Below are 48959 nucleotides of genomic sequence, written 5' to 3'. Positions count from 1 at the left end.
GTAAACAAAGAATGAGATAACCGGCCACATAATTTTGGTGACCCAAGGGAGCCCAGTTACGCAGTTCCAGCAGCGAAAAATCAAACTGTTGCACCGCCCCATCAACACCCAAATCCCGGAGCCGCTCAATTTCCGGTAAAAATGTCCGACTCAGCCACAGCGCCAAACTAAAAGCAACGAAGGCCAAACTTAAATATCCTTGCCCCAAAAATAATCGATAACGACCAGTTACACTATTCAGCCAACGACTAATGGGATAGAGCGCGGCGATAAACCCTAAACAGGCCCAGGCTTGCCAGCGGGCTTGCTGGGGAAACTCTGCCCCCAGGGTGGAAATCCCCAAGCTGACTAAAATTGCAATTAGACCCTGATCAAACCCGTTGCCCAACAGATAGAGGCGGCGGTTATCCCATAGCTGCACCAAAAACCACAACAAAGGACAGAACAGACCTACCTGCCACACAAACACCCATGACCAGGCCACCATCATGCTATGGCTATCGGGAATGAGGCTAAAGAGAATGTAAAAAAAAGCGGTGAAGTAGGCCAATAAAGGGGCTGGAGACTTAGAAGCAGACATAGAGCAAGGGTTAAAAAACTTCGGGAAATGGCAGCCTTTCCCATTAAATCCCATTTTCTAGAACTCCCATGGCCATGGGCTAAAATAGATAGGATTTTTAAGTCATCCCCCTCAACCCATGCCTCTTTTTTCTGATAAAGCCGTTGAAGCGAAGCAAAAGAAACAGAAATTTTGGACAAAAGTGATCCTGTTTATTGGTGCAGGCTCCTTTGCGGGAACTGCGATGGTGCCAGTGATCGGAGGCATCATTGATAGCGTGCGACAACCGACAACCGAAGTGGCTCGGAATCCCCAGGCGGATCAAGAAGCTCAACTGAAGCAACAAGAAGCCGGATTTCTAGCCGTTTTAGAACGGGAGCCAGACAATACAAATGCGCTGCAAGGTTTGGTACAAGCCCGTTTAGCCCTGGGGGATTTAGCAGGGGCACGTCCCCATTTGCAACGGTTGGTGGAGTTATATCCGGACGAACAGGTGCTTAAGGATCTCTTAGCCCAAGTGGACGAGGCTTTGGCACGCACTGGCACGACAACGCCGGCCCAGTCTCCCACCGAAAATCCGGAAACGCCCTAGGCGATCGCCGTTGCTTGTTTATGGAGTCTAGGTCGCCACTGTTATTGTTGTTGCTACTCTGCTTTGGGGGTGGAGCGGTTCTGCTGCTGCAAAATAGTCAGGCGCTGGGTCTCGTTCTATTTAATCGCACCGTTCCCTGGCAGTTGCCCCTCAGCATTTGGTTTATCGCAGCGGTCTTGCTTGGGTTGCTCCTGAGTTTGCTCTTGCAGCTTTTTTTAAAAGGGACAAATCCTAGTCCTAATAATCGAGGCGATCGCCCGAATCCTCGCCTTGAACGCCTGAAACAACGTCCCCCTCGCCAGCCCGATCGCCGCACTGGTCGTTCCGATTGGGAACGGAGCCGCGCCAATTATGATTGGACTGACAAGGAACTAGAAACCCAGGATGAAGAAACCTGGGACATTGAATCACCCCCCAAACAGTCGACCCGTCCCCAGCCGCCCCAGACAGGTGAAGGAGAACCCCAGATTCGCCCCCACCCGAAACCCCAGCGTCCCCGTCCTAGTCCCGGCCCAGAGGCTGCGATGCCAAAGCCACCGGCCCCAAAACCGTCTGCAAAGCCTGCCAAAGCGTCAGATGAAACGGGTACTGTCTATGATGCTGACTATCGAATTTTGACGCCCCCCTACACTTCCGAAGAGGAAGCTTCCCCTAGGGTAGACCCCGACGAAGATGGAGAATGGATCTAGCCCCAGGGAGTCTGCTAGGCTAAACCGAGCCTATTTTGTGACATAACCGATGAGTATCTCCCCAGAGTTGACGGCGGCGATCGCCCTTTTGCAGCAAAAAAGCTGTGTGACTACCCCCGTCCGAGAATCAGAAGCCGAACGGGAAACCCTCCGGCAAAATTTGCGTTTGGCTTGTCAGGCGGCGGACTGGGAAAATATTGGCATCTGCGCGGATAACGTTGCCGTCGCCACAACAACGGTGCAGCAGTATCTCTGGGGTTTAGGCTACGATGGGGCGATCGCCATTGATCCAGGCGAATGGGGCGATCGCCCGGTGTATTTAAAATTCAATACTCAAAAAATGAGCCATTACCTCGATGACTATGTGGGGCAGTATCGGGGCGTTTTGGTGGCGCTGCAATCCCCTGAACCGGAACTGGCTGGTACCTATGGCCATTTCCCCCTCGATCTGTTTGCGGGATAGTCTAGGATAGGAAAAATATTTGTTGTGGTGGGGAGCATTAACCTTGAGAAACGGATTACAGAACGTTGTGCTGGCTAGTAGTTTGGCGATCGCCTTTGCCCCTCTGGGTCTAGCCCAAACCCTCACCCCAGAGCAACTTGATTTGCCCCCAGAAACCTTTGACAATAGCCCCATACTGCAACGGTGGAGTGAAGCAGGGATCCCCGATGTGCTCCGTAGCATTCGCCACGAACCGAGTTTTCAGACCCGCTGGCGGCTTGGGTACGCCCAATTTCCCAGCAACGATCACCAGGGGGGCATCAGTGTCGGCGTTGAAGATATTTTTGTAAAACCTGATTTTCCCCTGACCCTCAGTGCCGAAGGTCATACCCTGTTTAGTGGCGATCGCACCCAGGTGGCCGCCCGTGCCAACTATTATTTACTTCCCCTCGGCAACCGCTTTAATATTGCCCCTAGTCTCGGCTATCAATCCTTTTCTGGCCCAGATTACGAACGGGAAGGCCTAGAGGTGGGCGCCAAGTTGCAGCTTAATCTGTCTCGCTCCGGAGCTTCGACCATTAGCCTGAGTCAACAGTTTGTTAACTTAGCGACCCCAGAGGAAATGGGGATCACGACCCTAGGGGCCGGCTATGCCTTCACATCCCACTGGCGGGCGGCGACGGAAATTCAAAAACATAATTCGAGTGCGGCAAAGGAAAGTAAGGTGGGTTTTTTCCTGGAGTGGATGCCCTAGGCCACCGGGGGCCGTATCGTCACAAAAAAAGAGGGAAGCGTTGAATGCTTCCCCCATCAGCTGAGTCATAGACAGGTGATTATTCTTCTTCCCAATTTTCCGCAGCCGCGTCATCTGGGTCTGAATTGGTATTTTTGGCGATCGCCAGATCAATCTGTTGCCGATAATAATCGACACTCTTCACTTCCACATCGACGGTATTGCCGAGGCGATAGGCAGTACGATTTTTCCGACCCACCAGACAACTGTGTCGGGCGCGATATTCGTACCAGTCATCCTTGAGGGAGCTGACATGGACAAGACCTTCCACGAGCAGATCCTCGATTTCCACAAAGAAACCATAGGACTGCACCCCGGTGATCAATCCCTTAAAAGTGTGCCCCGTGTGGGCCTTCATTTTTTCAGCCTTTTGGAGTCCCTGGAGATCTTTTTCGGCGTCATCGGCCACCTTTTCTTGATCGTTGAGTTGCAAAATTAGGCTGGCAATGGTTTCTTCTAATTCCGTTTGGATCGGCGTTGGTAGCACTTTCCAGTTCACCTGGTTATGACAAGTGCTGCTGCCGAGGTTAACCCCGACCTTGACGCGACTCGAACGGCGATCGCGCCCCTCAGAGAAAATGAGTTTTAAAATGCGCTGCATCACCAAGTCACCATAGCGTTGCCCCGGCGCACAGACACGGCTATAACCGTCCCGGTAGGCCAAGCCAAAATGGGGGTGGGGATGGGCACCATAGCGGGGAACATCCAGGGTTTCCTGAAGCAGATAGTTCAGGATTTTTGTCATGTCTGTTTGGCTGAACTCTTGGATAAAGTGCTGATAATCGTGGGGTAAAAGCTCCTCTTCCGATTCGAGCTTGAGCTTCAGGTTTAGATTATTGCCCAACTTAATTAGATTTTCGAGGCTCTCAAAATCAGGATTAGCTTGGTAGCAATAGATGGCTGGCAGTTCTAGGGCCAGCATATGTTGGGCCACCGCTCGACCCGCCAGAATCATCACCTCTGCCAAGAGAGACCGCACCGGCAAGCTCGGTGAAACAATCATCGTCCCGAAACGCCCTTCATCTTTAAAAGCAGAAGTTACTTCGGGTAGAGAAATCTGGAAACCGCCCCGTTGCAGGCGCTGGGCTTTGACTAAAGGACTGAGGTTAAAAATTAAATCATTCAACAGGGTTGCGACATCGGCCAGATCCGCCTCTGCGGTTTCTCCACTACTGAGGAGATGCTGAATCTTTTGGTAACTTAGGCTTTGGTCAACGCGGATCACACTGGGGGTAATTTCAAATTCTGCCACGTTCCCCTGATCATCAAAGGTGAGGAGAATGGACATGGTGAGACGGTCTGCTCCAGGACGAAGCTCTACTTTCTCCTTAAATTCTGGCGGAAATAGCGGAATGGTCATTTGACCGAGAAATACTGCCGTGCCGTGTTTTTTCGCCCACCGATCCAGGACCCCCTGGGCCGGGACAAATTCTGCCACATCCGCCAGGTGAATGCCCAGTTGCCACTGTCCAGCTTCAGTTTTTTGGAGCGTAAATGCATTTTCAATGAAGGCTTGGTTTTCTGGGGTGAGGTGAATTTCATCCTCGATGGTGATGGTTAATTGGTCGCGAAAATCCCGCCGCTTGGCGAGCATTTTTTTGGTTAGTTTTGTAGGAATGTCCTTAACGGCAGCCAAAACCTCCTCGGGAAATTGGCGCAGTAAATCATGTTTACAACAGACAATATCGGTGTCAGCGGCGGCCTCGGCATCACTCCCCAACACCTTGGTGACAGACCCCTGGGGGAGGTACTGGGCAATGGGGTATTGCACCACCGAAACATGGACGAGGTGATCAATGGCTTGCTGGAGCCGATCCGTTTCGTCCTGGAGTTCAAGTTCAAACAGGAGGCGATCGTCGAGGGGCACTGCCCGGAAGCCTTCGTCTTTTTGGACTACCCGCGCTAGGAGGGAAGGATTGGCCCGTTCTAAAATTAAACGGACTACTCCCTCTGGCGATCGCCGCCGCGTTCCTTCTTTTATGATTTTGACTAAAACGCGATCGCCATTCCAAGCATTGCTGAGATAACTTTCCCGGATATAAATATCATCAGCATCCTCAGAATCCTGGATCGCAAAACAAAAACCCTTACTCGAACACCGTAGCTTTGCCTCGACCACATCCGCTTCCGGCACCCGGCGGTATTTGCCCCGTTCCTTCACCAAAATATTCGAGCGCTCCAGGGCATCAAGAATAATCTGGAGTTGTTCTGTATCTTCCTCAGAGCGACACTCTAATTTCTTTTCGAGGAATTTACCGGCAACCAATTTGTCATCTGTAAAGAAAGACAGCAGTGTGGCGATTGAAAAATCCATGCAAAACTATCCTTTTCGTTAGAAAGTAAAGTGAAACGACAACAGTCCACCAGAAAAGCAGTATCAGTCTGTTGTTTGTCGCTATCATTAAACCTAGACAGTCAACAGACCTGTATTTCTGATGGGAAACGCCACAAATTCCCCAGGAACCCCAAGGTTGACTGATCAAAACAATGCCCTTTCCGAAAGGATGGCCCGTTTCACAAAAGAAACAAAGCCTAATGGGGGCGAGGCCGATAACACCTCAGGAAATGACAAGTTCGCAAGTACACAGTCGAAAAACTTGAGCAAACATCGAACAGGGGAGCTCCCACACCAACCCTTCTAGAGGTCATTACGTTTAGGAAACGGCTATGGCGGGGACTTGGTTCTGAAACTGACCCAAAAAGACGTGTTTCAGGAAAAGAGCAGGGACTGCCTGTGGCTAAGCAAACCCGACGGAAAAACAAGCAATGTGATTAAAGGAGGATCGTCCGATACAATCGCGGCTGGGACAAGGGCAAAATCTAAATGACCAAGCCACTAGACGTATGTGTTGACTATCTTGTCACAATGCTTTTTCGATATTGTACCCTGTCAAGGGAATTCTCTCCATGGCCTCTAGGGAATTCACCAGCAAATTGCCCTGAATCAGGAAGAATAAGGGTACAATTGCACTCAACTAATAAATTGAGTCAAATTTTTCCTATTACGTTCCATGACACCAGAGATTTTTCGGCAGCGTTATCCCTACGGGGGCTTAATCAGTGAACTGGCAGCCATTGAACATGGCCAGTTTATTGTGCGGGTTGTGGTGGAATTGGAAGGGAAAAAACTCGCCAGTGGTTTGGCGGCAGCCCCCTCTGTGGAACAGGCGGAGGATCAAGCAAGAATCCGGGCGTTAAATCTTTTGGGATCTGGGGCAATTCCGGCACCAGCCCCCGCGAAGCAGACCATGCCCGTTCAATCTCCTCCAGCAGCCCCGGTCGTCTCTGCAAAACCAGCACCTGTCATGGCTGCCTCCACACCAACGGTTGCAACCCCGACAAATCCAGTCTCAATACCGAGCCATCAAAATGATTTACCCTTGCCATCTCCGGCGCCGGTCGTAGACCAGACTCCCGAAATCCCCCTAAATCAGCCCCAAGCGACACCTGATACGAGCTTAGATTTAGGGTCGGCAGGCAGCTCGACAGATGCGTTAGATTTTTCTGAGATTATTGCCCGCACCGATGTGGAACTCAAGCGCTTGCGCTGGTCTAGTGAGCAGGGCCGCACTTACTTGCTAGAAACCTATGGCAAGCGATCGCGCCAATTGTTATCCGATGATGAGTTGCTAGAATTTCTACGCTACCTGGAGTCTCAACCGACGCCATCTTAATTTTTGGGATTGGGCAGTTAGATCTCGTTAAGCACCTTAATGGTCGTCTAGAGCGTTTTTTTGCTGCTTTCGCCTAATCCTCAAGCTATCCGGCAACAAGGTTTAATAGCCCTTCAAATAAACCTTGCCCGTCTACTAAACCGAGGCTGCCATCGGCGGCCCGTTCTGGGTGGGGCATCATTCCTAAAACATTGCCAGCTTGGTTGGTAATACCGGCGATGTTGTTGAGAGAACCGTTGGGATTGGCAGCCTCATTTACATTGCCTTGGGCGTCGCAGTAACGGAACAGCACCTGACCTTTATCTTCGATCGCCTTGAGGGTGTCGGGGTCGGCATGGTAGCGTCCTTCTCCGTGGGCGATGGGAATATTGATCACCTGGTTTTGGCGGTAACCCCTTGTCCAGACCCGATCATTGTTTTCAACCCGGAGATATTGGCGATCGCAAATGAAGTGCAGATCTCGGTTGCGCACTAAAGCCCCAGGCAGCAGACCCACTTCCGTCAACACCTGAAAGCCATTACAAACCCCCAGCACATATTTCCCTTGATTAGCATGGTCGATGACGCTCTGCATCACCGGAGAAAAGCGGGCGATCGCCCCACAACGGAGATAATCCCCGTAGCTAAAGCCCCCAGGCACCGCAATCACGTCTAGGTCAGAAATATCTGTTTCCTGGTGCCAGACCATCCGCGTCGGCTGTCCAAAAATCCCTTCCGTCACCATTGCCATGTCACGGTCACAGTTTGAGCCAGGGAAAACAATTATACCAAATTTCATCGTGTCGTTACCAATTAATTGAAGGATTGCAAGGGAAGATCGGGCGGAAATTTATCGTTATTTCAGAGGGGTGAGGTCGAAGCGATAATTTTCAATCACTGGGTTGGTAAGCAGTTGATCGCACATTTGATCCACTTTCGCCTTGGCTTCTGCTTCGTCAGCGGCGGCAAGATTTAATTCGATATACTTCCCAATGCGTACCCCAGAGACGCCCCCATGGCCTAATTGACTTAGACCTGATTCGACAGCGGCACCAGCCGGATCAAGAACAGAGGGACGGAGAGTAACATAAACTTGTGCGTGGTACTGCATAGAACTCAAACTGTGAAGACGGTTTTTATTGTACGTTGCGGCGGACTTCTGGAAAACTGAAACGCGTCTCCCCGCAAAAATTCCCTGGCCCCCTAAAGGAAATAGCTATAGCCGAGGGCAAAAAGAAAGGTGAGCTGACCCGCCAAGAGGAAAAAGTACAGGATAAAGCGGGGTTTGAAAATTGAGAGCATCAGGCCGACTGCTTTGATATCGATCATTGGCCCGAAAATCAAAAAGGCTAGTAGGGAACCCGTCGTGAAGGTGGAAGCAAAGGACAGGGCAAAGAAAGAATCCACCGTCGAGCAGATGGAAACAATCGCCGCCAACAGCATCATCGCCACAATGGAGGTAATCGTCCCTTGGCCTAGACTCAAGACGACTTCCCTGGGCACAAAGACTTGGATCAACGCGGCGATCGCACTGCCGAAAATCAATACCGCCCCCAGTTCTCGCAATTCCACAGAAATATTGTTAACCAAGGCCCCAAAGAGGGTTTTAAAGCTCCGGCCTTGGGTCGTCGCTGGTGCTGGCATTTGGGTCGCCACTGTTTCGAGGGGGACTGTCTGCTGGGCGCCGAGGAAAAATGTCCCCGATTGGAGCAGAGGACTGGTGTTCGCTGCCTGAGCTTGGTTTTCGTTGACCTGCTGGACGAATTTTAAGCGTTGGGCCAGTTTCGGTTGGAGCAGCTTTTTGGGATCTGATTCGACGCTAAACACTGTCCCGACGATGGTGGCGATCGCCAAGGAACCCAGCACCCGATAGAGCACGATTTCCGGTTGGCCCCGAAAGGCGATCCAAGTCGACCAAATTACCACCGGATTTAGGGTGGGGGCCGACAACAAAAAACCTACCGCCACAGAAGTGGGAATTCCCTGGAGCATAAAGCGACGGGCCACGGGCACATTGCCGCATTCACACACCGGAAACAAAAACCCGATGCAACTGCCCATAAAAGCCCCTAAAACTGGATTTTTCGGTAAACGCTGGATCAGTTGGCGTTCATCTACACACACCAACAGCACACTCGAAAGGATTACCCCCAGTAGCAGAAAGGGCATCGCCTCCACCAACAGGCTGACAAACAGGGTAAAGGCATTGTGTAATTGACTCATGGAGAAAAAATAACAGCGGGCACTAACTGAGGCGGTTTTCTGTCGGAATTTGTTCCGAAGTCGCAGTCGGAAATGTGACAATCACCGTGGTTCCTGTCCCTACAGTACTCTTAATCGTCACCGTCCCATTATAAATTTTTGCGATCCGTTCGGCGATCGCCAATCCGAGACCAGATCCCTGCTGCTCATACTGTTGACGGTCAAACTGCATATAGGCACCTAAGGCCCGAATCTGCTCTGGGCTCATGCCACGACCATGGTCTTTGATCGCTAACTGCCATACATTGCCATTGATCCGACTTTTCAGCAGAATGCGTTTCTGGGTTTGGGAAGTGTGCTCCGAAAATTTAAACGCATTATCGACAATTTCCTGCACCAGGGTAATAAGCCACTTCTCTGAGATTGCAACCTTCGCCGCACATAACTCTAGCTTCAAGTCCTCTGGGCGCTGGTATTGTTTGGCAATTTGTCGGGCCAAAGTAGTGATGAGCGTGTCACTTTTCTCAGTGACAGGGCTATACCAGAGGTGAAAATCATCGGGATCGTGGGTGGCTAAATCGAGCTTGGTGTATAGCAAGAACTTTTGGATTAAATTATGGAGGCGACTGGCTGAAATACGAATGCTCTCACTAATTTCTCGGATTTCTTGGCGGTCTAGGGTTTCCCAACATTCCCCCAGCAACTCCGCTGAGGTCATGATGCCTTGGAGGGGAGTGCGCAGCTCATGGGGGAGGGCCATGGTTAAATTGCGCCGCAGTTGCTCTAACTGTTGCGCTGAATGTTGAGCGAGACCCTGACGGCGACTGAGGCGTCCCCGGATCGCATTGAGCAGTTCCTGACGGGTAAAGGGCTTGGGAATGTAATCATCTGCCCCTAGATCCATCCCTTGGCGTTGGGCGGAACGGGAAGCGCGAGCTGACAGAAAAATAAACGGAATAGTGGTGGTGGTTGGGTTGCTATGGAGCGCTTTGAGGACACCGTACCCGTCTAATCGCGGTAAATTTACGTCGCAAATAATGAGATCGGGGAGCTGCGCATAGGCCGTTTCTAAGCCGATTTGCCCATCGGTCGCTGTGATTACAGCAAACCCTTCGGCGGTTAGAATGTCCCGCAAAATATTTAAAACACTGAGTTCATCTTCAATGACTAAAATGGTCGCCACAAAGTGTAGAACCTCCATCGGATGAGCGTTGAGGGAAAAGGGTATGGCCTAGGGCCCACAGTCCCGCCCGGAGAGACATTAGGGACATGGGGTGGGCGACCTTACGCTGGGGTTGGGGGATGTTGTGATGGGAAATCTTAGGTTGGAGAACCACATCAGCAGCCCGTGGGGGGTAATTTTTCCCTATTATGATAAGTGCTTAAGCCTGCTTTTTTCTGGTGATTTCATGGTTAATTTGCAACAGTTGCCGCCGCTTTCTCATGCTTCTGAGGATCATTCTTTTGCTCGCCGTCACATTGGTCTTAGTGATGGGGCAATGGCAAAAATGCTGGCATTTTTAGGGTATGACGCGTTGGAGACCTTGATTAATCAAGCGGTTCCCGCCAAGATTCGCCAAAAATCAGCAATGAATTTACCCGCCGCGAAGGGGGAACAAGAGGCTTTACACACCCTGGCGGCGATCGCCAACCAAAATCAGGTTTACAAAAATTTCATCGGCATGGGCTATTACGACTGTGTGACCCCGCCCGTGATTCAGCGCAACATTTTAGAAAATCCGGGTTGGTACACGGCTTATACGCCCTACCAGGCGGAGATTGCCCAAGGTCGTCTAGAGGCGTTGTTAAATTTCCAGACGATGGTGATCGAGTTGACGGGGCTGGAGATTGCCAATGCGTCGTTGTTGGATGAGGGGACAGCGGCGGCGGAGGCGATGGCGATGAGCTATGGACTCTGTAAAAAGAAGCAGGCGAATACGTTTTTTGTGTCGGAATTGTGCCATCCGCAAACGATTGAAGTGGTGCGGACACGGGCGATTCCCTTAGACATTCAGGTGATCGTTGGTGATCATCGCACCTTTGAGATGACTGATGCTGTGTTTGGGGTGTTGCTGCAATATCCGGCGACGGACGGCGCAATTTTTGATTATCGGGCGTTTATTCAAAAAGCTCACGACCAAAAGGCGATCGCCACGGTGGCAGCGGATTTATTGAGTTTATGTTTACTTACGCCACCGGGGGAAATGGGCGCAGATATTGCGGTGGGAACGAGTCAACGGTTTGGGGTTCCCCTCGGTTATGGTGGCCCCCACGCGGCCTATTTTGCGACGAAAGAAAAATATCAACGGCAAATTCCGGGGCGCATCGTCGGCGTTTCTAAAGATAGTCAGGGTCAACCGGCGTTACGGCTGGCATTGCAAACCCGTGAACAGCACATCCGGCGAGACAAGGCGACCAGTAATATTTGTACGGCCCAGGTGCTGCTGGCGGTGATGGCTTCGATGTATGGGGTCTACCACGGGGCTGAAGGGCTAAAGGCGATCGCCACCCAAGTGCAGCAACACACGCAAATCTTGGCGACAGGCTTGGATAAACTCAGTTTTGCGGTGAATCGCGAACCCGTTTTTGACACGCTTAAAGTTCAAACCACGGCAGAGCAAGCCTCAAATATTCGTGAACGCGCCGAGGCACAGGGCTATAATTTTCGCTACTTTGCGGACGGTAATATCGGCATCAGTTGCGATGAAACCACGGTCGCCAGCGAGATTGAAACCATTTGGGCAATTTTTAGCGATGCCGAAATTCCCTTTACCTACACCCAGCTTGCCCAGAATTTTACGCCGAACTTCCCTGAAACGCTCCGCCGTACCAGTGACTTTTTAACGGATCCCGTATTCAATCGCTATCGTTCCGAAACGGAGTTGCTACGCTACATTCACCACCTCCAGAGCAAAGATTTATCGCTGACCACCTCGATGATTCCGTTGGGTTCCTGCACGATGAAACTCAACGCGACGGCGGAAATGATGCCGGTCACCTGGGCAAGTTTTGGCAAAATGCATCCCTTTGCGCCCCGCAGCCAAACCAAGGGCTACCAGCAAATGTGCGACCAGTTGGCGCATTGGCTGGCTGAAATCACTGGATTTGCGGGGGTTTCCCTCCAACCCAATGCTGGCTCCCAAGGGGAATATGCAGGGTTACAGGTGATCCGTCAGTACCACATCAAAAACGGCGATCGCCAGCGGAATATTTGTCTGATTCCCGAATCCGCCCACGGCACAAACCCGGCCAGTGCAGTGATGTGTGGTTTTAAGGTGATCCCGATTAAATGTTGCAGTAGCCAAGGGGATATTGAACTAGAGGATCTCAAAGCTAAAGCCGAAAAATACAAAGAGAATCTCGCCGCGTTAATGGTCACCTATCCCTCGACCCACGGGGTTTTTGAGGTGGGAATCAAAGACATCTGCCAAGTGATCCATGACAACGGCGGACAGGTGTACCTCGATGGCGCAAACATGAATGCGATGGTGGGCATTTGTCGGCCGGGGGATTTCGGTGCGGATGTTTGTCACCTGAATTTACATAAAACCTTCTGTATTCCCCACGGTGGCGGGGGGCCTGGGGTTGGCCCGATTGGTGTCGCCGCCCACCTCGTCCCCTATCTGCCCAAGACCAATTTAGACGGGAATACCGACAATATTGGCTTAATTTCGGCAGCTCCGTCTGGGAGTGCGAGTATTCTGCCGATCTCTTGGATGTACATCGCCATGATGGGAACAGCCGGTTTAACGAAGGCGACAAAAGCAGCAATCCTCAGTGCCAACTACATCGCCAAACGCTTGGATGACCATTATCCGGTGTTGTTTAAAGGAACCAATGGTTGCGTTGCCCATGAATGCATTATCGACCTGCGGGATCTGCGGAAATCGGCAGACATTACGGTGGAAGATGTGGCAAAACGTTTGATGGATTATGGTTTCCATGCGCCGACAATCTCTTGGCCCGTGGCGGGGACGATGATGATCGAACCCACTGAAAGTGAATCTTTAGAGGAGTTAGACCGTTTCTGTGAGGCGATGATTGCGATTCGGGAGGAAATTCGCCTGATTGAAGCGGGCAACATTTCTAAGGAAGATAATCCGGTGAAAAATGCGCCCCATACGGCGGAATCGGTTATTTGTGGTGAATGGAATCATCCCTATTCCCGTGAGGTGGCGGCCTATCCTGCCCCTTGGCTGAAACAGCATAAGTTCTGGGCGACGGTGGGCCGGATTGATAATGCCTATGGGGACAGAAATTTGGTGTGTTCCTGTGAGGGGATGGAGGCATACAAGGAAAGTTAGTTGCTCCTGTTAGTCGGGGTTGACGCTGGTGAACCCCTGCTACGATTAGGGAGCGATCGCTTTTTAAATTAGATATTTACTCCCAAAATTAATGACACATCATATTTTCATCGCCGAAAAGATCACGATGGTCTGGTGTGAGATATCTATAAACTTCTAGAGAGAAAATTGGCGATCGCCTGATTAAAGGCTTCCGGTTCAACCATGTGGGCCCAGTGGTTGCCGGGGACTTTTTGCCATTGGAGATTCGTTAAATATTGACGGTAGGGCTTGAGCTGAAATTCGAGGCGATTTAACCCTCCCTCTGGCTGCACAAAGAGGCTCGGCATCCCTAGGGGTTGTGTGAGGCCATTGACCCGGAGAATATCGAGGAAAATTTCATCGCAGGCGCGTTTCACGAATTTGCTTGTCCAGGTGCCGTCGGGATTTTCCAGAAAGCTTTCCCGACAAATCGCCTGTTGCCACTCGTTCCAGCCGCGATATTGCTTCAGTTTTTTGGCGATCGCCTCGGCCTGGTGATAGCTCTCGAATTGGCCCAACAGTTTTAAAAAAGGTAGCACCCGGTAGCCAATGGGGAAGGTGTAGCGCCACCAGAGGGGCAGTTGTCCCATAAAAAACGGATCAGCGAGAATCAAGCTTTTCACTTTCTCAGGATTTTGGGTTGCCCAAACAGTAGCAATTTTTGCCCCCCAACTGTGGCCGAGGAGATTCACCTGCGACCAGCCGAAATAGTCACAAATCCCATCAAGATCGGCGCTGTAGTCGGCGAAAGTATAACCCGTTTCCGGTTTGCCACTGTCCCCATGACCCCGCAGATCCAGGGCAACCACATGGTATTTTTCCCCTAGACTTTCCCCCAAGCTGGCCCACACCAAACCATGATCCGCGAGACCATGGAGGAGTACAACGGGTTCACCACCCGGATGCCATTCGTAATAGCTCAAGGGTAAACCGTTAATTGCCGCAGTATGCTTCTTTGGGGGAATAAAAGTCATGGTAAAAAAGTCTAAGATTCTGCTTTGTCGTCGCTGTTATTGCGGGGAAAGCCACCAATCAGGCCACTTTCGATCATCAGCCCTAGGCCAGCATTGACGACAATTAGGCTCACCGTCCCCCACCAAAACCAGGGTTCCCCATTAATGCGACGGGTAATCGATTCCCCCAGGAGACAGAGGCCAAAGGGAAACATCAAAACCCCAATCTGGGCGGTGATGTACCAGGTCAATTTGTTTTTTCTGACATTAAAATTCATGGGCGATCGCCTTTGCTACGGTAAATTTTGCTCCAAAAATTATAAAGAGTTGTGGCCGTTCTCGCAGGAAACTTGCTCTCGATAGCAGCTATTCTGCATCGGGCTTGGGGAAACTATATACTGTTGAGTTGTCCGCCATCTCCCCAAATCTATGACTGCTGCGACTTTACCCCGGATCAAGTTTCTCCAGGAGCCGACCCGCCCGGAATGGATCGAACTCGCCCTCGCTAATTTGGATACGATTTTGCTGGATCACTCCCACTGTGAACGGAAAGCGGCAGGGGTCGCCCTCAATATGATGTTCCGGTATCCGTCGGCGGTGGAACTGGTGAAAGCATTAACGGCGATCGCCAAGGAAGAATTAGAGCATTTCGAGCTGGTGAACCAGTGGCTAGAACGGAAAAATATTCCCCTCGCGCCATTGAATGCGCCCCCCTATGGCGGCCAGTTGCGCAAATTGATCCGGCCCCAGGAACCGGAACGGCTGTTGGATTCGTTGTTAATTTCAGCGTTAATCGAAGCCCGCTCCCACGAACGTTTAGGCCTGTTGGGAGAACATTGCCCGGAGCCGGATTTGGCAAAATTTTATCGGGGATTGATGGCCTCGGAAGCGCGGCATTATGGGGCTTATTGGGTATTGGCAACAACTTATTATGATCAAGATTTAGTCAATCAGCGGCTTGAGGAATTGGCGATCGCCGAAAGTGAAATTCTCTCGACCCTCCACCCGGAACCCCGGATCCACAGCTAGAATCAACGGCAACGGTATTTACCAAGGGAATTTGGCAGGATGGATCGGGATACAAAGTTTATTTTGCTGGTTTTGGGCTTGCCCGTGGCGGGGCTAGTGTACTGTGGCCTCATCATTGCCCTAATGATCAGCCAGCCCTTTGTGCGGGCAAATTCCCTCTGGTTTGGCTTTTTATTTTTCTTGATCCCCTTTACCATTGCTGCTGTAACCTGGATTCGCGCTTCGGCGAGGGCCTACCGTAATTAAGCACTCCCAACCTATGACTTTCATCCCCGTAATTTTGGCTGGTGGCAAGGGCGAACGTTTTTGGCCCCTCAGTCGTCAAGACCGCCCGAAACAGTTCCTCAGCCTCGATGGGTCTGGGGTGAGTTTGCTCCAAGCGACGGCAAATCGTTTAGTTTCCCAGGACAATTGGACAGATCTCTGGGTGATTACGGCGGCGCAAATTGCGGATCTGGTGCGGGAACAACTGCCCCAACTGCCCCAGCGTAATATTTTGGTAGAACCAGAACGACGGGATACGGCCGCGGCGATCGCCTGGACTTGTTTAGAGTTGGCGCAATACTACCCAGAAGATACGGTCGTTGCTTTTTTCCCGGCGGATCATTGGATTGGCGACCCAGATAAATTCCGGGCAACCCTCGACCAAGCGGCGAATTTTGTCAAAGATAAATTGGCGATCGCCACCATCGGCATCAAACCGGACTATCCCGCCACGGGTTATGGTTATATCGAGCAGGGGGAAGCGGTTGAAACGGGCATTTTTAAGGTGAATCAGTTCTATGAAAAACCCGGTACGGCTGTGGCGAAATCTTTTTTGGAAACGGGCAAATTTAGCTGGAATAGCGGGATTTTTCTCTTTTCGATCCGCACGGTACTCCAGGAACTTGCTAGTTACGCCCCCGAAATCCTTGAACCGCTCCAAAATGAAGGCATCGACGCCTACAATAGCTTGCCGAAAATTAGTATCGACTACGCCCTGATGGAAAAAACGGCCCATGCCTATGTGTTGCCCGCAGAATTCGGTTGGGATGATCTGGGGGATTGGCGATCGCTCGAAAGATTGTTGCCCCCCGATGCGGTGACGAATGTTTGTGTGGGGAATCACCATGCCTTCGAGACAGAACGGGCGATTGTCTACAGTGATAATCCCGACGAAACGGTAGTAACCCTAGGAGTTGCGGACGTGGTGGTGGTGCGCCAGGGGGATGTGACTTTGATTGTGGATAAGCACCGCACCCAGGACATTAAGAAAATCCTCGGCTATCTCCCGAAAAATCTCTTGTAATGACTGGAGTCTGGCACTATATTCCGCCCATCGAAGCGTCTGGGGAAACCCAAATGGCGATCGATGCCTGGCTTTTGGATCAGCATCTCCAGGGCAAAATCCCCTCAGTGCTGCGGTTTTACACCTGGCAGCCTGTGGCGATTTCTCTCGGCTACCATCAGCGCAAATATCCCGATTTTTGGGAAAATTTGACCTACAAAGGCAAAAAAATTGATCTAGTGCGGCGGCCCAGTGGCGGTCGGGCGGTGCTTCATCAGGGAGATCTCACCTACGCGATTATTACGTCTGGGTTAAAAGGCGATCGCCAAACAAACTACGAAACCCTCTGCCAATTTCTCATTGCTGGGTTTGGGGAATTGGGAATTCCTTTAAGCTATGGCCACCAGCAACGGAATTATGGGTATTTTGATAGCTGTTTTCGCACCCATACCAAGGCAGATTTGGTAACGGAATCTGGTTATAAACTGATTGGATCAGCACAATTACGTCGCCAAGGGGCAATTTTGCAGCACGGTTCGATTCGTCTAAATCCCGATCCAAAACTATATGAAAAAGTTTTTGGCGAGCCTCTAATCCCCGGTCTTACGTTTGTGGCCGATGACATCCAAAACATGATCAATACCCTCTGCCAGCAACTACAACTCAGCCTTAATCTCTGCCTTGTTGAAACTGACTTTATCCCCCAACTTGCGATGACGGATTCCCTGTAGATTGCGACTTGTACAATGGAATGGTTTGAATTTTCTAAACTTCGGGGCGGCCCATGTTTTCCCAGTTACCCACCGACAACCGCGAATTAAATTGGTTTACCCTCACGGAGGCGATCGCCAAACGTTTCGACGCAGAATATCAAAACCAAAAACCCGATCTCCCCGACGAAGTACAAGCCCTGCCCATTTTCCTTGACTGGCAATCCGGCAAGCTCCAGAACCGCGTTACCTCGAAATTTTGGGAACTGGCCCAACCGAAAAAAAACCAAGCTTGCCTCGATCTCGGTTGCGGAATCAGCTTTTTGATCTATCCTTGGCGCGACTGGAATGCCTATTTTTATGGCCAAGACATCAGTAAAGTTGCCACAGAAATCCTCCAATCCCGCGCCCCCCAGCTCAATTCCAAACTGTTTAAAGGTATCTCGAACAAACCCGCCCATCACCTCGAAAGCTATCAGGACAGTTTTTTCGATTTGGCGATCGCCACCGGATTTAGCTGTTACTATCCCTTGGAATATTGGGAAACCGTGTTAGAACAAGTCCGGCGTGTCCTCAAACCAGGGGGCTTTTTTGTCTTTGATGTGATTGACCCAAGCCAAGACATGGCCGAAGACTGGTCAATCCTGGAAACCTACCTGGGCGCGGAAGTATTCCTCGAAGACCTAAGCGACTGGCAAGCCCTGATCAAAAAATCCGGCGCAAAAATCGTCAAAGAACAATCGGGCGAACTGTTCCATCTCTACAAAATTCGCTGGTAAAGCCATTCTTCTGATTGGATGTTGGCGGTTTGTCAGGTCAGTGAGAAGATAAAAAGCGTGGCTTATCAAGGACTGTGGGAAATGTTTAAGCGGATTATTCTCCTCGTTATTTTGGCATTCGGCCTCTGGAGTTGTGGCGATCGCCTCGATGCCCGCCTCGCCAGTGATCTCAATCGCGAATCGACGCCCGTCACCACCCAAGCCCTCACAGAAGTGGCGACGCCCAGCCTAATTACCGAACTGCGCCAAGAATTAGACCAGTACCAACCCCAGGTTAAAATTCTTAGTCCCCGTCCCGACGAAACCTTTAACAGCACCACCATCGACGTCCAACTCCAGGTCAATGACCTACCCATTTTCAAGGACGAAGAACTAGGCATGGGGCCGCACATTCACCTCTTTGTCGATGACCAGCCCTACATTGCCATCTACGACACCAGCAAACCCGTCACCCTCGAAAACCTCAGTCCCGGCAGCCACCTGATCCGCGCCTTCGCCTCCCGTCCTTGGCACGAAAGCTTTAAAAACGAAGGAGCCTACGCCGAAACTACTTTTAATATTTTCACCAAAAGTAATAATAATATTCCCGATTTCCAACAGCCCCTCCTCACCTATAGTCGCCCCCAGGGAACCTACGGTGCTGAGCCGATCATGTTGGATTTTTATCTGACCAATGCCCCGCTGCACTTCATTGCCCAGGCCGACAATAGTGATGATGTGAATGACTGGCGTATCCGGATCACCATCAATGGTGAGAGCTTTATTCTCGATGACTGGCATCCCATTTACCTCGAAGGCTTCAAGAAAGGCGAAAACTGGCTCAAGCTAGAATTTATCGATGACCAAGGGGAACTGCTAGAAAATACCTACAATAGCCCTGTCCGCGTCATCAACTACGATCCGAAGCTCAACGACACCCTTGCCAAGCTCGTCCAAAACAAACTCTCCCTCAGAACCGCGAAACGCCTCGTCACCACCAAACCTCTCCCCCCTGAAGTCGAAACGACTGCCCCAGAAGAAACATTAGAGCCAGCACCAACCGTTGTTCCGGAAGTTGATGAAGCGACGCCACCAGCAGAAACAGAAATGGCCCCTGCTCCAGAAGAAACCTTGCCAACCTTGGAAGAAGAGGTAGTACCAGAAGCAGAATCCAGCCCTTCTCCTGATCTCCCTGAAGCAATACCAAATGAGGAAGAAGAACCCGCTGCGACCGTTGAGGAAACAAGCCCCAGTCAATCTGAGTCAGTGCCAGAGGTTGAACAACCTGCTCCCGCGCCCGAAATTGAAGCAGTCCCCCCAGATACTCCAGAGATTGAAACCCCACAATCAACCGCGCCCGAATCAACACTAGAACCAGAAGCGGCTTCGCCCCCGGAAACGGCTGAAGGTTCGTCTGAGGAAGGGATTGAGTCCAGTCCCGCAGTACCAGAAGCAGATATTTTCCCAGAGACAGATCCCTTAAAACAGGGCACAGATGATCTAGAGTCTCCGGAAATTCAGTTGTTCCCGGAGTAACCTAGAGGCGATCTTGATCATCATTGATACTTAAACGATGACGAAAAAAATTGCATTTCTCGGTATGGGGGTCATGGGGGCACCGATGAGCCTCAACCTCCAGAAAAAAGGTTACCAAGTCACTGTGTGGAACCGTGCCGCTGCCAGTCCCCACTTAGCTAGGGTCGCTGCCGCTGGTTTGTCTGTTGCGCCGGCGATCGCCACTGCGGTACAGGATGCAGATTACATTTTTAGTTGTGTGAGCGATGTCCCCGACGTGAAATCGGTTCTCTTAGGAGAAGAAGGGGTAATCCACGACGCAAAACCCAATGCCCTAATCATTGATTTCAGCACCATTGGAAAACCGGCGGCCCAGGAAATTGCCAAAACCCTCAAAACAAAAAATCTCCGGTTCCTCGATGCCCCCATCAGTGGCGGCGATGTTGGCGCGGAAAATGGCACCTTGACAATTATGGTCGGAGGCGATCGCCCGAATTTTGATGAAGCCAAGCCCTACCTCGAAGCCATGGGAAAAAATATTTACTACTGCGGGGAGATAGGTAGTGGCCAGGCTGTAAAAATGTGCAACCAAGTCCTCTGTGCAATCCACATGGTGGCCCTCTGTGAAGCGATTCAGTTGGCTCAATCCCAAGGCCTTGACCCAGATTTAATGATCGAAGTTTGTCAGACTGGGGCGGCTGGTTCCTGGGCGATCGCCAACCTCGGTCACAAAATTACCGCCAGGGATTTTCGACCGGGCTTTATGGTCAAACACATCATCAAAGACCTCCGCCTAGTCAATGAAAGTCTCTCAGACTTGGAATTACCCGGTGTAACTTTAGCAACCCAAAAATTTAAAGACACCGCCCAGTTAGCTGATGCCCTCGAACAAGGCACCCAAGCCATGTTCCGCTCGTATTGATTCTTCTAAAGCTGGTATGCCCCAAGCAAAAAACTCCTACCCTAGGGCAGGAGTTTTTATTCATGAAACTCAGTAACTAAACTGACGCCTCAACAGATTCTTAGTCGAGTTCGTTCATGTTCAGTACGGGCTCAGTCTCACGGTCAATCCCTTTCTCGAAACCAGCCTCAGCCGCCCGTGCACGACCAGCATGCCACAGGTGACCAACGAGGAAGAAGAAGGAAAGAACAAAGTGAGAACCAGCCAACCACTGACGAAGGTTCACAAAGTTGAAGGAGTTAGGCTCCGTAATAATCCCACCAACAGAGTTAATGGAAGCATTAGGGGCGTGGGTCATGTATTCAGCCGCACGACGAAGCTGCCAAGGCTGAATGTCATTGCGGATTTTGTCGAGGTCAAGACCATTGGGGCCACGGAGGGGCTCCAACCAAGGACCACGGAAATCCCAGAAGCGCATGGTTTCACCACCGAGGATAATTTCACCGGTAGGAGAACGCATCAAGTACTTACCAAGACCAGTGGGACCTTGGGCAGAACCAACGTTCGCACCCATAGATTGGTCACGAGCCAAGAAGATCAAAGCCTGGGACTGGGACGCTTCAGCGTTAGTCGGGCCATAAAATTCACTGGGGTAAGCAGTATTGTTGAACCACACAAAGCAAGTCGCGATGAAGGCCATCAAAGACAGCGCACCGAGACTGTAGGAAAGATAAGCTTCACCAGACCAAACGAGCGCACGACGGGCCCAACCGAAAGGTTTGGTGAGAATGTGCCAGATACCACCAAAGATACAAATCAGACCCACATAGATGTGGCCACCGATAATATCTTCCATGTTGTTGACACCGATCATCCAGCCTTCGCCACCGAAGGGTGCTTTGAACAGATAACCAAAGATTACTGCCGGGTTCAAAGTTGGATTACTGATGATACGCACGTCGCCACCACCAGGGGCCCAGGTGTCGTATACACCACCAAAGAACATCGCTTTAAAGACAAGTAGCAACGCACCACAACCCAGGAGGATGAGGTGATAACCAATGATGTTGGTCATTTGGTTCTTGTCTTTCCAGTCATAACCAAAGAAGCTGGAATATTCTTCGAGGGTTTCAGGGCCACGGACAGCATGGTAGATACCACCCAGACCGAGAACCGCAGAAGAGATCAGGTGTAATACACCAACGACAAAGTAGGGGAAAGTATCAATAACTTCACCACCAGGGCCGACACCCCAACCAAGGGTTGCGAGGTGAGGCATCAGGATGAAACCCTGCTCGTGCATGGGCTTCTCTGCGACAAAGTGAGCGACTTCAAACAAAGTCATTGCACCAGTCCAGAATACGATAAGGCCAGCATGGGCAACGTGGGCACCCAAGAGCTTACCGGAGAGATTGATCAGGCGGGCATTACCAGCCCACCACGCAAAGCCGGTCGATTCGATATCACGACCACCGGAAATGGGCGCATTAGAGAGCGTTACCACGGGGTAATACCTCCTCAGGGAATACAAATTGTTCGTGAATTTGGTCTTGCGGTGCCATCCATGCACGCATACCTTCGTTCAACAGAATATTCTTCGTGTAGAACGTTTCAAATTCGGGGTCTTCCGCCGCGCGGATTTCCTGGGATACAAAGTCATAGGCACGCAGGTTCAATGCTAAACCCACAATCCCCACAGAACTCATCCACAAGCCAGTTACAGGCACAAATAACATGAAGAAGTGCAACCAACGCTTGTTGGAAAACGCAATCCCGAAAATCTGAGACCAGAAACGGTTTGCGGTCACCATCGAGTAGGTTTCTTCTGCCTGGGTCGGCTCAAACGCTCGGAAGGTATTTGCTTGGTCACTGTCTTCAAACAGGGTGTTCTCTACCGTTGCCCCGTGGATCGCACAGAGCAGCGCACCACCGAGAATCCCTGCAACACCCATCATGTGGAAGGGGTTGAGCGTCCAGTTGTGGAAACCTTGTAAGAACAGAATGAAACGGAAGATACCAGCGACACCAAAGCTGGGGGCAAAGAACCAGCTAGACTGACCCAAGGGGTACATCAGAAATACACTGACGAATACCGCGATGGGGCCAGAGAAGGCGATCGCATTGTAGGGGCGGATACCCACCAGACGGGCAATTTCAAACTGACGCAGCATGAAGCCGATCAGACCAAAAGCACCGTGGAGGGCAACAAAGCTCCAGAGTCCACCGAGTTGGCACCAACGGGCAAAGTTCCAGTTGGCTTCGGGGCCCCAGAGGAAAAGGAGGGAGTGACCGAGGCTGTCAGCAGGGCTGGATACAGCAACAGTCAGGAAGTTACACCCTTCGAGATAAGAAGATGCTAATCCGTGGGTGTACCAAGAAGTAACGAAGGTGGTACCAGTCAACCAGCCACCGAGAGCCATGAAGGCGCAGGGGAACAGGAGGATACCGGACCAACCGACGAAGACAAATCGATCTCGCTTCAACCAGTCATCGAGGACATCAAACCAGCCTCGTTCCTGGGGCGCGCGTCCGACTGCAATAGTCATAGTTTTTAATTCCTCTTGTCTATATGAATGAACAAGGGTTGGATATTAAATGGCTTACGCTAGTTTCCTTGTTATGGATTCTCCCTGTCAAATGAGCAAAAGCCAATAGGTATAAATCCTATGGTCAGGGGAGTTTCCGAGAATCATGTAAGCGGGTCAACCTTATGAAATATAGGCTATTTCAGATGGTTAACGTTTCTTAAAATAACACATACTCCATAGGCATATAGCCTTCTGAAGGATTTCATAACCTGAGTGTAAACACTTTTCTTAATATCTAGCAGAGTTTTTGTTACAAAAAGATACAATTGACTTCAGCTGAGGGGCATTTTTACCGGAGGCAAGGGATGTCCTAGTGTTTTGATATCCAAGGCATGGCCACCCACCAATAAATAGACTTGATCAGAAACGAGGCCCACTTCGCGGATCAAACGGCCCAGGCGATCGCGAAATAAGCGTCCTAATGGGTAAGTGGGGACGAGGCCCCAACCCGTTTCTTCGGCGACGAGAATTAGCATCCGTGGGGAACTTTTAATCGCCTCCAAAAATGCTGTGGTGAGCTGGTGCCAAGGAGCAGGCTCTGTTTCTAAATGATTGGCCACCCACAGACCGAGGGAATCTACAAGGATGCAGTGGTCTTCGGGGATATGTCGCATCGCTTCGGTTAGATGGACTGACTCACCCATAAATCCCCAATTTTTCGGGCGGCGATCGCGGTGGTGTTGGATCCGGGCCATCCATTCGGGATCGTCAGGATTTTCAGTGGCCGTCGCAATATAAGTGACGGGGCGTTGGGACTGGAGTGCAAGGTGTTCAGCCCATTCACTTTTGCCAGAGCGGACGGCGCCCGTAACGAGGATGGTTTGGCCCATGGATAATGTTGTCACTAGAGGAGCAAGGGTAACGGTTTAAGTCTCGGAATTTTCTGGGATAGCTTCTGCCTCTCGCAATTCCCGCGGCGATCGCACATCGGGTAAGCGTCGTTTCAGGACATATAACCAGACTAATCCCAAAATACCGAGGGCCATCCCTGTCAAACTGACCAATTGAGCGACGCGAATCCCACCAAGCATCAAACTGTCAGTGCGCAAGCCTTCGATCCAGACGCGGCCAGCACTGTAGGCGATCCAGTAGGTCAGGAAAATTGTGCCTGTTTTGAGGCGATCGCCATGGCGCAAACCCCAGAAAAATAAATAGAGGAGTAATGCAAAAACCCCAAGATTCCAGACAGATTCATAGAGGAAAGTCGGGTGAAAATATTCATATTCCACAAGGTTTAAAGGGCGATTTTGGAGGGGAATATAAAGCTTCCAGGGTAAATCTGTCGGTGCCCCAAAGGCTTCTGAATTGAAAAAATTTCCCCAGCGACCAATGGCTTGCCCCAAAATCAAAGCAGGCGCAATCAAATCCCCCAGTTGCCAAAAAGAAAGGCGATTCAAGCGACAAAAAATTAACGCCGCAATTACACCACCAAGGATCGCCCCGTGGATCGCAATGCCCCCTTGCCAGATCGCAATAATATCCTGGGGACGATCGGCGTAGCTGCGCCACTGGAACAGGACATAATACAGCCGCGCACAGGGAATCGCCCCAATAATTCCCCAAATGACGTAATCGGCTAGTAACTCCGGTTTAATCCCCCGTCGCTTTGCCAAAAATTGAGAGAAATTCACCCCGATCAACACGGCGATCGCGATTAAAAGACCATACCAACGGATTGCAAAATTACCCACCTCAAACAAAATGGGGCCAGGGGATTGGAACTGCCAAGCGAAGATCATCATGCTTGTTCTTTGGTGTGGGTAACTTCAATGACAGTATGCACATTACCACGGGGCTGGTAGTCTCCTTTGATCGTCATTTCGAGGGGATCACAGGCCGCGACCAGGTCATCGAGAATTTGATTAACTGCTTCTTCGTGGGAAATATAGCGATCGCGGTAACTGTTGATGTAAAGCTTGATCGCTTTTAACTCCACCACTTTCTGATCCGGTACATAGGTAATGTAAATCGTTGCAAAATCCGGATAGCCAGAAAAAGGACATTTACAAGTGTATTCTGGCAGGGTGATGTTAATGGTATAGCGACGTCCGGGACGGGGGTTCGGGAAAGTAATGAGTTCGCCATTTTCAATTTCCCGCTCACCGTACTTTAGGGTTTGCGCTTCTGTGGTCTGGCCCATGGATAAAACCTTAATATTTTTTAAAGAAACCGTATTGTATTGTACAAATTTTTTGGAAGTCCTCGAAAACCTTGAGATTTGTACTAGAGAGACACAAAAAAATCCCCTTACGAGGATTTATAACAGCAAATTAAACTGAATAATTTTACTTATTCACTTTCGCCGAGGATCTTGGGGACTCGGAAATAATCATCTTCGCGGTCTGGGGCATTATCGAGTAAAAGTTGGCGATCGCCGTAAGTTTTTTGTTGATCGGCGCGGGTAATATTACTCACATCAATCGCCCTAGTGGTCGGCTCTACATTGTCCGTATCCAGTTCGCTGAGTTGTTCGACATAGTCTAAAATCGCGCTGAGTTGGGAGGGTAAGCGCTGTTCCTCTTCCGGCGTTAATTCCAAACGTGCTAAATGGGCAACCTTGCGGACCTGTTCAAGATCAATCATGTTTAAATTCTCAATGTGAATGCTTACTTTAAAGTTTTGATCACTAACTCAGTTAGAAAAAGACGTCCATTTCCGAGCGGCCGGTGGTTTTCAGCCAGTTTTGCGCTTCGATGTAGTTGTTCGGCGCGATGCGGATCGCCTGCTTCCAATATTCTGCAGCTTTATCAAAGAGCGCTTCTGATTCGTCTTCATTGCCAGATTGCTTTGCTTTTTCGCCTTGGTAGTGATAGACCACCGCAATATTATTTAGGGCCTGGGGCATCCGGGGATTGAGATCAATGGCTTCGTGGTAGAGTTCTAGGGCTCTGTTGTGATCGCCGTTGCTGGCATAGATCAGGCCCATATTGTAGAGGATATAGCTACGATCATTGGGGTCATCTTCAAGCCTCAGGGCTTCTTCGTAGTTTTCGAGGGCTTCGGAATATTCCCCATCGGCTTGGGCCGACATCCCATCGCGATAATAGGCAAAGGCTTCTTTGGAACGGTTATTGGTGGGCAGAATTTTGAGGATGATATCGGCCATCACCGTAAAGCTTTTGTCGATAAAATTATCGTTGCGCTGTGTTCTGGGCATAATGGTTACGTTGCGAGGGATGCTCTATTTACTTTACCTTGATTTGTTTGTGATTTTAGCGGATTGCGATGGCGGTGTATTTTTTCTGGGGAGAGGATGATTTTGCGATCGCCCAAGCGGTGGATCAGATTAAGCAATCGGTTTTAGATCCGGCATGGCTGTCGTTTAATTTTCAGACCTACGACGGCAGTAAAGAGGAAAGTATTATTGATGCGCTGAATGAGGTGATGACGCCGCCCTTTGGCATGGGAGGACGGTTAGTTTGGCTGAATGAAGCGACGTTGTGCCAATCTTGCTCGGATAGTCTTTTGCAGGAATTGCACCGGACATTACCCGTGATTCCCGAAAGTTCACATCTGTTAATCACGAGCCGTAAAAAACCAGATAAGCGGCTAAAATCGACAAAATTTATCCAGGAACACGCGAAAGTACGGGAGTTTTCGCCGATTCCCCCGTGGCAGACGGAAGCCCTTGCGGATCGGGCCAGAAGTACGGCGCAGGAATTGGGGGTGAATTTAGATCGACCAGCAACGGAATTGCTCGGTGAGGCAGTGGGCAATGATACGCGACGGCTCTGGAATGAGTTAGAAAAGCTCAAAATTTATCAGGGGAGCCGGACACAACCGTTAACAAAAGTAGAAATTCAGCAACTGGTGGCAGCAACGAACCAAAATAGTTTGCAACTCTGTGAGGCGATCCGGGAAGGCAATGGTGGTTTAGCGATTCAATTGGTGGGGGAACTGTTGGCGCAAAATGAGCCTGCCCTGCGGATTGTAGCGACGTTGATCGGTCAATTCCGGATGTGGACAATTATTAAGGTAATGATCGAGGCTGGGGAACGGGACGATCAGGCGATCGCCAAACTGGCGGATCTCAAGAATCCCAAACGATTATATTTTTTGAAAAAGGAAATTTCCCGGTTGCGGGGCCAGCAACTCCTCAAAACCCTGCCGATTTTGCTCGAACTCGAAGCCGGACTGAAACAAGGGGCGATCGCCGAGGAAATTCTCCCGACTAAAATTCTTGAACTCTGTCAGCATTTCCGCTAAACCCTTGCAACCATGGCAGAAAAAAGTTGCCCCCTGGAACTTCCCTCCCTAAAACCTATTCTTTAATATTAAATACGTTTAAAATTTGCCATCGCTGATTTTTATTCCCCATCGGTCATTATGCTTTTACCCCGTCGCTTCCAAGATTATTTGCTGGGCAGTTGCCTTACCCTCAGCGCCCTGGGCTTGGGGCTAGCGCCCCAATTAACCCTCAAACCGGAAATTCTTGGCTGGCAAAATCAGGCGATCGCCCAACAACCGAGCACCGCAGACATTAATCGCTATGCCGAAGCCTATCTGGCGATCTACGGCAACAACAGCATGGATAATCTCTTGTTGGAGGTCGAAAATCTCATTGGCCGCAAACCGGACTGGGAAATTCGCTGTGATCAGCCCCAGAGTATTAACCGTCTCAATAACCGTGCCGCCATTGGGAAAGTGCGTAACTACTGCAACAATGTCTTGCCCAACCTCATCGACGACATTATGCCCCGCAGCACCTTTAATCGCATTAGTAATCAGCTGCCCAATAATCCGACTCTCCAGGAACAAATTCAGGATGCCATGTTCGATATCCTCAAACAAAAACAGGGTGGCGGCCGTTAACTAACTCGCCCGCATATATCGAATACAATTCCTTTCCCCCAGCACCATGGGGGATTTTTTTTGCTCACAGATACACCCAAAAAAGGCGATCGCTTTCCTTGGCGATCGCCTAAAAACTGAGTTAAAAACCAACCATTTAGAGCAGGGGCGACAGACGACTCCGATAACGTTGCTGATTTAACCCCTCCGCATAGAGCGAACCTTGGGGATTCCCCGAATAACGGGCGGCTTTATTTTGGAGTCGCACAATTCGATCATTGGTGGCTGGGTGGGTACTCAAAAATTCCGGGGGACGACCACCACCACTGTTGGCTGCCATCAACTTTTTCATAAATGAAGCCATCGCCTCTGGGGCATAGCCGACCCGGGTCAACATATTAAACCCAAGATCATCCGCTTCCGTTTCGTCACTGCGACTGTTGGGATAATCAACGGCGATCGCCACCCCCAACTGGACAATCTGACTACTATCCAAGCCCGTCGCCGCCAAAATCCCCTGGTTCCGGGCCTGCATTCTCATCTGTTCTAGGGAATGTTTCGCCGCAATGTGACCAATTTCATGGCCAATTACACTAGCAAGTTCTGCCTCATTGGCGGCGGTTTTAATTAGCCCTGTGTTGATGTAGTTGTAGCCCCCCATGGTGGCAAAGGCATTCACGCTGTCATCCTCGACGACAAAGAATTTGTAATTTAAATTTGGGCGTGTGCTTTGGCGCGCTAAACGTTGGCCAATTTCGTTGATGTAGCTCACAACCCGCTGATTTTGATAGAGTTTAACCTGGCCGGAACGAGTCAGTTCATTGTGAATTTGTTGACCAAAGTCCTGTTCCTGGGCATCTGAGAGATTGGAGATTTGATAACTCTGCACCCCCCAAATTAGAACGCCCCGCAAAAGATTTTCAAAAAAACCCGCCTGGCTAACGGTGGGTGTCGCAAGGTTGACGCTGATCGCGACAATGCAGGCTAATAGGCCATACATCCAGCGGTTTTTTCGACGATGCAACATGATGCTTGTGTTCCTGTGGCTGTTTTGAATAGGGAAGGTAGATTGGCTAACAAACCGAAGGCTTGTTCTTTTCTATAGTAACCAATCGCAATTTTCCGTTATGTTCTCAGACGGTCGCCCCCAGGACTTTAGTTCCTTAATTCATATTTTGGTAATAGTAAAAGTTAAAGGTTTCAAACATACCGCCGACAAAACCACAGGCGATCGCAATGACTAAGACCCCTTCCCAAATGCGTCCATTGCCAAAAACTTTTAGCACATTCCCAAAGGCATCCGTTAACAATTCAACAGTTACCCCAGGGAAAATCCCCACCGCCGCACAGAGGGTCAAAAGTAAACCGCAAACCACCATCGGTGCCAAAAAGCTCATCGTAACGGTGATACACAGTGAAGGAAAAAATCTAGGGGTCGCTTTCATAAGTCAGGGGATCCTTAGGCACAAGCACTCGTTTTCTTTAGGATATGGCGCGTTGAGCTGACTTTAGAGTAGCCAATTAAACGGAATGCATACTATAAAGGACATGATTCTTAAATTTTTATAAAATTTTGAGATATGCCAGGCCGCCAAAAAGCCGCCCATCCCCACAGAACGCCTAGGATAGACGGCTTTAGACAAATTATGGTGTAAGTTGCTGGGAGTTTGTTTAGGTGGGATTGCCTTGGGCTGCTTGCATCATTTCCACTAACACAGTGTGGGCCTCCTTAGCATTGGCTAAAGTTTTTGGAAAAGGGATGCGTACCGCTTCTGTGCCGGTGGTGTCGGTCACTTCAAGGGCCATCCCCGTTTCATCCAGGGACAACATTTTTGCGGCTTCTGCGCGATGACACTGGCCAAAATGTTTCGCGTACAGGAGAACCGCGTCGCCATGGTCTTTGTTCATGTGGTTACAAATGCGATCGCTCACGGCGGAGGTAATAATTTCAGACATGGTTTGTAAAAAAATACGATAAATCTTTATCAAAATAATAGGCTGCTGACTCTCACAAGTCTGGCTAAACCATTCGGCTGTCGGGGAATTAACTAGCCAGTAAATCAACCAGGGCAGCTTTGAGATCCGGAAATTTAAACTGGAAGCCAGCCTCTTCGGTTCGTTTGGGTAGCACTTTTTGCCCTTCTAATACGACTTTCGCACCATCGCTGAGGAGTAATTCTAAAACAAAGCCCGGTACTGGGAGCCAAGCAGGACGTTTCATTACAGATCCTAGGGTCTGGGCGAGGGTTTCCATGGTGACTGGATTGGGGGCAGTGCCGTTGTAGGTGCCTTGCCAATCGGCTTGGGTAAGGGCCATTTCAATCAAGCTAACGAGATCATCGCGGTGAATCCAAGAAACCCATTGTTTACCTGTGCCGAGGGGGCCGCCGACAAAGGTATTAAAAGCGAGAATCATCTTGGCGAGGGCTCCTCCTTCTTTGGCGAGGACAATCCCAAACCGGAGAATGACGGTACGAGTGCCGTGGTTTTGGGCTTCTAGGGCCGCAGTTTCCCATGCTTGACAAACGTCTGCGAGGAAGTCGTTACCGGGAGGGCTTGTTTCAGTGTAGATGGCGGTTTCACTGGTGCCGTAATAGCCGACGGCAGAGGGATTAATGAGTACTTGGGGTTTTTGATTGGCTTTGGCGATCGCCTCGACGATTTTTTCTGTCCCCCCCTGGCGACTATGGCAAATTTCCTGCTTATAGCTTGGTGTCCACCGTTGTTCCGCAATGGGAGCCCCAGCCAGATTCACCACCGCATCACAGCCAGAGATACAGTCCTGCCAGGGGCCTGACTCCGTGGGGGTATAGGCCACAATCTTGAGCTTTGGATAGACAGAAGCCGGAAAGATGCCTTGGGCTTTGGCCTCACTGCGGGTCAAGACTAAAAGCTCATGGGCAGGGTACAAACGCTCAACCAAACGTTGCCCCACAAGACCTGTTGCACCAGTAATCGCAATTTTCATTGAAAAAAGTTTAAATCATCAAGGATATACACAAATTGTGGCGTAATGGCCCCAGTGGCGACAACGCCCCCTGTCTTTGAGAGCTGTGCTAGCATAGGCGGAAATATTGAGTCTAGCGTCTTTCTTTACAAAGATTACGGGGAGAATATGGCCAAGGTATTGGTGCTAAATGCCTCTTATGAGCCGCTCAACATTACCAGTTGGCGTCGGGCAGTGGTGCTGTTGCTCAAAGACAAGGCCGAAAGCCTAGAACACAATGGCCGCGTCATTTACCAGAATTTTCCTCTCCCCACCGTCATTCGCCTGCGCCACTACATTAAGGTGCCCTACCGCGAGATTCCCCTCACTCGCAAAAATATTCTGGAACGCGATCGCCACACCTGCCAATATTGCCGTAAGCGTGGCGAACAACTGACCCTCGACCACATTATTCCGCGATCGCGCGGTGGCGTAGACAGTTGGGAAAACCTCGTCACCGCCTGTATGCGTTGCAATGTTCGTAAGGGCAATCGCACCCCCAAAGAAGCAGAAATGGAGTTACTGATCCAGCCGCGCAAACCCCACAGCAGTCTTTATTTCGAGCTTTTGAAATACACCCGGGATGATCTCAACCACGAATGGCGCAAATATGTGATCGGCATTAACTAAATCCCCACGCTTTACTGGAAGACTTCTTCGGTTTGGGGGAAGACAGGGGTGCCGTCAGTCAAATTGAGAATGCCCGTGGTAATCACCTGTTCCCCGGTAGTTAATCCTTCTAACACTTGATAGCGATCGCCTTCAATGGCGCCTAACGTGACGGATTTTTGGACGGCAATCAGGGGGGGATCGTTTTCCCCTTGGGCGTCGGGATTGGGGGCAGTGACAAAGACAAAAGTTTCTGCGCCAATGCGGGATACAGCCGTGACAGGCACCGAAACCCCGGTTTGCTGACTCAGAATAAGTTTGGCCTTGACCAGTTGCCCCGTGAAAAGGCGATTGTCAGGGTTATCGAAGCTGGCCTTCGCCAAGATGGTTTGGGAGGTAAAGTCTACTTCCGGGGAAATAAAACTTACTTGACCCCGACCCACGGTTTCGAGGGTGCGATAGTCGATCAGCTCGACGGGGAGGGAGAGACGCAGATCGGGAGCCTGCTCGATGGGCACAAAAAAGTTAAGACTCAGGCGTGTATTTTGGGCAATGGTGGCAATGGTGGCTCCCTGTTCGAGGTAGTCTCCTTGTTGCACGGTTAAGTCACCGATGGTGCCCGCAACGGGGGCTGTTACTTGGGTTTCCCGGAGATCTTCATTGGCGATCGCCACCGTATTGCTTGATTGGCGGAGGGTGGCTTTGGCTTGATTTACACTTGCTTGGGCAGCCTTGATCCGTTGATTGATGGTATTTAGCCGCGCCTTGGCCACCTCTAGATCCCGTTGGCTCTGGTCGAGATCTCGCTGGGGTAAAGCCCCGGTATCCACTAGGCTTTTAATCCGTTGGAGATCCTGTTCCCGGAGTTTTAAGTCGGCTTGGGTCTCTAGTTTTTCCGCATTGACAGCACTGAGTTGGGCTTCGGCATTGGCTTGGGCGGCCCGGGCCGCTTCTACTCCGGCGATCGCCTGTTGCAAAGAAGCCTGACTGCGTTCTGACTTGAGGGTCAAAATGGGCGTTCCTGCCGTGACAGTATCCCCCTCTTGGATTTGAATGGCTTGAATAATGCCGTCTACTTCTGGTTTGAGGGTCACGAGATTATCCGCTTCTAAAACCCCCACGTATTCAGTGGTGGTGGCGAGCAGATCTGAATCTAAGGTTTCAAATTTTACTGGTACTCCCTGGGGAGTTTGGGCTTGGGGCGGTGGCCCACCACAACCACTAAGGCTCACGGCACAGCTGACAACTAGACCTAAGACCACTGGCGATCGCCAATCACTCCGGGACGCACCCATACATTAATTCCTCAACCAGAATAAAATCACTCCTAACAAGGGTACACAAAGTTTCCCTTAACTGGGGGACTCCGGCGGATGATCCGTCGGCAATTCAGGCGTTTTTGTTTCCGGTTCTGGCGCTACGGATTGGCTAGTTTCGATGCCTACAATTCCGGAGACCATCGCCAGCACTTGGCCTTCTTCCCTCGCCTGCCAAGGGTCTAAAATATCTTTGATCAATACCTCGCGAACGATCACTTGACCGATAACTGCTAGGGGTAACGCCAAGAACAGCCCCAAAAACCCCAACTGCAATGTCACCGCAAACAAAACCTGGGCCAAAAGCGTTACGGCAGGGAGTAGGGAGACTTGCCGGGCCATTACCCAAGGGGTTAAAACATTTCCCTCTACCTGCTGAATTACGAAGTATAAGATTAAAACTGCCCAGATTTTCCACGGGGCTTCTAACAGAGCAATGAGGATGGGAGGAATTACGCTCAAAGCCGGGCCAATATTCGGAATAAAGGTCAGTAAACCAGCTAAAATCGCCTGGGGTAAGGCCAATGACAGCCCCAAAATTGAAAGACCCACATAGCTCAGGATGCCAATACAAAACATATTGAACATAATGCCTGCGACCCAACCCTTGAGATCGGCGTCGCAGAGGGTGAGGATTTCGTCTGCCCGACGGCGATAAAAAGAAGGAAACAAACGGATAAATCCCTGGCGATAGGGTTGGGGATCCGCCAGAAACATCAAGGTTAAAACCGTCAGCAGCAAGACATTTAAAAGTACCTTGAGGGAGTCGGAAAATAAACTCCAGCCGCGATTAAGCAGCTCATTGAGCAGGGTCGGGATTTGGGGGATCACCTCATCGAGATTCGGCAGTTGTTCACTGATCGGCAGACCAAAGTTTTCTTCAATTTTGAAAATTTGGGAATCTAACCATTCATCGATTTCATAAAAGCCTGTATTGAGCTTGCTAAACAAAATTTGGAACTGGCCAATAAAAGGCGGAATGACGATGGTGAAGGCGAGCCAGAGGATCAATACCACCATAAACAGGGCGGTAAATACGGCGAAGGAACGCCCCATTCGCAGTAAGGGTTGGTTGAAACGGGCCGCAAGGCGATCGCCCCAGGTTTGCAGCTTAATTACCAGCACATTGAGGGCATTAGCCAGGATCACTGCCGTGAGCAACAACAGTAAAAACGCTTTAATTTGCCAGAGAATATACAGGGAACTCAGAAGAACAATGAAGCCGCTCCATTTCCGAAAATCCACGTTACTCACACGCCTCAAGTTAGTGCTGTTGTTTTGATTATGTCTTAGTTTTGACTAACCCTTGCCCTTTTAGGAAGTCTGGGACGTACTCCGCCACCACAATAGCCCAGCCATCACCATCGCTGGGAGTAAAATTGCCGCCAAAGCACCGCCATTAGATGGGGCGATCGCCGCTAGGTTGAAACCATAGGGCAAACCATACTTGATTAACGCTGCCCCCACCGCCGAAATCACCAACACCTTAACTAAAGAAGAAAGCTGTGCACCCATCGAAATTATTGTCCCTTGATGTTTTCGCCAATGATCATCTGGTCGGCAGTTCAACAAATACAAATATTGGTCAAGTTTAGCGAAATCCTACTTCAACTTCTGTTTCACGAAATTGACCAACTGCCCCATTTGTTTTCTGAGCAGATCGATTTCCCCTTGGAGGGCATTTACCTTCGCCTGTAACGCCACGATTTCTGCCGCCATTGGATTTCCCGTTGTGCTCGCGCTGAGGGAAGAAGGAGAAACTTCTGGGATTGTTTGGGCCTGTTTTTTCGCCTTCGCCATCGCATCTTTGATCGCGTTGATCAGTTGCTTTTGGTCAAAGGGCTTTTCGATGAATGAAAACAGTTCAAAGGGTTCCGGGAGCTTTTCGGTGACTTCTTCCTTGCGGCCAGACATCAGCACTAGGGGGATTGCCTTTAGTTCCGGGCGTTTTTGAATTTCTTGGTATACTTCCCAGCCGCTCATCTTCGGCAGCAGAAAATCCAACATGATCAGATTGGGATGTTCCGTATTGATGAGATTGAAGCCCTCAAGTCCATTCTTGGCCTCAATGACTTCAAAATTCCCCTCTGGCAGCATATCCTTGACCCGCATACGGATCACCTTGCTGTCGTCAATCACTAGGATTTTGTGGGTCACAACATACTCCTTCACAACATAAAATAGCTGGCTGGGTCGTCTCTATGATGGCGTGAGCTTGGTAAAAATTTTAAAAGCTTCAACCAAGATTTACGATCATCTAGAAGTTAAGCGATTGAGTTTTCCTCAGTTTGACATACTCATCGACCTGAAGCCACCGTGACTTTGATCACTGGGCTAGCCCCGTACCTGGGGATGTTGGGTTAACTAGATTTTCAGTAAACTAATTCTAAAAATCCCAGAACTTCCCTCAACAGCGTTTTTATAAAAATTATGGCTTCTTCTGCGTCTCACTCCTCCAGCACCCCGATTTTGCCCATGCCCAGTTGGGTCAAAGCTCCCCTCGGTAAAGCCAGTGAGATCTCGACAGTCCAGCGAATCGTTAAGCAACGGGGCATTCACACTATCTGTGAGGAAGGGAAATGCCCAAATCGGGGTGAGTGTTACGCCAACAAAACCGCAACATTTCTATTGATGGGGCAAGTGTGCACCAGGGCTTGTGCGTTCTGTCAGGTAGATAAAGGCCAAATCCCCCTCCCCCTTGACCCGGAGGAACCCCAAAAAGTGGCGGAGTCGGTGCAGCTGTTGGGACTGAATTATGTGGTGTTGACTTCGGTGGCGCGTGATGACCTTGCCGATGGAGGAGCTGGCTGGTTTGTGGCGGTAATGGCCGCGATCCGAGATGAAAACCCAGGGACACAGATCGAAGTGCTGACCCCAGATTTTTGGAGTGGGAAAGGGGCAGAAACAGCTCAGGCAGAACGGGTAAAAACGGTGGTGGCAGCGCAACCGGCTTGTTACAACCACAACATTGAAACGGTGGCAAGGCTCCAGGGCCCTGTGCGGCGGGGGGCAAAGTATGGGCGATCGCTCCGGGTTTTGGAATTGGTGAAAGCGTACAATCCTGAGACCCCAACGAAATCGGGCTTAATGCTCGGTCACGGGGAAACGGAGGCAGAAATTATCGAAGCGTTGCGGGATTTACGGGCTGTGGGCTGCGATCGCCTCACCCTAGGCCAATACATGCGCCCGTCTCTAGCCCATTTACCTGTACAAAAATATTGGACACCGGCAGAATTTGAACACCTAGGGGCGATCGCCAAGGAAATGGGCTTTTCCCATGTGCGTTCAGGGCCTCTGGTGCGTAGTTCTTACCATGCTGGTGAATCGCTCTAAAAGCAGCTTAGAGTATTGCGATTTATGAAAGAGTATTACTAGATTATGTCGTTTTGGGGCAATGCTACCGATGGGGTTCCCTAAGCTTTTAAGCTAAAAAAGTAAGGCCCAGTTTCGGGAGAAGAAACTATGTTCAACTATGCCCTCAAAAAGCAACCGTTTTCCCTCAACTTATCGGCTATTGTCATGACGATCTTGGGGTTTTGGTTGAGTGCCTCTTTCCTCCTCGATTTTGTGATCATTCCTGTGTTGTCCATGACAGGGATGATGGCCGACAGCGGTTTTATTAGCACTGGCTATGTTTTGTTTGAGGTGTTTAATCGTTTAGAGGTGGTCTGTGCCGCCGGAATTCTAACGATCTTTTTTGGGTTTAAATTTGAACATCTCTTTGGCGATCGCCAAGCCTTAAATGCCCTCGTCATTGCCAGTATTTTGTTAAATATTGCTTTGCTTTATACCTATTTGATTACGCCTCAATTGGCTGGCTTTGGCTTAGAAATGTCCGGCTTCAATGGCACAGCAACGATGCCTTTGCAAATGTCCGTGTGGCACAGTTTATATTGGGTCTTAGAGGCCGCGAAATTTGTTTTTGGGATCACTTTGCTGCGGTGGTGCTACCGTCGGGCCTGTGCGATCGCCTAAATCGTCCATTCAGTTTTTTAAACAAATCGATGCCGCCCCAAGGCGGTTTTTTTATGGGAAATTAGGTTTTCGAGAAGCCAATTTATCCGCCAAGCGCGTTGGTTCTGGCAGACGGTATTTCGGTGTACAGGCGAGGACGAAATCAAGGGCTGTGGCTAAACTGATCCGGTGACCCACAGAAATGTAGAGGGGACGCACCTTCGTCCGACTCCGGAGCACTGCACCAATGGTTTCACCGTGATCCTGTAAAGGCACCCACTGCCCTTTTTCAAGGGGCACCTCTTGGTGGGTACCGATGTAGCAGGATTTTGCCACCCCAATCGTCGGTAAATTTAACAAGACCCCCAAGTGAGAAGCTAGCCCTAAACGGCGCGGATGGGCGTAACCTTGGCCGTCACAGAACAATAAATCTGGTAAATGCGTAATTTTTTCTAATGCCTCCAAGATGGCGGGCACTTCCCGAAAAGATAACAATCCCGGTACATAGGGAAAAGAAGTGGGGCAGCGGGCGATCGCCGTTTCGAGGATCTCTAGATCGGGAAAGGACAAAACCACCACCGCCGCCCGTGTGATTGAGAAGCGCGCCTCAAAGCCCACATCCACCCCCGCAATGGTTTTGACGTTCGTTGGTAAGTCATCTTGAAGTATGATCCATTGCCTTAGAGACGTTTGAATCTCCCGGGCCACCCCAGGGGAAACATCCCAAGGATGACTGTGGTGTAAAACAAGCATTTATATAATTCCTCATCTGCATTTCGAGGGGTTTACGGGAAAAGTTTTGGCGCAATTAATCAAGTAACCGTTAAATTTCACCAATTAATTGAGAATCAATCTGGCACTTTCCTCTACACTGGAAGCAACTTTTTAAAACTTCATTTTCATCCACCCCCTACCCCAGCATTTTGTGTCGAGGTTTCCGCCATGCGTCAAGTATTTCTGTTGTTGCCCCTTGTTGCCGTGGGTTTAACGCTCGGGAGTTGCTCTCTATTGCCCGGTGGTGGCGGTGATGAACCGACCCCGGAAACCCCCCAAACCACAGCACCGACTCCCGCTCCGGAGCCAGACGCTGAATTGTTTGCCCCCCCGACAACAGAAACATTGTCTTCTGTGCTGATCCCATCCACTGACCCTGATGCTCGCCGTCGGGCTACCACAGAAGGCCGCCCCGATCCCTTTGCGGATCTTTCCCTTGCGCCCCAAGTGACTTTAGCACCTCCCCCAGCTCCGACACCAACTACTTCTGGTGCACAACCGGGTGCCCCTGGCACAGCCAATGGCGCTGGCACTCCTGGACAAACCACCCCTGGCACAGCTCCTGGGAGCGTGGCGATCGCCCCACCGCCACCACCTCTAGACTTTAGCCCCATTCTTCCATCCCTACCAGAACCCACTGCCGCAAATAACACCAAAGTGACGGGGGTCGTACAGATCAATGGCATTGATTATGTGATGGTGGAATCCCCCGATGAGCGTTTTAGCCGTTACGTGAAGGTGGGAGACTACGTCGCCAATGGCCAGGTACTCGTGAAGGAAATCGTATTTAATCGGGGCGTTCCCGTGGTCACCCTGGAGCAGTATGGCATGACGATTCAGAAAAAACTCAATGAAACTTCGGTGGCGAGTAATCCTGGAGAACGCACTGTGCCGACCTTAGAAGAAGGTTAAGCTCGTTCAAAACACAAGCCAACCACCATCGAGATATTACCCCCCAAGGGGAGCGAACAAAACGGTACAATGCTCCTAAAATTTGACGTGAAAAAGGATAGCGATTGTGACAACTCCGGGCACTGTAACAGAACTGATCACAGAACGTTTGCGGCGGGAAGATTTACCCCTGGCTATTTATCGGGAGGTGGCGGCCCATCTGCAACAGGTGCCCCAAGTACAGGTGGAATTAGAGTTGCGGCGATCGCCAAAATTTAATTATTTCCACAGTCAAATTGGGGAAATGCATCTACGTTATCCGGCGGATCTTCCCCAAGGCGATCGCCAACAAATTGAAGCGATTCTTTCCTTCTACGCCGGACACTATGGTGCCTGGCAACGGGACAGCGTTACCTCCGAATAGAGCAGTCCTTCTCCACTAGAAACCCAATTCCTGAATGAAAATCCTACAATGGAGATGTAAAGAAACTTGGCAAACCCTTGATTTCTGTCTCCTAAGCGAGACTTTTTCAGACAAGTTTCAAACGTTTTGAGGAGTGCTCAACCATGAAAAAAATAATTGCTTTACTTAGCCTCGGTAGCGTTATGCTCACTGCCGGTGCAGCCCAGGCCCAAATCACTCCCACGAATCAATACAGTTACATTGGTGTTGCTGGAAATGTCGGTTTAACAGATCCCGATCGTAGTGTTGCCGATGATGGGGTCACGGTCATTAGTAAAATCGCGATTCTGAACAATTTATCCTTCCGCCCTGGCGTCAATTTCGGGGATGATACCTCTGTGACGCTACCAATCACCTATGACTTTGCGGGTCGGGGACGCGTCAATCCCTATGTTGGCGGCGGCATCGTCACAGATTCTGGCGATACAGATTTCTTGGCCACTGGCGGCTTTGACTACCGTTTCTCACGGGATTTTGTCGGAAATGTGGGGCTTAATGTCGGTTTTTCCGATGATGCAGATGTGGGCCTTACCCTAGGGGTTGGCTACGTTTTCCCCCGAAACCGTTAAGTTTTCATCTTAAAGGATTACCCATTAAGCCTTTAGACGTTACGAATTATGTTGATTTTCCGCCTCCCTATCCTGGGAGGTTTTTTCTCGGAGCCGCAAACTTTTATAGTGATCTGAGGCAGTTTTTGGACGAGCAATGACCCTTTCTGACACAAAATTAGGTGGTTTTGACCCGCAGCTTCCCCCAGAACAGGGAGTGATCGACAGTTGCGTGCATTGTGGCTTTTGTTTGGATACCTGTCCGAGCTATCGGGTGCTCGGCTCGGAGATGGATTCTCCCCGGGGCCGTATTTACCTGATGGATGCGATCGCCAAAGGGGAGGCGGAAATTAACAGCGCGACGGTACAACATTTCGACAGTTGTCTGGGGTGTTTGGCCTGTACTTCGGCTTGTCCGTCGGGAGTCCGTTATGATGAACTGCTGGCCTCGATGCGGGCGCAAATTGAGCGCAACTACACCAGAAGCCTCGGCGATCGCCTATTTCGGTGGCTGATTTTTAATCTGTTCCCCTATCCTTTGCGCTTAAAATTGCTGCTGCCATTGTTGTGGATTTATCAAAATTCGGGTCTGCAATGGCTCGTTCGTAAACTGGGGATTCTCAAACTAATACCTCGACTGGCGGCGATGGAGTTGATTCTGCCTAAAGTTAATCTCCAGGCCAGCAAAAAAGTATTACCCACCTTGATTCCAGCCCAGGGGGAAAAACGGTACCGTGTTGGCATGGTGCTGGGCTGTGTCCAACGGTTGTTCTTTTCTCCGGTTAATGAAGCAACAGCCCGCGTATTGACGGCCAATGGCTGTGAAGTGGTGATTCCCCAGGGTCAGGGGTGTTGTGCGGCGCTTCCGGCCCACCAGGGGCAAACGGTGCAAGCCCAAGAACTCGCGCGGCAGATGATTGATAGTTTTGCCGATCAAGACCTCGATTACATCATTATCAATGCCGCCGGTTGTGGCCACACCCTTAAGGAATATGGGCGAATTTTGCAAGATGACCCAGACTACGCCCAAAAAGCCCAGGATTTTGCGGCTAAAGTGCGCGATGCTCAGGAATTTCTCGCGACGGTGGGACTAACAACCCCTTTAAATCCTTTAACATCCGAAGCTTTTCCCCTGGTCTATCAGGATGCTTGCCACCTGCTTCATGGCCAAAAAATTTCTGTCCAACCGCGCGATCTACTCCGACAAATTCCCAATATGCAGCTCCGGGAACCCGCTGAACATAATCTTTGTTGCGGCAGTGCTGGGGTATTTAACCTCCTTCAACCGGAAATTGCCGCTGAACTAGGAAAACGTAAAGCCAGAAATTTAATGAATACTGGGGCGAAGGCGATCGCCTCGGCGAATCCAGGCTGTAGTCTGCAAATCCAAAACCAGCTCCAGCAGCAAGGGCAAACGATTCCCCTGTGGCATCCGATGGAACTGCTCGATTTTGCCATTCGCGGCGTCCCCTTGCCCCTATAATGATCCCGATATCTATGGTGGAGAACGTGATGGCACGGCAACGGGTTGGTTTATTGTTTGGCGGGAAATCTGGGGAGCATGATGTTTCCATCGTTTCAGCGGCGGCGATCGCCAAAGCCTTTGCCCAGGAAGATAACCCCGACAAATACGAACTCCTCCCGTTTTACATCGACCGTAATGGTATTTGGCACGACCCAGAGATTTCCCAACAGGTACTCACTGCCGGCAAAGCCCTCCCCGTAGAAACCGTTGATCCGGCCAGTCGCTGGCAATTTCCCCCAGCGGCCCCCAGCATTGATGTGTGGTTTCCCATTGTCCACGGCCCCAACGGTGAAGATGGCACCCTCCAAGGCCTGCTGACCCTCATGGAAAAGCCCTTTGTGGGGAGTAAAGTGCTCGGTTCAGCGGCAGGTATGGATAAGCTGGCGATGAAAATGGTTTTTGCCCAGGCGGGTTTGGCCCAGGTAGATTATGTAGGGGTTTTGCGTTCTGAAGTCTGGTCTGGCCCCTGTGTTTTCCCAAAGGTCTGCGACAAAATTGAAGCCCAGCTTGATTACCCGATGTTTGTCAAACCCGCAAATCTGGGGTCTTCCGTGGGAATTAGTAAAGTGCGCACCCGTGACGAACTGGAAAAAGCGCTGGATCTCGCAGCAGAATATGACCGTCGGCTTATTGTTGAAGCTGGGGTAACGGCCCGCGAGGTAGAATGTGCCGTTTTGGGGAATGATCAGCCCAAAGCCTCGGTGGTGGGGGAAATTCGCTTTGACAGTGATTTCTATGACTACGAAACGAAGTACACCGACGGGAAATCTAGTATGCACATTCCTGCTGAGATCCCAGGGGCGATCGCCCAACAAATTCAAGAACTCGCCATTAAAGCGTTCCAAGCCCTTGATTGCCGTGGCATTGCCCGGGTAGATTTTTTCTATGTAGAAGCGACCCAGACGGTGTTAATTAACGAAATTAATACCCTGCCTGGGTTTACAGCCCTGAGTATGTACCCACAATTGTGGCAACAGAGCGGCGTTTCCTTCCCTCAATTGGTGGATCGTCTGGTGCAATTTGCCCTGGAGGATGTCCCACAGGCTTAACATTCTCGAAAAATTCTCTGTAAAAAAGCCCCCCTAAATTGAGCTAGGGGGGTATTTGTTAGAGCAAAAGAACGGTTAAAAGTTTAGGCATCATCGAGGGCAACAATACCGGGAAGCTCTTTGCCTTCGAGCAGTTCGAGGCTGGCACCACCACCGGTGGAAATGTGACTCATTTTGTCTGCAACACCAACTTTTTCGACGGCCGCAACGGAGTCTCCACCCCCAATAATCGTGACCGTACCAGTTTCAGTCGCACCAGCAAGGGTCTTGGCGATCGCCTCGGTACCCACGGCAAATTTATCGAACTCGAATACTCCCATCGGGCCATTCCAGATCGCTGTACCACAGCCATCGAGAGCTTCTTGGAAGACCTTCACAGAATCGGCACCAATGTCGAGACCCATCCAGCCATCGGGGATTGCGTCAACGCTGACAGTTTTAGCTTCAGCATCGGGGGCAAACTTGTCTGCGACAACCACGTCAGTGGGCAACAAAATTTTCCCTTGGGCCTTTTCCATTAAGCTCTTTGCCAAATCGATCTTGTCATCTTCGACGAGGGAACCACCGACGGATTTCCCTTGGGCTTTGTAGAACGTAAAGATCATCCCGCCGCCGATCAAGAGCTTGTCGCACTTTTCGAGGAGGGTTTCAATGACGCCAATTTTGCTGGATACTTTAGAACCGCCAACAATCGCCACGAGGGGACGTTTGGGGGCTTCGATGGCGCCCTTGAGGAACTGGAGTTCTTTTTCGATCAAAAGACCCGCAACGGAAGTACCAACATGGTGGGTTACGCCTTCGGTGGAACCATGGGCACGGTGAGCCGTCCCGAACGCATCGTTGACATAAATGTCTGCATTGGCCGCGAGTTGCTTGGCAAATTCGGGATCATTCTTTTCTTCGCCGGGGTTAAAGCGGAGGTTTTCTAGTAACGCTACTTGACCATTGCCGAGGTTGGCGATCGCCTGGTTCACATCATCTCCAACGCAATCATCACACTTGGTGACAGATTGGCCCAACAATTCAGACAAACGAGCGGCCACAGGCGTTAAGCGCATCGAATCAACCACCTGACCCTTCGGACGACCCATGTGGCTCCCAAGAATTACCTTGGCACCTTTCTCAGTCAAATATTTGATGGTGGGGAGTGCTGCCCGAATCCGGGTATCGTCAGTGATTACACCACTCTCATTGAGGGGTACATTAAAATCAACCCGGACAAACACGCGCTTACCGCTTAAATCTGCCTCTGTTAAATTTGCAACTGATTTCTTAGCCACAATTAGGATCCTCCAAATGCTTGCTTTTTATAAAGTTCTGTCATCTTGTCATCAGAAGAAGACCATTTTTCCGAGAAAATTGAACTAGAAGTTCCAAATCCAGAAAAATATCTCCATGCAGATTTTACCGGAGCCTGTGTCTAGGAGGTAGAGCTACCATGTTTAAAACTATTCTTTTTCCCGTTGATAAAAGTCGTGAAGCCCGTGAAGCAGCGGAGACCGTGATTCAGCTTGTGAAATCTTTCCAAAGTCGTTTAGTCCTGCTCTCCGTGGTCGAACCGACAGAGCCAGAGGAACGCCAGGGGGTGATGAATTCCGAAGAAGCGGTGGCGAAACTCCTCCAGGGAGCCCATGATCTCTTTGCCCAAGCGGGGATCGAAGCGGAGATTATTGAACGGGAAGGGATGCCCTCTTTCACCATTTGTGATGTGGCCGATGAAATTGAAGCGGATTTAATCGTGATGGGCTGTCGAGGCATGGGCTTAACCCAAGAAGGAGTCGCCGAAAGTGTCACGAGCAAAGTTACGAATCTTTCTCCCTGTCCGGTCTTGATTATCCCCTAGGGATTTGCTCTGCCAGTTAAATATCCAGCTTGAGATCACTTCTCTTTTTTTCTACAGGGCGGAGGTGATCGCCTTTTGATGTTCAGCCTTTTCGCCCATGGCAATGTCAGAATTTTGATTTTTAATGAAGAAAGCCTCAAAAAATCATTAAGTATTTATATTTATTCCAGTGCTTCTGTTTCTGAGCAGAGGATGATTAACCCCAGATCAAAATTGCGATAACTTTCGTAGATAAAAAAATTATCATCTTGTCTATGGCGAAAGTAGGAGTCGAAATTAACATTCATCACTTATGATTGCATTAAGATTGAGTAAAATAGGTACTGTAGTATCCCAATCAAAACAATAAATACCTAGTTATATTTCTATGGAAAAAATAAAAAATAAAAGAGCAATCTTTTAACGGCAATGAGTATCACTGGGTCTGTAAAGTATTGTTCTTGCATCGTCACAGTAGGTTGAAATAGCGCTTATGAATGCAGCATCTACCAATAATAGTCTGAAAATTCAGTTGATTGGCGAAGTCCTTGAAGATGCAGGCTTGATTTCCGAAGCCCAATTACAAACGGCTCTTTTTGATCAGCAAATTTATAGTGATTTAAAATTTGGTGAAATTCTGACTTTGCGGGGCTGGATTCGTCAACCCACGGCTGATTTTTTTGCAAAATATGCTAAACAAGAGTTGATCTTAATTGATAGCAAACGGCTTGGTGATTATTTACTTGAAGCGGATTTACTGACCACCGAGCAGCTCGCTCTAATTCTTGATGAGCAACGGCTAAACCATATGTTATTCGGCAGTTTAGCGGTGTTGAAAGGTTATATTCCCCAGAAAACCTTGAATTTTTTCCTGCGTCGTATCCTAAATCAACATGTTGGCGATCGCCGATTTTGGCAGACCACCCATCATCCCAAAACATCTCTCGCCCAGCAGCCCAACGCGAAAGCGACTCAACCCCCACTCTCTAAAGAGACCCTAAACACGGCCAAGGAGACTGATCCCACAGAAATTAACTGGATTGGTTAATTTACTCCTGATTTTTTTGAAAAATAGAACTTAATCCTGAACAAGCCTGACCCATGGCGATCGCCATCTACGCGGATCGCCGCATTCTAATGGCGAAACAAATATAATGTAGCGGACAATAAAAAAAAGAGAGGACTAAAATGCCTCTCCGGAAATGACCAGAATGGTTGAAAACGTTAATGGGATAGTGTTTTAATATAACCCAATACAAAAAGGCTTGTGTTAAATGGGCGAGTTTAGTAGGCCAGACCCATACTACGAGTTGTCTCGGCACCGAGGTAAACCCGGATACTGAGAAAGTCGGTGGGGCAAGCAGTTTCACACCGCTTACAACCAACGCAATCTTCCGTTCTAGGAGAAGATGCGATCTGACCCGCTTTGCAGCCATCCCAAGGAACCATCTCTAGGACATCAAGGGGACAGGCACGGACGCACTGGGTGCAGCCAATGCAAGTGTCGTAAATTTTAACGCTATGAGACATTGAGTGTTAACTCCTACAAGAATGTGGTTTGATTATGTCAGCATTCTGGATTATGGGTTAGTTTACCGCAGGGCTAGAAGTCCCTTGGCGAAAAGGTGATATAAGTTTACGTTGCGTTACATATCCCTAAAAAACCGGCGTCTCTAGGCAATTTTGAGCGTTTTTTGAAATTTTCTGGGGTGCTTTTTGGGGGCAAAACCAGGGTTTCTATTGATTCGATGTTGACTACAAAATTTTAGGAACAAAACTTTACTATGGCCATCCGCTTCCAAGCTCTCGAAGTTGTTGCCCTCTCCGTACCAGAGGCACCCCGTCCGATTCAAGAGTATCTCCAAGACATTGATTGTCTGGTGGGGGCGATTGCCGATCCAGAACGCACCGAAAAAATTGCCCCGGATCAATACCAACTTAAAATGCGGCCCATTGGTTTTTTAGATCTGTACAAATTTCAGCCCATTGTGACCTTGAAAATTTGGTGCGATCGCCACTACCAAGTCCATATCAAAAGTTTGGACTACCAGTTGCGGGGTCTAGAACCCTTTATGAAGGGCTTTAAACTCGATGTGACTGGTCGGTTACAACCCATCGCCGATGAACAGGAACAATGGTTACTCGAAGGTGAAGCGGATCTCCAGGTTAAACTCGAATTGCCGCCGCCCCTCTGGTTTACCCCCAAAGCACTGGTGAAAAAAACAGGCGATCGCCTTTTGCGGGAAATTCTCCAACGCATCAAGGGGCAACTCCTTGACCAGTTAGTGCGTGACTACCAAGTTTGGGCCAACGGTACCCGCGAAAATTCTGCCTGTGGCGATCGCCTTGAAACTCACCCGTAAATTTCCCGAAGGATACACCCTGGTGCCATGGATAAAAATTCCGTAAAATCCAAAAATTTCCGATAAAATAGCAGATTTTGCCGCCACAAAAGTTAATTTCCGCTCTCTGGAAAAATCGCTATGATGAAACTGAATGTACAGTTACCCTAACCCTATGGATATCAAATTACTTTTATTGGCTTTGACTGGTGTCTTTACCGTGGCTTGTCTCTTTTTCGGTACCCAAAATGGTTTTTATGATTCCGATGATTACCACGGCAATGGTTCTGCCCACTAATGCCCCTACCCACATTTTTTGGGGAGTTTCGCCACAAGTTCCCTTAAGCATGTCTTTTATTGTTCGTTGAGATACTCTAGGATCTCCTGCGGCGATCGCCTCCTTGGGATTCTAGGATTTTTTGTGCCCAATGCCCCCTGCCGTCGCGCCTGATTTGCCTCAATTATCCTGTCTGCCCTACGCCACTGGCCAACAAGCAGAAGGTGTTTGTCTGCTTCTGACATTGGGGCCTTATCAACTGCTCCTCGACTGTGGTGTCAAGGATTTTGAGCATTTTCTGGCCCAGGATAAAATGCCCGATGCTGTTTTTTGCAGCCATGCCCACCGGGATCACGCTGAGGGAATTCTCGCTCTACATCGCCATTTTCCCGCAGTCCCTATTTATCTCAGTGCTGCGACCCAAGCATTGTTGCCCCTCAATTGGCCTGGGACAAAAGTTCCCGCTGAGTTGGGTCAAGTGCTGCCCTGGCGATCGCCCGTAGAAATTGCAAAAAATTTAACCCTGCAACTTTTCCCCGCTGGACATTTACCAGGGGCGGCGGCGGCCTTGTTTACGCTCCATACCCCAGAGCGAGATTACACGGTATTTTATACAGGGGATTTTTCCGTTTCCCATTTTCAGTTGGTGAATGGCTTATCCATTGAGGCCCTGCGGGGTCTCCAGCCCGATGTGTTGATCATCGAGGGTAGCTATGGCACCATGCGTCACCCCCACCGCCGTCAACAGGAAAAATATCTCACCCAACGGATTCTCGACGCCCTAGACGCTGGTCAATCGGTAATTTTGCCGGTACCGCGCCTCGGCCTCGGCCAAGAAATCCTCAAATTACTGCGATCGCACCACCAATTTACGGGCAAAAAAGTCGATATTTGGGTGGAAGGCCAAGTGGCCCGTGGTTGTGATTTGTATCTAGAGATTTTGCCCGAACTGCCAAATCCAGTGCAAAATTTTGCCCGTCACCAGGCCCTCTTTTGGGACGACCGGGTGTACCCTCGGATGCACCGCCTCGCTCCAGGTGAATATCCAGATCTACACCAGGGCAACCATGTGATCATCACCGATTACACCAATGATTTCGCCAAATATTGTGAGGCAGAGGAATGTTCTTGTTTACTCTTGTTACCGGAACATCCGGGGGTTTGGTTAGACATTGAAGCGCCTCCCCTCGCGGCGATCGCCCCTAAAAAGCACGTCCAAATCGAAACCTATCTCCTCGCCGAACACAGCGACGGTCGCAATACCACCCAGTTAATCCATAACTTGCGGCCCCAACACGTTGTCTTTTTCCACGGTTCTTCCCAAGACCTAGAGGATCTCACCGCCCTCGAAGAACTCCAAAGCCGTTACCAACTCCATTGTCCCGCCGCTGGCAAGTTAGTTGAGCTTCCCATTGGGGCCACTTTCATCCAACCAGCAGGCCCCCACAGTACAGAATACGAAGGGGAAATCAATGAAGTGGGGGCTTGGATCACCATCAGTTTGCCCAATAGCCTCAACGATGATCCCCGCTGGCAAACCTTTGCGGATACGGGCTTGGTAGAAGCGCGCTGGCAAGGGGAAGAACTCGTACTGCGGGGCATTAACGAGCGGGAACTGCTGCACCATAATGTCGATGCCCAACGATTTAACAACTTAGATTGTTGCCTCAACTGCCGTTTCCAAAAAGGATTGCGCTGCCAACAACCAAAATCCCCCCTGTATCGCTTTAAGGTGACACCAGAGGGGTATTGTCCAGAGTTTCAGGCGATCGCCCAGGCTCCAGATCTGTCGGAAGAAATTTAGTCTTGATTTTTGGAATCGGGGAAATGGGGGAAAATTTGCTCCGCTTCTGGGCAATCTTCGGCGATCGCCAGTTCCACATCCATCTTCGGCACCGAGGCGAGTTTTTGGGTAATGGCACCGACGCTTTCTAGGCGCACTAATTCTTCCCAGGAGGAAATTTCGTCATCTTCTTCCGTTTCATAACGGATTGTGAGAATTTCTCCCTCAAACGCTGTAATGGTTGCATTTTCAATCCAGCGCTGTTGATCCCGCAAGAATATACAAACTTCTTTTTCGTCGTTGCAGATTTGGTTAATCTTGCGGTGTAGCATAAGCTTCTCCAAGGTTTGGGCAGAGCACAGTAACATTTCTCTACTAAGCATTGTAGACAATCTCCCTGCACTTTTACAGTCTTTTTAGGGGTGATATTGATTTAAAATTTTGCGGATATTTTCTTCTACCGAGACGACTTGTTCAACCATCGCTAAATGACCGCAGTGATCAATTTCTCGGACATTATTGCCCATGCAACCAAAACTAGGATGAAAGCTGGCTAAATGGCGCACATACTTCAGTTCCATGACGGGATCTTGCTGTCCTGCCAAAAAATAAACCGGTTGGCCTAATTGCGCCACCAACTGCGGTAGATAATGCACTTCTTGTTCGGTGGTTGTTTCGAGGAGAGCACCGAGGGCGGCAGTGGCATCGGCCTGGAGAAAGTCATGAATTCTCTGTTTTCCCCATTGTCTTGAGAGGGGACGATGCACCATTAATCGGGCAAAAAATAAGTCCAATAACGGTAAATGTTTCAGGAAGGGCCAACGGTTTTTGACGAGGTTCTGGCCAGCATTGC

Annotated in this window: 54 protein-coding genes and 2 pseudogenes (1 of these 56 cut by a window edge); 28 read left to right on the top strand and 28 right to left on the bottom strand. The window is 49.9% G+C overall.

From position 1 onward, the window contains the following. Positions 1-580, bottom strand: a pseudogene (locus AACT35_RS01225) (O-antigen ligase family protein); the annotation flags it as partial. Positions 581-698: 118 nt separating this feature from the next. On the opposite strand from AACT35_RS01225, the gene AACT35_RS01220 reads away from it, so the two are divergent. The 4 genes from AACT35_RS01220 (at position 699) to AACT35_RS01205 (ending at position 3036) form a co-directional block, all read left to right on the top strand. Further along, positions 699-1151 (top strand): tetratricopeptide repeat protein, encoded by a 453-nt coding sequence (locus tag AACT35_RS01220; protein WP_045442532.1) that lies wholly within the window; start codon positions 699-701, stop codon positions 1149-1151. 20 nt (positions 1152-1171) lie between these two features. Then, the gene (locus AACT35_RS01215; protein ID WP_099238592.1) at positions 1172-1840 is read left to right on the top strand and encodes a hypothetical protein; all 669 of its coding nucleotides are present in this window, start codon (positions 1172-1174) and stop codon (positions 1838-1840) included. A 49-nt stretch (positions 1841-1889) separates the two neighbouring features. Beyond that, the gene (locus AACT35_RS01210; RefSeq protein WP_099238590.1) at positions 1890-2303 is read left to right on the top strand and encodes a DUF1824 family protein; all 414 of its coding nucleotides are present in this window, start codon (positions 1890-1892) and stop codon (positions 2301-2303) included. A 67-nt stretch (positions 2304-2370) separates the two neighbouring features. Beyond that, positions 2371-3036 (top strand): hypothetical protein, encoded by a 666-nt coding sequence (locus AACT35_RS01205; protein ID WP_099238588.1) that lies wholly within the window; start codon positions 2371-2373, stop codon positions 3034-3036. Positions 3037-3115: 79 nt separating this feature from the next. Here AACT35_RS01205 and AACT35_RS01200 read toward each other — a convergent pair whose 3' ends face one another. Next, positions 3116-5389, bottom strand: coding sequence for a ribonuclease R family protein (locus tag AACT35_RS01200; RefSeq protein WP_099238586.1), 2274 nt, complete (start codon positions 5387-5389; stop codon positions 3116-3118). Positions 5390-6569: 1180 nt separating this feature from the next. On the opposite strand from AACT35_RS01200, the pseudogene AACT35_RS15795 reads away from it, so the two are divergent. Next, positions 6570-6749, top strand: a pseudogene (locus tag AACT35_RS15795) (hypothetical protein); the annotation flags it as partial. An 85-nt stretch (positions 6750-6834) separates the two neighbouring features. Here AACT35_RS15795 and purQ read toward each other — a convergent pair. The 4 genes from purQ to AACT35_RS01175 all read right to left on the bottom strand — a co-directional run bounded on the left by purQ (position 6835) and on the right by AACT35_RS01175 (position 10113). Then, positions 6835-7527 (bottom strand): phosphoribosylformylglycinamidine synthase subunit PurQ, encoded by a 693-nt coding sequence (gene purQ, locus AACT35_RS01190; protein ID WP_099238582.1) that lies wholly within the window; start codon positions 7525-7527, stop codon positions 6835-6837. Positions 7528-7584: 57 nt separating this feature from the next. Continuing rightward, entirely contained in the window at positions 7585-7839 is a 255-nt protein-coding gene (gene purS, locus AACT35_RS01185; protein WP_012307160.1) for a phosphoribosylformylglycinamidine synthase subunit PurS, read from the bottom strand. A gap of 92 nt (positions 7840-7931) precedes the next feature. Continuing rightward, complete coding sequence (locus tag AACT35_RS01180) at positions 7932-8951, bottom strand: permease (protein ID WP_099238580.1); 1020 nt, start codon at positions 8949-8951, stop codon at positions 7932-7934. Positions 8952-8973: 22 nt separating this feature from the next. Continuing rightward, on the bottom strand, positions 8974-10113 hold the full coding sequence (locus AACT35_RS01175; protein ID WP_158227952.1) for a hybrid sensor histidine kinase/response regulator: 1140 nt from the start codon (positions 10111-10113) through the stop codon (positions 8974-8976). A 226-nt stretch (positions 10114-10339) separates the two neighbouring features. Between AACT35_RS01175 and gcvP the strand changes: the two genes are divergently transcribed. Continuing rightward, a complete protein-coding gene (gene gcvP, locus AACT35_RS01170) occupies positions 10340-13234 on the top strand; it encodes an aminomethyl-transferring glycine dehydrogenase (protein WP_099238612.1) in 2895 nt (964 codons plus the stop codon). A gap of 146 nt (positions 13235-13380) precedes the next feature. Here gcvP and AACT35_RS01165 read toward each other — a convergent pair whose 3' ends face one another. Both AACT35_RS01165 and AACT35_RS01160 read right to left on the bottom strand, forming a co-directional pair. Then, positions 13381-14229 carry an alpha/beta fold hydrolase gene (locus AACT35_RS01165; RefSeq protein WP_099238576.1) on the bottom strand — a complete coding sequence of 283 codons (849 nt, stop codon included), beginning with the start codon at positions 14227-14229 and terminating at the stop codon, positions 13381-13383. Between the two features lie 11 nt (positions 14230-14240). After that, positions 14241-14486: a hypothetical protein gene (locus AACT35_RS01160; protein ID WP_012307165.1), complete on the bottom strand. Its 246-nt coding sequence runs from the start codon at positions 14484-14486 to the stop codon at positions 14241-14243. Between the two features lie 151 nt (positions 14487-14637). Between AACT35_RS01160 and AACT35_RS01155 the strand changes: the two genes are divergently transcribed. The 7 genes from AACT35_RS01155 to AACT35_RS01125 are packed head-to-tail and all read left to right on the top strand — an operon-like array spanning position 14638 to position 20409. After that, positions 14638-15237 (top strand): tRNA-(ms[2]io[6]A)-hydroxylase, encoded by a 600-nt coding sequence (locus AACT35_RS01155; RefSeq protein WP_099238574.1) that lies wholly within the window; start codon positions 14638-14640, stop codon positions 15235-15237. 39 nt (positions 15238-15276) lie between these two features. Next, positions 15277-15483 (top strand): hypothetical protein, encoded by a 207-nt coding sequence (locus tag AACT35_RS01150; protein WP_099238572.1) that lies wholly within the window; start codon positions 15277-15279, stop codon positions 15481-15483. 13 nt (positions 15484-15496) lie between these two features. After that, entirely contained in the window at positions 15497-16525 is a 1029-nt protein-coding gene (locus AACT35_RS01145) for a mannose-1-phosphate guanylyltransferase (protein WP_099238570.1), read from the top strand. Further along, complete coding sequence (locus tag AACT35_RS01140; protein ID WP_254047976.1) at positions 16525-17235, top strand: lipoate--protein ligase family protein; 711 nt, start codon at positions 16525-16527, stop codon at positions 17233-17235. The genes AACT35_RS01145 and AACT35_RS01140 overlap by 1 nt, the downstream gene beginning before the upstream one ends. Before the next feature lie 53 nt (positions 17236-17288). Further along, entirely contained in the window at positions 17289-17993 is a 705-nt protein-coding gene (locus tag AACT35_RS01135) for a class I SAM-dependent methyltransferase (protein ID WP_099238568.1), read from the top strand. Positions 17994-18050: 57 nt separating this feature from the next. After that, positions 18051-19508: a hypothetical protein gene (locus AACT35_RS01130; protein ID WP_254047975.1), complete on the top strand. Its 1458-nt coding sequence runs from the start codon at positions 18051-18053 to the stop codon at positions 19506-19508. A gap of 37 nt (positions 19509-19545) precedes the next feature. Continuing rightward, a complete protein-coding gene (locus AACT35_RS01125; protein ID WP_099238564.1) occupies positions 19546-20409 on the top strand; it encodes an NAD(P)-dependent oxidoreductase in 864 nt (287 codons plus the stop codon). 100 nt (positions 20410-20509) lie between these two features. On the opposite strand, the gene psbC is transcribed toward AACT35_RS01125, so the two are convergent. From psbC to AACT35_RS01090, 7 genes are all read right to left on the bottom strand, one after another. Then, positions 20510-21892 carry a photosystem II reaction center protein CP43 gene (psbC, locus tag AACT35_RS01120; protein ID WP_030008145.1) on the bottom strand — a complete coding sequence of 461 codons (1383 nt, stop codon included), beginning with the start codon at positions 21890-21892 and terminating at the stop codon, positions 20510-20512. Beyond that, positions 21876-22934 (bottom strand): photosystem II D2 protein (photosystem q(a) protein), encoded by a 1059-nt coding sequence (gene psbD, locus AACT35_RS01115; protein WP_012307174.1) that lies wholly within the window; start codon positions 22932-22934, stop codon positions 21876-21878. The genes psbC and psbD overlap by 17 nt, the downstream gene beginning before the upstream one ends. Before the next feature lie 314 nt (positions 22935-23248). Then, positions 23249-23806: a bifunctional adenosylcobinamide kinase/adenosylcobinamide-phosphate guanylyltransferase gene (gene cobU / locus AACT35_RS01110; RefSeq protein WP_099238562.1), complete on the bottom strand. Its 558-nt coding sequence runs from the start codon at positions 23804-23806 to the stop codon at positions 23249-23251. A 36-nt stretch (positions 23807-23842) separates the two neighbouring features. Then, a complete protein-coding gene (gene lgt / locus AACT35_RS01105; RefSeq protein ID WP_216820525.1) occupies positions 23843-24718 on the bottom strand; it encodes a prolipoprotein diacylglyceryl transferase in 876 nt (291 codons plus the stop codon). Next, positions 24715-25116, bottom strand: coding sequence for a preQ(1) synthase (queF, locus tag AACT35_RS01100; protein ID WP_062434213.1), 402 nt, complete (start codon positions 25114-25116; stop codon positions 24715-24717). Before queF ends, lgt begins: the two co-directional genes overlap by 4 nt. 149 nt (positions 25117-25265) lie before the next feature. Beyond that, a complete protein-coding gene (gene gatC, locus AACT35_RS01095) occupies positions 25266-25559 on the bottom strand; it encodes an Asp-tRNA(Asn)/Glu-tRNA(Gln) amidotransferase subunit GatC (RefSeq protein ID WP_099238560.1) in 294 nt (97 codons plus the stop codon). Between the two features lie 52 nt (positions 25560-25611). After that, positions 25612-26133: a photosystem I assembly protein Ycf3 gene (locus AACT35_RS01090; protein ID WP_099238558.1), complete on the bottom strand. Its 522-nt coding sequence runs from the start codon at positions 26131-26133 to the stop codon at positions 25612-25614. 68 nt (positions 26134-26201) lie between these two features. Here AACT35_RS01090 and holA point away from each other — a divergent pair, with 68 nt between their 5' ends. Both holA and AACT35_RS01080 read left to right on the top strand, forming a co-directional pair. Then, complete coding sequence (gene holA, locus AACT35_RS01085) at positions 26202-27182, top strand: DNA polymerase III subunit delta (protein ID WP_099238556.1); 981 nt, start codon at positions 26202-26204, stop codon at positions 27180-27182. 120 nt (positions 27183-27302) lie between these two features. After that, complete coding sequence (locus tag AACT35_RS01080) at positions 27303-27788, top strand: DUF4168 domain-containing protein (RefSeq protein ID WP_065716489.1); 486 nt, start codon at positions 27303-27305, stop codon at positions 27786-27788. A 136-nt stretch (positions 27789-27924) separates the two neighbouring features. Here AACT35_RS01080 and AACT35_RS01075 read toward each other — a convergent pair whose 3' ends face one another. From AACT35_RS01075 to thyD, 4 genes are all read right to left on the bottom strand, one after another. After that, a complete protein-coding gene (locus AACT35_RS01075; protein WP_030007031.1) occupies positions 27925-28794 on the bottom strand; it encodes a M48 family metallopeptidase in 870 nt (289 codons plus the stop codon). A 136-nt stretch (positions 28795-28930) separates the two neighbouring features. Then, positions 28931-29164 (bottom strand): hypothetical protein, encoded by a 234-nt coding sequence (locus AACT35_RS01070; protein WP_223209913.1) that lies wholly within the window; start codon positions 29162-29164, stop codon positions 28931-28933. A gap of 274 nt (positions 29165-29438) precedes the next feature. Then, positions 29439-29723: a DUF2470 domain-containing protein gene (locus AACT35_RS01065; RefSeq protein ID WP_012307185.1), complete on the bottom strand. Its 285-nt coding sequence runs from the start codon at positions 29721-29723 to the stop codon at positions 29439-29441. An 88-nt stretch (positions 29724-29811) separates the two neighbouring features. Next, entirely contained in the window at positions 29812-30735 is a 924-nt protein-coding gene (gene thyD / locus AACT35_RS01060; RefSeq protein WP_099238554.1) for a thylakoid membrane protein ThyD, read from the bottom strand. A gap of 147 nt (positions 30736-30882) precedes the next feature. Between thyD and AACT35_RS01055 the strand changes: the two genes are divergently transcribed. Next, positions 30883-31383 carry an HNH endonuclease gene (locus tag AACT35_RS01055; RefSeq protein WP_012307187.1) on the top strand — a complete coding sequence of 167 codons (501 nt, stop codon included), beginning with the start codon at positions 30883-30885 and terminating at the stop codon, positions 31381-31383. An 11-nt stretch (positions 31384-31394) separates the two neighbouring features. On the opposite strand, the gene AACT35_RS01050 is transcribed toward AACT35_RS01055, so the two are convergent. The 4 genes from AACT35_RS01050 to AACT35_RS01035 all read right to left on the bottom strand — a co-directional run bounded on the left by AACT35_RS01050 (position 31395) and on the right by AACT35_RS01035 (position 34835). Then, entirely contained in the window at positions 31395-32657 is a 1263-nt protein-coding gene (locus AACT35_RS01050) for an efflux RND transporter periplasmic adaptor subunit (protein WP_012307188.1), read from the bottom strand. Positions 32658-32714: 57 nt separating this feature from the next. Beyond that, entirely contained in the window at positions 32715-33923 is a 1209-nt protein-coding gene (locus AACT35_RS01045) for an AI-2E family transporter (protein ID WP_099238552.1), read from the bottom strand. Positions 33924-33992: 69 nt separating this feature from the next. Further along, positions 33993-34193, bottom strand: coding sequence for a hypothetical protein (locus AACT35_RS01040; protein WP_030007026.1), 201 nt, complete (start codon positions 34191-34193; stop codon positions 33993-33995). A gap of 87 nt (positions 34194-34280) precedes the next feature. Continuing rightward, on the bottom strand, positions 34281-34835 hold the full coding sequence (locus AACT35_RS01035; protein WP_071884914.1) for a response regulator: 555 nt from the start codon (positions 34833-34835) through the stop codon (positions 34281-34283). Positions 34836-35108: 273 nt separating this feature from the next. Between AACT35_RS01035 and lipA the strand changes: the two genes are divergently transcribed. Together lipA and AACT35_RS01025 are read left to right on the top strand one after the other, a co-directional pair. Continuing rightward, positions 35109-36011 (top strand): lipoyl synthase, encoded by a 903-nt coding sequence (lipA, locus tag AACT35_RS01030; protein WP_099238550.1) that lies wholly within the window; start codon positions 35109-35111, stop codon positions 36009-36011. Between the two features lie 129 nt (positions 36012-36140). Further along, the gene (locus AACT35_RS01025) at positions 36141-36653 is read left to right on the top strand and encodes a hypothetical protein (RefSeq protein ID WP_099238548.1); all 513 of its coding nucleotides are present in this window, start codon (positions 36141-36143) and stop codon (positions 36651-36653) included. A gap of 51 nt (positions 36654-36704) precedes the next feature. Here the strand turns inward: AACT35_RS01025 and nfi are convergent, their stop codons facing one another. Continuing rightward, complete coding sequence (gene nfi, locus AACT35_RS01020) at positions 36705-37385, bottom strand: deoxyribonuclease V (RefSeq protein WP_099238546.1); 681 nt, start codon at positions 37383-37385, stop codon at positions 36705-36707. Positions 37386-37574: 189 nt separating this feature from the next. Here nfi and AACT35_RS01015 point away from each other — a divergent pair, with 189 nt between their 5' ends. The 5 genes from AACT35_RS01015 to AACT35_RS00995 all read left to right on the top strand — a co-directional run bounded on the left by AACT35_RS01015 (position 37575) and on the right by AACT35_RS00995 (position 41882). Then, positions 37575-38318 carry a hypothetical protein gene (locus AACT35_RS01015; protein ID WP_099238544.1) on the top strand — a complete coding sequence of 248 codons (744 nt, stop codon included), beginning with the start codon at positions 37575-37577 and terminating at the stop codon, positions 38316-38318. Positions 38319-38424: 106 nt separating this feature from the next. Next, positions 38425-38721 (top strand): hypothetical protein, encoded by a 297-nt coding sequence (locus tag AACT35_RS01010; RefSeq protein WP_254047973.1) that lies wholly within the window; start codon positions 38425-38427, stop codon positions 38719-38721. 143 nt (positions 38722-38864) lie between these two features. After that, on the top strand, positions 38865-39329 hold the full coding sequence (locus AACT35_RS01005) for a hypothetical protein (protein WP_143596765.1): 465 nt from the start codon (positions 38865-38867) through the stop codon (positions 39327-39329). A 136-nt stretch (positions 39330-39465) separates the two neighbouring features. Then, positions 39466-40791 carry a (Fe-S)-binding protein gene (locus tag AACT35_RS01000; RefSeq protein WP_099238542.1) on the top strand — a complete coding sequence of 442 codons (1326 nt, stop codon included), beginning with the start codon at positions 39466-39468 and terminating at the stop codon, positions 40789-40791. Positions 40792-40820: 29 nt separating this feature from the next. Further along, positions 40821-41882, top strand: coding sequence for a D-alanine--D-alanine ligase family protein (locus AACT35_RS00995; protein WP_099238540.1), 1062 nt, complete (start codon positions 40821-40823; stop codon positions 41880-41882). Positions 41883-41965: 83 nt separating this feature from the next. Here the strand turns inward: AACT35_RS00995 and AACT35_RS00990 are convergent, their stop codons facing one another. Then, positions 41966-43162, bottom strand: coding sequence for a phosphoglycerate kinase (locus tag AACT35_RS00990; protein ID WP_065710756.1), 1197 nt, complete (start codon positions 43160-43162; stop codon positions 41966-41968). Positions 43163-43320: 158 nt separating this feature from the next. Between AACT35_RS00990 and AACT35_RS00985 the strand changes: the two genes are divergently transcribed. Both AACT35_RS00985 and AACT35_RS00980 read left to right on the top strand, forming a co-directional pair. Next, the gene (locus AACT35_RS00985; RefSeq protein ID WP_012307201.1) at positions 43321-43725 is read left to right on the top strand and encodes a universal stress protein; all 405 of its coding nucleotides are present in this window, start codon (positions 43321-43323) and stop codon (positions 43723-43725) included. Between the two features lie 472 nt (positions 43726-44197). After that, complete coding sequence (locus AACT35_RS00980; RefSeq protein WP_099238538.1) at positions 44198-44752, top strand: hypothetical protein; 555 nt, start codon at positions 44198-44200, stop codon at positions 44750-44752. A gap of 236 nt (positions 44753-44988) precedes the next feature. Here AACT35_RS00980 and psaC read toward each other — a convergent pair whose 3' ends face one another. Continuing rightward, a complete protein-coding gene (gene psaC, locus AACT35_RS00975) occupies positions 44989-45234 on the bottom strand; it encodes a photosystem I iron-sulfur center protein PsaC (RefSeq protein WP_012307203.1) in 246 nt (81 codons plus the stop codon). 254 nt (positions 45235-45488) lie between these two features. On the opposite strand from psaC, the gene AACT35_RS00970 reads away from it, so the two are divergent. The 3 genes from AACT35_RS00970 (at position 45489) to AACT35_RS00960 (ending at position 48127) form a co-directional block, all read left to right on the top strand. After that, positions 45489-46067 (top strand): DUF1997 domain-containing protein, encoded by a 579-nt coding sequence (locus tag AACT35_RS00970; protein WP_012307204.1) that lies wholly within the window; start codon positions 45489-45491, stop codon positions 46065-46067. A 154-nt stretch (positions 46068-46221) separates the two neighbouring features. After that, positions 46222-46344: a membrane protein gene (locus tag AACT35_RS00965; RefSeq protein ID WP_041443506.1), complete on the top strand. Its 123-nt coding sequence runs from the start codon at positions 46222-46224 to the stop codon at positions 46342-46344. A 130-nt stretch (positions 46345-46474) separates the two neighbouring features. After that, positions 46475-48127 (top strand): MBL fold metallo-hydrolase, encoded by a 1653-nt coding sequence (locus AACT35_RS00960; protein ID WP_065710758.1) that lies wholly within the window; start codon positions 46475-46477, stop codon positions 48125-48127. Here AACT35_RS00960 and AACT35_RS00955 read toward each other — a convergent pair. Both AACT35_RS00955 and AACT35_RS00950 read right to left on the bottom strand, forming a co-directional pair. Then, a complete protein-coding gene (locus AACT35_RS00955; RefSeq protein WP_445267891.1) occupies positions 48124-48489 on the bottom strand; it encodes a DUF6679 family protein in 366 nt (121 codons plus the stop codon). The two genes, AACT35_RS00960 and AACT35_RS00955, sit on opposite strands and share 4 nt — an antisense overlap. A 33-nt stretch (positions 48490-48522) precedes the next feature. Continuing rightward, positions 48523-48959 carry the 3' end of an alpha/beta fold hydrolase gene (locus AACT35_RS00950; protein WP_099238536.1) on the bottom strand. The gene runs 454 nt beyond the window's last position, so only the last 437 of its 891 coding nucleotides appear in the window; its start codon lies off the right edge, out of view; it ends in the stop codon at positions 48523-48525.

The sequence above is a fragment of the Synechococcus sp. BDU 130192 genome (assembly GCF_963876085.1).
Classification (GTDB): domain Bacteria; phylum Cyanobacteriota; class Cyanobacteriia; order Cyanobacteriales; family MRBY01; genus MRBY01.
Note: the sequence above shows the minus strand (reverse complement) of the source record. Positions and strands in the feature narration are given on the sequence as shown.

Excerpts from the sequence above, each read along its gene's own strand:
- AACT35_RS01055 (WP_012307187.1), top strand. The coding sequence starts at position 30,883 with ATGGCCAAGGTATTGGTGCTAAATGCCTCTTATGAGCCGCTCAACATT.
- AACT35_RS00985 (WP_012307201.1), top strand. The coding sequence starts at position 43,321 with ATGTTTAAAACTATTCTTTTTCCCGTTGATAAAAGTCGTGAAGCCCGT.
- AACT35_RS00970 (WP_012307204.1), top strand. The coding sequence starts at position 45,489 with ATGGCCATCCGCTTCCAAGCTCTCGAAGTTGTTGCCCTCTCCGTACCA.
- AACT35_RS01125 (WP_099238564.1), top strand. The coding sequence starts at position 19,546 with ATGACGAAAAAAATTGCATTTCTCGGTATGGGGGTCATGGGGGCACCG.
- AACT35_RS01090 (WP_099238558.1), bottom strand. The coding sequence starts at position 26,133 with ATGCCCAGAACACAGCGCAACGATAATTTTATCGACAAAAGCTTTACG.
- AACT35_RS01165 (WP_099238576.1), bottom strand. The coding sequence starts at position 14,229 with ATGACTTTTATTCCCCCAAAGAAGCATACTGCGGCAATTAACGGTTTA.
- AACT35_RS01220 (WP_045442532.1), top strand. The coding sequence starts at position 699 with ATGCCTCTTTTTTCTGATAAAGCCGTTGAAGCGAAGCAAAAGAAACAG.
- AACT35_RS01075 (WP_030007031.1), bottom strand. The coding sequence starts at position 28,794 with ATGTTGCATCGTCGAAAAAACCGCTGGATGTATGGCCTATTAGCCTGC.
- AACT35_RS01135 (WP_099238568.1), top strand. The coding sequence starts at position 17,289 with ATGTTTTCCCAGTTACCCACCGACAACCGCGAATTAAATTGGTTTACC.
- AACT35_RS01025 (WP_099238548.1), top strand. The coding sequence starts at position 36,141 with ATGTTCAACTATGCCCTCAAAAAGCAACCGTTTTCCCTCAACTTATCG.
- AACT35_RS01015 (WP_099238544.1), top strand. The coding sequence starts at position 37,575 with ATGCGTCAAGTATTTCTGTTGTTGCCCCTTGTTGCCGTGGGTTTAACG.
- AACT35_RS01005 (WP_143596765.1), top strand. The coding sequence starts at position 38,865 with ATGAAAAAAATAATTGCTTTACTTAGCCTCGGTAGCGTTATGCTCACT.
- lgt (WP_216820525.1), bottom strand. The coding sequence starts at position 24,718 with ATGATGATCTTCGCTTGGCAGTTCCAATCCCCTGGCCCCATTTTGTTT.
- lipA (WP_099238550.1), top strand. The coding sequence starts at position 35,109 with ATGGCTTCTTCTGCGTCTCACTCCTCCAGCACCCCGATTTTGCCCATG.
- AACT35_RS00995 (WP_099238540.1), top strand. The coding sequence starts at position 40,821 with ATGGCACGGCAACGGGTTGGTTTATTGTTTGGCGGGAAATCTGGGGAG.
- AACT35_RS01065 (WP_012307185.1), bottom strand. The coding sequence starts at position 29,723 with ATGTCTGAAATTATTACCTCCGCCGTGAGCGATCGCATTTGTAACCAC.
- AACT35_RS01140 (WP_254047976.1), top strand. The coding sequence starts at position 16,525 with ATGACTGGAGTCTGGCACTATATTCCGCCCATCGAAGCGTCTGGGGAA.
- purQ (WP_099238582.1), bottom strand. The coding sequence starts at position 7,527 with ATGAAATTTGGTATAATTGTTTTCCCTGGCTCAAACTGTGACCGTGAC.
- purS (WP_012307160.1), bottom strand. The coding sequence starts at position 7,839 with ATGCAGTACCACGCACAAGTTTATGTTACTCTCCGTCCCTCTGTTCTT.
- psaC (WP_012307203.1), bottom strand. The coding sequence starts at position 45,234 with ATGTCTCATAGCGTTAAAATTTACGACACTTGCATTGGCTGCACCCAG.
- AACT35_RS01040 (WP_030007026.1), bottom strand. The coding sequence starts at position 34,193 with ATGGGTGCACAGCTTTCTTCTTTAGTTAAGGTGTTGGTGATTTCGGCG.
- queF (WP_062434213.1), bottom strand. The coding sequence starts at position 25,116 with ATGGGCCAGACCACAGAAGCGCAAACCCTAAAGTACGGTGAGCGGGAA.
- AACT35_RS01050 (WP_012307188.1), bottom strand. The coding sequence starts at position 32,657 with ATGGGTGCGTCCCGGAGTGATTGGCGATCGCCAGTGGTCTTAGGTCTA.
- thyD (WP_099238554.1), bottom strand. The coding sequence starts at position 30,735 with ATGAAAATTGCGATTACTGGTGCAACAGGTCTTGTGGGGCAACGTTTG.
- AACT35_RS01080 (WP_065716489.1), top strand. The coding sequence starts at position 27,303 with ATGCTTTTACCCCGTCGCTTCCAAGATTATTTGCTGGGCAGTTGCCTT.
- cobU (WP_099238562.1), bottom strand. The coding sequence starts at position 23,806 with ATGGGCCAAACCATCCTCGTTACGGGCGCCGTCCGCTCTGGCAAAAGT.
- AACT35_RS01215 (WP_099238592.1), top strand. The coding sequence starts at position 1,172 with ATGGAGTCTAGGTCGCCACTGTTATTGTTGTTGCTACTCTGCTTTGGG.
- AACT35_RS00960 (WP_065710758.1), top strand. The coding sequence starts at position 46,475 with ATGCCCCCTGCCGTCGCGCCTGATTTGCCTCAATTATCCTGTCTGCCC.
- AACT35_RS01200 (WP_099238586.1), bottom strand. The coding sequence starts at position 5,389 with ATGGATTTTTCAATCGCCACACTGCTGTCTTTCTTTACAGATGACAAA.
- AACT35_RS01210 (WP_099238590.1), top strand. The coding sequence starts at position 1,890 with ATGAGTATCTCCCCAGAGTTGACGGCGGCGATCGCCCTTTTGCAGCAA.
- psbD (WP_012307174.1), bottom strand. The coding sequence starts at position 22,934 with ATGACTATTGCAGTCGGACGCGCGCCCCAGGAACGAGGCTGGTTTGAT.
- gcvP (WP_099238612.1), top strand. The coding sequence starts at position 10,340 with ATGGTTAATTTGCAACAGTTGCCGCCGCTTTCTCATGCTTCTGAGGAT.
- holA (WP_099238556.1), top strand. The coding sequence starts at position 26,202 with ATGGCGGTGTATTTTTTCTGGGGAGAGGATGATTTTGCGATCGCCCAA.
- AACT35_RS01180 (WP_099238580.1), bottom strand. The coding sequence starts at position 8,951 with ATGAGTCAATTACACAATGCCTTTACCCTGTTTGTCAGCCTGTTGGTG.
- AACT35_RS00980 (WP_099238538.1), top strand. The coding sequence starts at position 44,198 with ATGAATGCAGCATCTACCAATAATAGTCTGAAAATTCAGTTGATTGGC.
- AACT35_RS01150 (WP_099238572.1), top strand. The coding sequence starts at position 15,277 with ATGGATCGGGATACAAAGTTTATTTTGCTGGTTTTGGGCTTGCCCGTG.
- AACT35_RS01145 (WP_099238570.1), top strand. The coding sequence starts at position 15,497 with ATGACTTTCATCCCCGTAATTTTGGCTGGTGGCAAGGGCGAACGTTTT.
- AACT35_RS00955 (WP_445267891.1), bottom strand. The coding sequence starts at position 48,489 with ATGCTTAGTAGAGAAATGTTACTGTGCTCTGCCCAAACCTTGGAGAAG.
- AACT35_RS00965 (WP_041443506.1), top strand. The coding sequence starts at position 46,222 with ATGGATATCAAATTACTTTTATTGGCTTTGACTGGTGTCTTTACCGTG.
- AACT35_RS01155 (WP_099238574.1), top strand. The coding sequence starts at position 14,638 with ATGACTGCTGCGACTTTACCCCGGATCAAGTTTCTCCAGGAGCCGACC.
- gatC (WP_099238560.1), bottom strand. The coding sequence starts at position 25,559 with ATGATTGATCTTGAACAGGTCCGCAAGGTTGCCCATTTAGCACGTTTG.
- AACT35_RS01070 (WP_223209913.1), bottom strand. The coding sequence starts at position 29,164 with ATGAGCTTTTTGGCACCGATGGTGGTTTGCGGTTTACTTTTGACCCTC.
- nfi (WP_099238546.1), bottom strand. The coding sequence starts at position 37,385 with ATGCTTGTTTTACACCACAGTCATCCTTGGGATGTTTCCCCTGGGGTG.
- AACT35_RS01160 (WP_012307165.1), bottom strand. The coding sequence starts at position 14,486 with ATGAATTTTAATGTCAGAAAAAACAAATTGACCTGGTACATCACCGCC.
- AACT35_RS01000 (WP_099238542.1), top strand. The coding sequence starts at position 39,466 with ATGACCCTTTCTGACACAAAATTAGGTGGTTTTGACCCGCAGCTTCCC.